Genomic DNA, 44,592 nt, shown 5'->3' on the forward strand with positions numbered 1-44,592 from the left:
CGAAGGGCGACCACCCGTATGGATGGTCGCCCTTCGCGATGTGACGTCCGTGCCGTGCGGCACGGGCAGTCAGAAGGAGTCAGCAGACTCCCTGAGTCACTTGACCTCGACGGAAGCGCCGGCGGCCTTGAGGGACTCGGCAGCCTTCTCGGCGGCCTCCTTGGCGACCTTCTCGAGAACCGGCTTCGGGGTGCCGTCGACGAGGTCCTTGGCCTCCTTCAGACCCAGCGAGGTCAGCTCACGCACGACCTTGATGACCTGGATCTTCTTCTCGCCGGCGCCGGTGAGGATGACGTCGAACTCGTCCTGCTCCTCGACGGCCTCAGCGGCGGCACCGGGGGCACCCGGGGCGGCAACGGCGACCGCGGCGGCGGCGGTGACGTCGAACTTCTCCTCGAAGGCCTTCACGAACTCGGAGAGCTCGATGAGGGTCATCTCTTCGAACTGCGCGAGCAGGTCGTCCTGGGACAGCTTCGCCATGATGGCGTCCTTCCACTAATTCGGCTGGTGCCGGATGTACATGTAGGCGGGCGTACGTTCGGCCCGCTGCGACCGTCGCCCTAACGGGCGGCGATCAATGCGCGAGCCGAATTACTCGGCACCGCCCTGCTCGGCCTTCTTGGCGCGAAGCGCTTCCGCGGTGCGGACGAACTTCGACGGCAGAGCCTGGAAGAGCTGAGCAGCCTGAGACTGCTTGCCCTTGAAGGCACCGGCCAGCTTGGCGAGCAGAACCTCGCGGGACTCGAGGTCCGCAAGCTTCTTGATCTCATCGGCGGACAGCGCCTTGCCATCAAGGACACCGCCCTTGATGATCAGGTTCGGGTTCTCCTTGGCGAAGTCACGAAGACCCTTCGCCGACTCCACCGGGTCACCGGTGATGAAGGCAACCGCCGTCGGACCAGTGAAGTGGTCGTCCAGCGAAGTGATCCCGGCCTCGTTGGCCGCAATCTTGGTCAGCGTGTTCTTCACCACGGCGTACTGGGCGTTCTCACCGAGCGAACGGCGCAGCTGCTTGAGCTGTGCCACGGTGAGACCCCGGTACTCGGTCAGCACGGCGGCGTTCGAGCCGCGGAACTGATCCGCGAGCTCGGCTACCGCGGCAGCCTTGTCGGGCCTTGCCATGAGCGTCGGCCTCCTTCCGGGTGATGAGGACCGCTCAGAAGGGGCCGGGAAAGACGAAACGCCCCAGCACAAGTGCCAGGGCGCAGCTCGACCGGACAGAGTCCGGGAGCTTTCCACAGTCACCTGCGCAGGTCGCCCGTACTCAACGGATCCTTCGGTCACTGCCCCCTCTTGCGAGAGCGCAGCAACGACCAGCGGTCTTTGGCTTCTGGAGGAGAGTACGCGACCGGGGTCGCGCCTAGCAAATCCGTCCCGGTTCGGGCGGTGCGGGAGGTTTAAGAGGAGCTCACCACTCGGAGTCCGATCAGCTCGCGGCGTCTGGTGCGGGCGATCGCAAGGCGCCGAAAGGTCCTCGGACGGGGTCTCCCCTGCTCGAACGAAGCTGAGAGCTTGGAAAGGAGCTACCAGGGCGTTTCGGCAACGCGGCGAGCGTGCGTGCCAGGCGTCGCGAGCCGGGCGCCCGTTGTGTGAGCTCCTCTGAAGACCGGCGGGCACAAGGGGGGCGGTCCAAGACGCTCCCGCAGTGCTGCACTGCTGCTGCTCCACGAGCTTCTGGAAATCCACCGTGCCGGCAGCAGGAGGCTCCTCGACCGTGACCTGGGTGCCGTACCGGCGTCGAGCCGGGAGTTCTTCGCGGTCGGCCTGTCGACGTCGGGTCCCGGAGTAGTACGTGGTGGCGACGCCCCGTACGTCCCCCTGGCGGATACGAGGACGGGCCCCGCAACCTCGAAAGGTTGCGGAGCCCGTCAATGTCACACGTGACACGGCTTTCGTGCGAGCGCGGAGGCTCAGACGGCGGCCGGGTCCTCCTCGACGAGGAGGTTACGGGTGCGGTTGGCGTCCAGCGGGATGCCGGGGCCCATCGTGGTGGCCAGGGTGGCCTTCTTGATGTAGCGGCCCTTGGCGGCGGACGGCTTCAGACGGAGGATCTCCTCCAGCGCCGCGGCGTAGTTCTCGACCAGCTTCGTGTCATCGAAGGAGACCTTGCCGATGATGAAGTGCAGGTTCGAGTGCTTGTCGACACGGAACTCGATCTTGCCGCCCTTGATGTCGTTGACAGCCTTCACGACATCGGGGGTGACCGTACCGGTCTTCGGGTTCGGCATCAGACCACGCGGACCGAGCACGCGGCCGAGACGGCCGACCTTGCCCATGAGGTCCGGAGTGGCGACGACGGCGTCGAAGTCCAGACGGCCCTTCGCCACCTCGTCGATGAGCTCGTCGGCGCCGACGATGTCGGCGCCCGCGGCTTCCGCGGCCGCAGCACGGTCACCGGTCGCGAAGACCAGGACCCGGGCGGTCTTGCCGGTGCCGTGCGGGAGGTTCACGGTGCCACGGACCATCTGGTCGGCCTTGCGAGGGTCTACACCCAGGCAGAACGCGACCTCGACGGTGCCGTCGAACTTGGTGGTGGCGGTTTCCTTGGCGAGACGGACGGCCTCGAGGGGGGCGTAGTTCCGCTCCCGGTCGACCTTGGCGTCCGCAGCGCGGAGGTTCTTGCTGCGCTTCACTTCTGCTCCTGTGGTTTCAGGTGTGGAGGCGTGGTACGGGCCAGCGCTTGGCCCTGCCACTGAAGGACTACGGGGCTGATCAGCCCTCGACCGTGACACCCATCGAACGGGCGGTGCCGGCGATGATCTTCTCCGCGGCGTCCAGGTCGTTGGCGTTCAGGTCGGGCAGCTTGACCGTGGCGATCTCGCGGACCTGGGCGCTCGTGAGCTTCGCGACCTTGGTCTTGTGCGGCTCGCCGGAGCCCTTGTCCACACCTGCGGCCTTGAGGATGAGCTTGGCGGCCGGCGGGGTCTTCGTCACGAAGGTGAAGGAACGGTCCTCGTAGACCGTGATCTCCACCGGCACGACCATGCCACGCTGCGACTCGGTCGCGGCGTTGTAGGCCTTGCAGAACTCCATGATGTTGACGCCGTGCTGGCCGAGCGCGGGGCCGACCGGCGGGGCCGGGTTGGCCGCACCGGCGTTGATCTGGAGCTTGATAAGCCCCGTGACCTTCTTCTTCTTGGGAGGCATTGCTCTCTCCGGGTCCTAGTGAGAGTTTTTCGCCGTCATCCGGTCATCCGGATGCAGGCATACCGCACAACGATAACGGGTATAGCTGCGCGACCAAAAACCGAGCAGGTCAGAGGAGCTGCGAAGCCTCTCTGACCTGCTCGGTAGGCGTGTGTCCAGGCGGCGAAAACCGCTAGGGCCGTGACCGGCAGCGCTTGCCCCTCGACGGGGCAAGGACTGCCGGGAGTGGCACTAGTTCTTCTGGATCTGGTCGAAGCTGAGCTCGACCGGGGTCTCGCGGCCGAAGATCTCGACGAGACCCTTGACCTTCTTCGAGTCGGCGTTGATCTCGTTGATCGTCGCCTGCAGTGTCGCGAACGGGCCGTCGGTGACGGTGACCGAGTCGCCCACCTCGAAGTCCAGCACCTGGACCTCGACCTTGCGGGACGGAACCGGCTTGCCCTCGGCCTCCGCGGCCTCGCGGGCGGCCTTCTCCTCGGCCTCCGGGGCGAGCATCTTGACGATCTCGTCCAGGGTCAGCGGGTACGGGTCGTAGGCGTTGCCCACGAAGCCGGTGACGCCGGGCGTGTTGCGGACAACGCCCCAGGACTCGTTCGTCAGGTCCATGCGCACCAGGACGTAACCCGGGAGCTTGTTCTGACGGACGTTCTTCCGCTCGCCGTTCTTGATCTGGACGATCTCTTCCTCGGGCACCTCGGCCTGGTAGATGAAGTCCTCGACGTTGAGCGAGACGGCGCGCTGCTCCAGGTTGGCCTTCACACGCTTCTCGTAACCGGCGTACGTGTGGATGACGTACCACTCGCCGGGGAGACCGCGAAGTTCGTCACGGAGCGCGGTGACGGCGTCGACGGGAGCGGCCGACTCGGCCTCTTCCTCGACCTCTTCCTCCGCCTCCTCGGACGCGCTGTCCTCGTCCTCGGAGTCGGTCTCGCTCTCGGAGTCGTCCTCGTCCTCGGCGTGCAGGGCGGCCTGCTCGGCGGGCTCGCCCGCGGCGGCGTCGCCGGCTTCGGCCTGGTCCGGCTCCACAGCGTCCGCCGCCTCGACGATCTCGAACTCGTCCTCGGCGGACTCGACGTCGCCCGCCGTCGAGTCGACGGCGTCGTTCAGGTTCGGGTCAGACACGGTGGCTGCTTCTTCCTGGATACAAATGGGTGGAACATGCGAAAGGGGCGCCCTTGGGGCGCCCTCCGCGGGATCAGCCGAAGACGTACTTGATGACCCGCTGGAATCCGAAGTCAATCACGGTCACAAGACCGATCATCACGACGACGAAGACAATCACCACGGACGTGTACGTCGTGAGCTGGTTTCGAGTCGGCCAGACAACCTTGCGCAACTCGGCGATGATCTGGCGGTAGAACAGCGCGAGACGGCCCAGGGGACCCTTCTTGCCGCGCTTGCCGCCCTTCCGAGTCTTCTTCTTCGACTCGGGTACTTCATCCTCAGCATCAGGCATGTCGATGGAGCCCACGGCGTCCGTCACGCTACTCACCTGATTCCGGGTCATGGCCGTGCCGCGCCCGGTGGAGCCGCACGGCGGTGCATTGAAGTACGTACATGCGCACACATCCTGGCGAAGGAGTGTGTAGCAGGGCCGGAGGGACTTGAACCCCCAACCGCTGGTTTTGGAGACCAGTGCTCTACCAATTGAGCTACGACCCTTTGTGGTTTCCACCAACCTACCGCATCTTTCCCGGTACCCCGGGTGCAGCAACGGTGTGGCTGGTGAAGGCCAACGACAGGTGAGTGTACGTGCTCATCGGCCCGACGTCGAACAGATAGCTCCCGACAACTCGTAGCCACATGTTGTCCGCATGCTGTCCGAGTCCTGTCCGGTCCCTGAAACCCGTGTGCCGACAGGGATCGGGGTCTGGGACGATGGGGTCCATGAGCGCTGCAACTCCTCCCTCCGAGCGCCGGGTCTCCGCCCGCATCGGTGCCATCTCCGAGTCCGCCACCCTCGCCGTCGACGCCAAGGCCAAGGCCCTCAAGGCCGCCGGCCGTCCGGTGATCGGCTTCGGTGCCGGCGAGCCCGACTTCCCGACCCCCGGCTACATCGTCGACGCCGCGGTCGAGGCCTGCCGCAACCCGAAGTACCACCGCTACACCCCCGCCGGCGGGCTCCCCGAGCTCAAGGCCGCCATTGCGGAGAAGACGCTGCGCGACTCCGGTTACGAGGTCGACGCCTCCCAGATCCTGGTGACCAACGGCGGCAAGCAGGCCATCTACGAGGCGTTCGCCGCGATCCTCGACCCGGGCGACGAGGTCATCGTCCCGGCGCCGTACTGGACCACCTACCCCGAGTCGATCCGTCTCGCCGGCGGTGTCCCGGTGGAGGTCGTGGCCGACGAGACCACCGGCTACCGGGTCTCCGTCGAGCAACTGGAGGCGGCGCGCACCGAGCGTACGAAGGTCGTCCTGTTCGTCTCCCCGTCGAACCCGACCGGTGCGGTGTACAGCGAGGCCGACGCCAAGGCGATCGGCGAGTGGGCCGTCGAGCACGGCCTGTGGGTGCTGACCGACGAGATCTACGAGCACCTGGTCTACGGCACCGCGACGTTCACCTCGCTGCCGGCGCTGGTGCCCGCCCTGCGCGACAAGTGCATCGTGGTCAACGGTGTCGCCAAGACGTACGCGATGACCGGCTGGCGCGTGGGCTGGCTCATCGCCCCGAAGGACGTCGTCAAGGCCGCGACCAACCTGCAGTCGCACGCCACGTCCAACGTCTCCAACGTCGCTCAGGTCGCCGCGCTGGCCGCCGTCTCCGGGAACCTGGACGCGGTCGCCGAGATGCGGACCGCGTTCGACCGCCGTCGGCAGACCATCGTGCGGATGCTGAACGAGATCGACGGCGTGCTGTGCCCGGAGCCCGAGGGCGCGTTCTACGCCTACCCGTCGGTCAAGGCGCTGCTCGGCAAGGAGATCCGCGGCAAGCGCCCGGCCACCTCGGTCGAGCTGGCGGCACTGATCCTGGACGAGGCCGAGGTCGCGGTCGTTCCGGGCGAGGCCTTCGGCACGCCGGGCTACCTGCGGCTGTCGTACGCACTGGGCGACGAGGACCTCGTCGAGGGCGTGTCGCGGATCCAGAAGCTGCTGGGCGAGGCGAAGGCCTGATCGGCTTCGGACACGCGAACGGGTCTCCGGTGAAATCCGGAGACCCGTTTATGCGTTCAGGCAACACTCGTTCGGTGAAACGGGCTGCCTGTTCCGAGATCTTTACGGCAGGATCTTGGAGTGACTCCTCCCCCTTCAGCAGGGGGCTTCTCACTTGGCCTACTGTGCGGCCTCAAGACGGACAAGCCCTGCCCGGCGCCCTAGCGGCACAGGTCGGAGCGTAACAGTTACGGAGGGTGAATGGACGCCGTTCGCAACCTTCACCTGCTGCCCAAGGCTCACCTGCACCTGCATTTCACCGGGTCGATGCGGCCCACGACACTGCTCGAACTCGCCGACAAGTACGGCGTACGCCTGCCGGAGGCACTGACCAGCGGCGAACCGCCCCAGCTGCGGGCCACAGACGAGCGCGGCTGGTTCCGCTTCCAGCGGCTCTACGACATCGCCCGGTCCTGTCTGCGGGCGCCCGAGGACATCCAGCGGCTGGTGCGCGAGGCGGCCCAGGAGGACGTCGCCGACGGCTCCGGCTGGCTGGAGATCCAGGTCGACCCCACCTCGTACGCCCCGCTGCTCGGCGGGCTGATCCCGGCGATCGAGATCATTCTGGACGCCGTGGGCGCCGCCGCCCGCGAGACCGGGCTCGGGATGCGGGTGGTGATCGCCGCGAACCGGATGAAGCATCCACTGGACGCGCGGACGCTGGCACGGCTCGCCGTGCGGTACGCGGACCGGGGCGTCGTCGGATTCGGGCTCTCCAACGACGAGCGGCGCGGGATGGCACGCGACTTCGACCGGGCCTTCGCCATCGCCAGGGACGGCGGCCTGCTGGCGGCCCCGCACGGCGGGGAGCTGGCCGGCCCGTCGAGTGTGCGGGACTGTCTGGACGATCTGGACGCGGCCCGGATCGGACACGGCGTACGGGCCGCCGAGGACCCGCGGCTGCTGCGCAGACTGGCGGAGCGCGGGGTGACCTGCGAGGTGTGCCCGGCGTCGAACGTGGCGCTGGGCGTCTACGAGAAGCCGTCGGACGTCCCCTTGCGCACTCTGTTCGAGGCCGGGGTGCCGATGGCGCTCGGCGCGGACGACCCGCTGCTCTTCGGCTCCCGGCTGGCCGCGCAGTACGAACTCGTACGCCGCCATCACGCGTTCACGGACGAGGAGCTGGCGGAGCTGGCGCGGCAGTCGGTACGGGGGTCGGCGGCGCCGCCCGACGTACGGCGGCGGCTGCTCTCCGGGATCGACGACTGGCTGGCGAAGCCGGCCTGACAGCGCGGCGGCCGGAGCCGGGCCCACCCGTGAGCCCGCACCGGGCCGGCTACGCCCCGATTCCGTGCAGCACCGTCCGCGCCACGGACGCGGCGAACTCGTCGAGTGACTGCGGCGGGCGGCCCTCGTCCGTCGCGTCGTAAGCGAACGCGCGCTGGACGCAGGCGCCGAGCAGCAGCGACGCGGCGGCATAGGTGTCGGCACCGGGTCGGACGCGGCCGGCGGACTGTTCGCTGCGGAGGTAGGCGGCGACGCCCTGGATCGGCAGGTGCGGGCCGGTGCCGAGCTCGCGCATGGCCGCGTCGTGGCGGTTCTTGAGCCGCGGCTCGGCGTAGAGGGAGGCGGCGATCGGGAAGCTCTGGGCGTAGAAGAGCGCGGCCTCGCGGGCTATCTCGGTGAGGTTCTCCTCGACCGTCCGCTCCCCCGCCGCCGGGTCGGCGGTCAGCCGCCGCAGCAGTGGGTTGAGCTTGGGCAACCGCTCCTTGAGGACAGCCACGAACAGCTCCTCCTTGCTCGGGAAGTGCTTGTAGAGGGCCGCCTCCGAACAGCCCGCGGCGCGGGCGATTTCCTTGGTGGTGGCCCGGGCCAGGCCGATGGTGAGCATCAGCTGGTGGGCGGCGTCGACGATGCGGACACGGGCCGGCTTCTGCTCCATGTGCACTCCAATGATGCTTGACGCGTGGTGAGTATCCACTCACCCTAGAGGTGAGTGGATACTTACCCACCCGGGGAGGGTGCGCAATGAGACTCACGGTGTTCGGCGCGACAGGCGGCATCGGCCAGGAGATCGTCCGCCAGGCGGTGGCCGCGGGCCATGACGTGACGGCAGTGGTCCGCGATCCGGCACGGCTGCCGGTCCCGCTCTCCGACCTCACGGTCCACGCAGCGGCGCGGATCGACGATCCGGAGGCGCTGCGCGAAGCCGTCGCCGGGCGGGACGCGGTGCTCTCCGGACTCGGCTCGCGCGGCCGGAAGGCCGACGGGATCGCCGAGCGGCTCACCGGCTCGGTGCTGCGCGCCATGGAGGCGGAGGGGACGCGGCGGCTGCTCGTGGTGAGCGCGGCCCCGGTCGCGCCGAAGCCCGCGGATGCTCCGTTGCTGGACCGGATGATGCTGAAGGTGATCGGGGCGATCCTCAAGGACGTCTATGCCGACCTGACGCTGATGGAGGCCGCACTGGCCCGCAGCGCGACGGACTGGACGTCGGTCCGGCCGCCGAAGCTCACCAACGGGCCGCTGACCGGGACGTACCGGACGGTCTACGGCGGCAATCCGCGCAGCGGCCGGTCCATCTCCCGGGCCGATGTGGCGCACGCGATGCTGGCGCTGATCGACGATCCGGCGGCGGTGAAGCAGGGCGTGGGCGTGGCGTACTGACGCCACACCCGCGTCAGAGGGTGACGCCGACCGTCACCGGTTCGTTGACGAGCGTGACGCCGAAGGCGTCATGAACGCCCGCGACGACCTCGCGAGCGAGCGCGAGCAGGTCCTCAGTGGTCGCCCCGCCGCGGTTGGTGAGGGCGAGCGCGTGCTTGGTGGAGATGCGGGCGGGCCCGGTTCCATACCCCTTGGTGAAACCGGCCCGGTCGATGAGCCACGCGGCCGAGGTCTTGGTGCGTCCCCCGTCCGCGGGGAAGGCGGGGGGCGTCACCTCGGGGCCGAGCCGGTCCTTGGCACGGGCGAGGAACGCCTCGTACTGCGCACCGTCGAGGATCGGGTTGGTGAAGAAGGACCCTGCCGACCAGGTGTCGTGGTCCTCCGGGTCGAGCACCATGCCCTTGCCGGCCCGGAGCCGCAGCACGGTCTCTCGGGCCGCCGCCGCGGGCACCCGGTCACCCTGTTCCACACCCATGGCACGGGCCGTCTCGGGGTACTTGAGGGGCGCGGAGAGACCGCCCGCGTCTTCCAGCTCGAAACGGACACGCAGCACCACGAAGCGGTCGGGTTCGGCCTTGAAGCGGCTGTGGCGGTACGAGAATGCGCACTCGGCGTTCGGGATGGTGACCGTTTCGCGGGTGTACCGGTCGTAGGCGACGACCTCCGTGATGGTCGACGCGACCTCCTGGCCGTACGCACCGACGTTCTGGATCGGTGTCGCACCCGCCGAGCCGGGGATTCCGGCCAGGCACTCGATGCCCGCGAGACCGGCTTCGACCGTGCGGGCGACGGCGTCCGTCCAGATCTCGCCGGCGGCCAGTTCCAGCGTCGTACCGGAGAGCGCGAAGCCCTTGGTCGCGATGCGCAGGGCGGTGCCGTCGAAGCCCTTGTCGCCGATGACCAGGTTGCTGCCGCCGCCGACGACGAGGAGCGGAGTGCCGTCCTCGTCGGCCTCACGCACGGCTGCGACCACCTCGGCGTCCGTCGTTGCCGTGAGGAGGCGGGCCGCGGGGCCGCCGAGCCGGAAGGTGGTCAGGGGGGCGAGGGGGGCGTCGTGGAGTTCCAGCACGGGGACAAGAGTACGGTCCGCGGCACCACCGCTCGCGCGGGGCCACGGACCGTACACACAGGGCAGCGGGGTCGGACCGGACCGCGCCACGGATCAGGCGGCGACGGCGGACAACTCCTCGACCGGCTCCGGCTCCGCCGCCGGTGCGGGGCGGTGGCCCGGGATCAGCAGTGCCACGAGCGCGGCGAGCGCCACAAAACCGGCGCCGATCCAGACCGCCGAAACGGTCCCGTCCGTGAAGGACTGCGCGGAGCCGTAACCGCCCTGCGCGGAGAAGACCGAGGCGAGCACCGCGACCCCGAGGGCGCCGCCGACCTCACGCAGGGCGTTGTTGGCTCCGGAGGCGATGCCCTGCTCGGCGGGCCGGACGCTCGACATGACGAGGCTGGCGGCCGGCGCGAAGTAGAGCGCCATGCCGACACCGCCGATCATCAGGGCGGGCAGCTGCGCGGTGTACGAGGCGTCGGGGGCGATGACCATGGCGAAGAGGGCCAGCCCGACGGCCTGGAGCGCGAGACCGGTCACGACGACCGGGCGCCCGCCGAACCGGTCGGAGAGATACCCGGCAATCGGAGCGACCAGCATCGGCATGCCGGTCCAGGGCAGCATCCGCAGCCCGGCCTGGGTCGGCGAGTAGCCCAGCACGCCCTGGAGGTACTGGCTGAGCAGGAAGATCGATCCGAACATCCCGAGGAACATCAGCAGGCCGGCCATGTTGATCCCGAAGAACCCGCGGTTGCGGAAGAGCCGCATCGGCAGCATCGGGTTCTTCGCCCGGAAGCCGTGGCGGACGAAACCGCCCATCAGTGCGGAACCCGCGATCAGTCCGGTGAGGACCGTGGCGCTGGTCCAGCCGTCCGCGTTGGCGTTGACCAGCCCGTAGACGATGCCGAAGAGACCTCCGCTGACGAGGAGCGTGCCGGGGATGTCGAGCCGGGCGTTCGGGGCGTACGACTCCGCCAGGCGCAGCCGGGCCAGCGGCAGCAGGACCAGGCCGACCGGCACGTTCAGCCAGAAGATCCACTGCCAGGAGATGTGCTCGGTCAGGCTGCCGCCGATCAGCGGACCACTGGCCACGGCGAGTCCGGTGACGGCGCTGAAGATCCCGAGGGCCATGCCGCGGCGGGCGGCCGGCACGGCGGCCGTGAGCAGGGTGAGTGTCAGCGGCATCATGATCGCCGCGCCGATGCCCTGGACGACCCGGAAGGCGATCAGCTCGTTGATGCCGGACGACAGGGCCGCCGCGGCGGAGGCGCCGGTGAAGACGGTGAGCCCGGCGAGGAAGAGCCGCCGTCGCCCGAACCGGTCGCCGAGAGCGGCGCCGAGCATCAGCAGAACGGCGAAGGTCAGGGTGTACGCGTTCACCGTCCACTCGAGCTCCGCCAGCTCCCCGCCAAGACTCTTGCGGATGGAGGGCAGGGCGGTGGTGACGACGAGATTGTCGAGGGCCGCCATGAAACCGGCCACGCTGGTGATGACGAGGGCCCAGACCGCTCCTGAGCGACCTGTCGTGTGCTGATTCACTGCTCCCCCTGGGGGTTAGTTATTAATGACTAACTTTGCTTGGCAGAAAACCGGGCCGAACCCGGGTCGCACTGTTCGGACGGCCGGCCGCGCTCAGGCCCTCAACTGCGCCGAGGGGTAGAAGCCGGACCAGACGCGGCTGTTGGCCGGGAAACCGAGCGAGGCTAGGGTGTTGGCGAGCATGCCGTACGCGAGGAAGATCGTGGTCTCGCCGAGATCGGCTCCGAGCGCGAGGTGAACCTCGTCCCACATCTGCAGCCAGCCGGCCCGCGCCGACTCGCCGAACTCGTGGTCCCCGGAGGCCTCGGCCGCCGCGATCGCCGCATATATCTGCATCTGCATCAGCAGTTTGTCGGGGTCGTCGACGATGAGGCGCTGATACGCCGCCGCCATGGCGTGGAGCGCCTCCTGGCCCTCCAGGCCCTCACTGGCCTCGGCGAAGACCTTCCGGGTGTCCGCCAGACAGCGGTCGGAGGCGGCGAGGAACATGGCCTGCTTGCTGGGGAAGAGACGGAAGAGATACGGCTGCGAGACGCCGACCCGCTTGGCGATCGCCTCCGTGGACGTGGCGTTGTACCCACCGCGGGCGAACTCGGTGATCGCCGCGCGGATGACGCTCTCGCGCCGCTCCTCTGCACTCATCCTGACCATGCAGCTAAGTTAGTACTCAATCACTAACTTGGTCAAGCGGTACGGGACAGCCGCTCCGAAAGATGACGCGAGGGCCTCGCGAGTACGAGTACGGGCGAGGGGCACCCCCCAGCGGAGAGTGCCCCTCACTCATGAGCGTGGCTCGACAACGGCTCAGGCGAGCCGCACAACGGCGCGGGACATCCCCAGCACCTTCTTGCCCTCGCTCATCACCGTCAGGTCCACCCGCACCTGCTTGTCGTCCAGCAGGGCCGCCACCTTGGCACCGACCTCGATCAGCGCACCCTTGTCGTCGTTCGGCACGACGACCGGCTTGGTGAACCGCACCCCGTACTCCACGACCGCACCCGGGTCGCCGACCCAGTCCGTGACCACCCGGATCGCCTCAGCCATGGTGAACATGCCGTGCGCGATCACATCCGGCAGCCCGACCTCGAGGGCGAACTTCTCGTTCCAGTGGATCGGGTTGAAGTCACCGGAGGCGCCCGCGTACTGCACCAGCATCGCGCGGGTCACCCGGAAGGACTGCGCCGGCAGCTCCGTACCGACCTCGACCGATGCGTAACTCACCTTCGCCGTCATCACGCCTCCTCGGCGGCGCGCGCCACCAGCTTCGTCCACGCGGTCACGACATGCTCGCCGGCCTCGTCATGGACCTCACCACGGATGTCGAGAATGTCGTTGCCCGCCATGGACTTGACGCCCTCGATCGTCGAAGTGACCGTCAGTCGGTCCCCCGCCCGCACTGGACGCGCGTACACGAACTTCTGGTCACCATGCACCACACGGCTGTAGTCCAGGCCCAGCTGCGGGTCCTGCACCACCTGCCCCGCAGCCTTGAACGTGATGGAGAAGACAAAAGTGGGCGGCGCGATCACATCGGAATGCCCGAGCGCCCGGGCGGCCGCCGGATCGACGTACGCGGGATTGGTGTCTCCCACCGCCTCGGCAAACTCACGGATCTTCTCCCGGCCGACCTCGTACGGCGCGGTGGGCGGATAGGTCCGCCCGACGAAGGACTGGTCGAGCGCCATGGGCTCGCTACCTCCTGATGAAAGACGAAAAGGCCGATGAACAACCCTGTACGGGACAGTCCTATACAACGACACGAGGCCGCCCCCAGTGGGGGCGGCCTCGTGTACGAGCCTGATTCAGCGCGTTTCGCGGTGCGCAGTGTGCGAGTTGCAGCGCGGGCAGTGCTTCTTCATCTCAAGACGGTCCGGGTTGTTACGCCGATTCTTCTTGGTGATGTAGTTCCGCTCCTTGCACTCCACGCAGGCCAGCGTGATCTTCGGGCGGACGTCGGTGGCAGCCACGTGAGTGCTCCTTGGACGGACGGATGAACGGATGAACGCAAAAAAGAGTAGCCGATCGAAGGACCGACCCCACAATCGGCTACCGTAAGTAGCGGTGACCGGACTTGAACCGGTGACACAGCGATTATGAGCCGCTTGCTCTACCGACTGAGCTACACCGCTTTGATGACGGATCCCCCCGCCGTGAGGCGGGGTTCTCCGATCACCAGAGCCCCAATACGGAATCGAACCGTAGACCTTCTCCTTACCATGGAGACGCTCTACCGACTGAGCTATTGGGGCGAGCGATGAAGACATTACACGGTCCTCCGCCGATCGCCCAAATCCGTTTCGGAGCCCGCCGCCGCAGTGATGACCGGCCCTGCCCCGATCCCCCGACCGACCCCCGATCCACGACCGGCGGACGACCCGGCCGGGAGCCCGGCCGGCGGCCGGAACCGCCGCCTGATCAGCACGTGACCGGCAACCCGACCAGCGCCGCGAGCCATGCCCAGCCGGCCTCGGAACAGCCACCGCGCCGACCCCTCCCACCCGCCGCGCACACCTCACGAGGCCACACCGGTACGACTATTTCCCTCCTCCTCGAACCGGGACGTACACGCCCCTAGGCTCGATTCACTCTGCGTGATCTTGTAACCCTCCCAGGAGCGCGATGCCCGACAGCCGGCCGCGGCAGCCCGACGACCACGCCGCCGACGCCGCCACCGAAGCCAACGCCCTGATCCTGTGCGGCGCCCGGCTCACCGACGGCCGCATCGTCGACGTACGGCTCGGCCGCGGCCGCATCGAGGCCGTCGGCACCACGGGCAGCCTGACCGCCCTCGGCCCTCGCGTCGACCTGCGCGGCTATCTCCTGCTCCCCGCCCCGGCGGAACCCCACGCCCACAGCGACACCGCACTCACCGTCGACAGCACCGGCCCCGACAGCTCCGGACCCGCGTCGCACCACCCCGAGGACATCCAGCGCCGCGCCACCGAAGCCGCTCTGCTGCAACTCGGCCACGGCGCCACCGCCCTGCGCTCACACGTACGGATCGGGGACGTCACCGGACTCGCCGGCCTCGAAGCAGTACTCCAGGCACGCCGCTTCCTGCACGGACTCACCGAACTGACCCCGGTCGCCGTACCCCGTCTGCTCACCGGAATCGCAGGCGCCGACAGCCTCGCCATGCTGCGCGACGCGGTGAAAACAGGAGCCGGCGTGATCGGCGGCTGCCCCGAGCTCGACCCCGACCCGGCCGGATACACCGAAGCCGTCCTGGAGATCGCCGCCGAACACCACTGCCCCGTCGATCTGCACATGGACGGCGACGACCCCGCCCGCCTCGCCCGGCTCGCCGCCATGGCCGCCGGACACCGGCCCGGCGTCTCCATAGGCCCCTGCGCCGGCCTCGACCGGCTCCCCCCGGAAACCGCGGCTCGCGCCGCCGATCGGCTCGCCGCCGCCGAAGTGACCGTGATCTGCCTCCCCCAGGGCGGCTGCTGCGGCACCGAACGCAGGGGCACCGCGCCCGTACGCCTGCTGCGCGCCGCCGGCGTGCGTACAGCGGCAGGCAGCGGGGCACTGCGCGACGTCGCGAACCCCGTGGGCCGCGGAGACCCGCTGGAGGCCGCCTACCTGCTCGCCTCCCAGAGCGGCCTACGCCCCGAGGACGCGTACGACGCCGTCTCCACGGCCGCCAGGAAGGCCATGGGGCTGCCCGAGATCCGCGTCGAGGCAGGCTTCCCCGCCGAACTCCTCGCCGTACGCGGCGAACATCTCTCCGGCGCGCTCTCGCTCGCGTACAGCCGGATCGTCGTGCACCGCGGACGCGTGGTGGCCCGCACCAGCGCGGTCCGCGAGTACTGCGACTCCGAGACCGTCGTCGCACTCGATCTGCCCCGCCAGGCCCGCCCCGAACCCGGGCCGGGCGGCGGGTCCTGAGCGGGGCGGCGCGCCGCGGCGTACGGTCGTGACTATGCGCATTGTCATCGCAGGTGGACATGGTCAGATCGCGCTGCGGCTGGAGCGGCTGCTCGCTGCGCGCGGAGATGAAGCGGTCGGCATCATCCGCAACCCGGGACAGGGCGAGGACCTCCGGTCGGCAGGCGCCGAACCGGTCGTCCTGGACCTCGAATCGGCCTCCGTGGACGAAGTGGCCGAGGTGCTGCGCGGCGCCGACGCGGCAGTCTTCGCGGCCGGCGCGGGCCCGAACAGCGGTACGGCCCGCAAGGACACGGTGGACCGCGGTGCGGCAGTGCTGTTCGCGGACGCGGCGGAACGGGCGGGCGTACGACGCTGCATCGTGGTCTCCTCCATGGGTGCCGATCCGGACCACCCGGGCGACGAGGTCTTCGACGTGTACCTGCGGGCCAAGGGCGCCGCCGACGCTTACGTACGCTCCAGGACCGCACTCGACTGGACGATCCTGCGCCCCGGAATGCTCACCGACGACGCGGGCAAGGGGCAGGTTCTGCTGGCAGCCTCGACGGGGCGCGGAACGGTACCGCGCGACGACGTGGCGGCGACGCTGCTGGAACTGCTGGACACCCCGGCGACAGCGGGACTGACCCTGGAACTGATCTCGGGGAACGTGCCGTTGGCGGTGGCGATGAAGGATGTCGCGGGGAACTGAACGGGGCGACGGGGGAGAAATACAGAGCCCTGAACGCCCCCTCCTCCGCTCTCCCCCGCCCTCCCTCGTACGACGCATCTTCGGCCGAACGGGTGACCATCAGCCGCCCGCGTCGTTGATCCTCCCGACGGCTCGTAAGTTCCGCCGGGAGGAGGGCCCATGCGTCGCTCAACAGCTCTGATCCGCACAGCCCCTGCCGGGTCGCGCGCGGCCTCCGCGAGGACTCCGGCGAACAGCTGACCGGACGCCAACTCGCGCAACGGGTGGGCCGGCTGAGCAGCCTCGTCGCCGGCATCGGACAGGCGACGATCGCCGCGCACTGGGACCGGACGTCACTGACGGCGCTCACCGCGGACGAGACCCCCAGTGGCAAAAAACCGTCCGCCCAGGGCTGCACCGCCTGCCGCCGGCTGTGGAGCCCGCGCTTCCCCCTTCCCCGGCTGCGCGCCGGGGCGGAGGACACCGTTCGGCGGGGGCCAGTCCCGGGCTGAAGCTCCACCAGGCCGGCAGGCGGCGAATGCGGCACCCCGGTCTCCGGCCAGTCGGCTGGAGACCCTCTTCCGCTCCCACCGGACCGGACTGCGCGCCACCGGATCCCCACGGGGCCGGGCCGGCTCGGCGCAGCGTGGAACGCTCGGAGCGAACAGGGCGGGCGTCGCTGCTAGCAGCGGTTCGAACCACGGTAGGACTGTTCGTGAAAGGGGCAGAAAATGACTGAGCCCCTGACCATTTGTGCTGGTCAGGGGCTCTGTTCGAGTGGCGGCGCCAGGGTTCGAACCTGGGTAGGCTGAGCCGGCAGATTTACAGTCTGCTCCCTTTGGCCACTCGGGCACACCGCCTCGAACGACTCCTTGGAACTCCGTTGAGCGGGGCTCCTTGGCGACGACGTAAACGATACCTGATGACCTGGGGTGCTCCGCCACCTGATTGATCAGTACTCGTGGCGGTGGGCGATGGCTAGGCTTTACGTCGTACCCCACAAGCATTCGACGCAAGGAGCCACACGTCATGGCCGACTCCAGTTTCGACATCGTCTCGAAGGTCGAGCGGCAGGAGGTCGACAACGCCCTCAACCAGGCCGCCAAGGAGATCTCGCAGCGCTACGACTTCAAGGGCACGGGCGCCTCGATCTCCTGGTCCGGCGAGAAGATCCTCATGGAGGCGAACGGCGAGGAGCGGGTCAAGGCGATCCTCGACATCTTCCAGTCCAAGCTGATCAAGCGGGGCATCTCGCTCAAGTCGCTGGACGCGGGCGAGCCGCAGCTGTCCGGCAAGGAGTACAAGATCTTCGCCACGATCGAGGAAGGCATCTCCCAGGAGAACGCCAAGAAGGTGGCGAAGATCATTCGCGATGAGGGTCCGAAGGGCGTCAAGGCGCAGGTCCAGGGCGACGAGCTGCGGGTCAGCTCGAAGAGCCGGGACGACCTGCAGGCCGTGCAGGCGCTGCTGAAGGGCCAGGACTTCGACTTCGCCGTGCAGTTCGTGAACTACCGGTAGGTCCGTCTTCCGGTCGTCCGTCCGGGCGCGGGTGGGGCAGGCCGGGGGTGCGCACCGGCCCGCCTCGCACCCCATCGGATGTGATGTCCGAATACCGCCGGTCGCGGGTGGCGGGCGGTCGCAGACTTGTCCGTACGGAACGGCGATGCGGGTGATTCGTCGCCCTGTACGGAGAGGAGAGAGACCGGCCATGACCATGTACGCGATCGTCGACAGCCCACTGGGTGAACTGCTGCTGGTCGGCGAGGAATCACCGGCCGCGGCCGGCGGTGTGGCGCTCGCCTCGCTCTCCCTGCCGGGCCAGAAAGGCGCCGAGGTCGTCCAGGACGGGTGGGTCCATGCGCCGGAGGTCTTCGCCGGGATCGCCGCGCAGCTGAGGGCGTATTTCGAAGGGCGGCTGACCCGCTTCGACATCGCGTACGCGGAGGGTCGGGGCACGGAGTTCCAGCGACGGGTGTGGGGCGCGCTGGACACCATCCCGTACGGGGAGACGGTGTCCTACGGGCAGATCGCCGAGCGGATCGGCGCACCCGGGGCGGGTGTGCGGGCCGTGGGGACGGCGATCGGCCGCAATCCGCTGCTGGTCGTGCGCCCGTGCCACCGGGTGATCGGTGCGGACGGGGCCCTGCGGGGTTACGCGGGCGAGCTGGAGTGCAAGGAGCGGCTTCTGGGGCTGGAAGGCGCTCTGACCGCGCGCTGAGCGGCTGCGTACGGATGGGCGGTGGGCGACATGGCGGGTCTCTTCCCGAGGTCGCGGGCTGTCGTGGCGCCGGGTGCCGTGCATGTGCCGGAGTGGTTGCCGGTGGAGCGCCAGCGGATGCTGGTCGAGGCCTGCCGGGAGTGGGCGCGGGGGCCGGTGCCCCTGCGGCACACGGTGTTGCCGGGCGGAGGGGTGATGTCCGTCCAGACGGTCTGTGTGGGGTGGCACTGGCAGCCGTACCGGTATTCGCGGACGGCGGATGATGTGAACGGGGCGCGGGTCGCCGATTTTCCGGACTGGCTGGCGGAGTTGGGGCGGGCAGCGCTGGTCGAGGCGTACGGGGAGGAGAGTCCGGTCGGGACGTACGCGCCGGACACCGCGCTGATCAATTTTTATGACGGCGCGGCAAGGATGGGCATGCACCAGGACAAGGAGGAGCGGTCCGGTGCGCCGGTGGTCTCGCTCAGCATCGGTGATACGTGTGTCTTCCGCTTCGGCAACACGCAGGACCGCGGACGGCCTTATACGGATGTGGAGTTGGCTTCCGGTGACCTGTTCGTCTTCGGTGGCGAGTCACGCTTCGCGTTCCACGGTGTGCCGAAAGTCTGTCCGGGGACGGCCGATCCCGCGACAGGCATGAGCAGGGGCCGGCTCAATCTGACCCTGCGCGAGACCGGGTTGGGTATCTGAGGCGCGGACGGGATGTCAGTGCCGGTCCCGGGAGTTCCCGAAGAGCAGCCGGTAGGCGATGAGCAGTACCAGCGAGCCGCCGATGGCCGAAATCCATGTCGCGGTGTCGTAGAAGTTCTTGGATATGGGGTGGTCGAGGAAGCGTGAGGAGATCCAGCCACCGATGAAGGCGCCGGCGACCCCGATGAGGGTGGTGCCGACCAGCCCGCCCGGGTCGCGGCCCGGGAGCAGCACCTTGGCAATGACTCCGGCAAGCAGTCCGAGAATGATCCAACCGATAATGGTCATGCTGCCGAACCTACCCTTCACTTGGCTGTGGAATCCAAGACGTCGGGTGGGCGTGGACGGTTGCTGGTCGAGCGGGATGCGCGTCAGCTCACAGCCTGTTCATATGCGGGTGTTGTAGTCCGGCCAGGGCTGCAGGTCCATTGCTTCGTCGTCGGCGTCCTCCCCGTACCAGCCCGCTCCGTCCAGCCATGTGCGCAGCCAGGTGGCAAGATCGGGCTGGTCGATGTACCAGGCGTGCTGCGGTTCGTCGGCGTTCGGCTCGAAGAGCAGGACGGTGGTGCGGTCGGTGCGGCAGTCCACGCAGCTGTACATGCCGCAACCCAGGGTGCATATCGGCAGTACGCCTTCCGGCCAGGGCCACTGCCCTTCCTCGCTCGCGGATCTGCGGTGGGCGAGGTACTGCTCGACGGCGGAGTGCTCGCCGTCGGGGGCGGGGCTGCCGGTGAGGGGCAGCAGACCGTATTCCGGGCCGAAGCCGCCGTTGGCGATCCGGGTGTAGAGGGCAGTCAGCAGTGGCGGCAGCGCGAAGCCGAGGGCCGCTTCGGCCTGGACGATGTCCTGGGTGGACAGAGCTGCCGGGAGGGGGTACCTCTCCCACCGTGGGGTGGTGTGCGCTGTCTTCTCCACGGCCGTCAGCAACTGCTCGGTGTCGTTCATGGGTTCATGGTGGAGGACGGCACTGACATTCAGGCGAGCCCTCTTCGGTTCCGGGACCGATACTGGCTTTGAACAGCCCTGACAGGCGAAACGTGCGGAAGGCTAGTGATCATGAAGCTCGTACAGCTGATCCTGAACGTCTTGTGGGTGGTCTTCTGTGGGTTCTGGATGGCCCTTGGCTACCTGCTCGCTGCGATCATCTGCTTCGTCCTGATCGTGACGATCCCGTTCGGTATCGCCTCGCTGAGAATCGCCGGCTACGTGCTGTGGCCATTCGGGCGGACCACCGTGGAGCGGCCCGACGCGGGTGCGCCCTCGTGCGTCGGTAACGTGATCTGGCTCGTCTTCGCCGGGTGGTGGCTCGCACTGGGGCACCTGATCACAAGCATCCCGCTGTTTGTGTCGATCATAGGAATCCCGTTCGGCTGGGCAAACCTGAAGATGATCCCCATCTCGCTCATGCCGCTGGGCCGAGAGGTGGTCACGACCGACGAAGCGTTCGGAGCCCGCTAGGAGGATGCTGTCGTCGTTCCCCGGTAGGGGATGCGGCTCAATGGCGGCACGGGGGAAGACAATACGTACGCGAGGACCAGCAACCGACTGACGGGGTGCGGCTGTCTGGCCGAACCGGCGATCGGCGTGCTCGCTGTGTTCGGCTTCCCTCTGTGGATTTTCTTCGGTCTGTTCTTCTCCGACGTCCACCAGGGGCGTCCGCACGGATCGTCCTCACGGGCGATGACCTGCCATTTGCTCAAGTCGGGCAATGCGCTCCGCCATCGGCGGGTGCGTGGAGAACATCTTGGACATGCCTTGGCCGGGGCGGAAGGGGTTCGCGATCATCATGTGGCTCGCGGTCTCGATCCTCGGCTCGGGGGGCAGGGGGAGCTGTTTCGTTCCTGCGTCCAGTTTGCGCAGGGCACTGGCGAGGGCCAGGGGGTCGCCGGTCAGTTGGGCGCCCGAGGCGTCTGCCTCGTATTCGCGGGAGCGGCTGACGGCGAGTTGGATGACGCTCGCGGCGAGCGGGCCGAGGATCATGATCAGCAGCATGCCGAGGATGCCGGGGCCTTCGTCGTCGTTGGACCGGCCGCCCGGAATCAGCCATGCGAAGTTGACCAGGAACATGACGACGGAGGCGAGTGCTCCGGCGACTGACGAGATCAGGATGTCGCGGTTGTAGACATGGCTGAGTTCGTGGCCGATGACGCCTCGCAGTTCGCGTTCGTCCAGAATCTGCAGGATGCCTTCGGTGCAGCACACGGCCGCGTTGCGCGGGTTGCGGCCGGTGGCGAAGGCGTTGGGTGCCTGGGTCGGGGAGATGTAGAGCCGTGGCATGGGTTGGCGGGCCGCGGTGGAGAGTTCGCGGACCATGCGGTAGAGCTGTGGCGCCTCGAATTCGCTGACCGGGCGGGCCCGCATGGCCCGTAGGGCGAGTTTGTCGCTGTTCCAGTAGGCGTAGGCGTTGGTGCCGACGGCTACGAAGAGCGCGACGATCAGGCCTGTACGTCCGAAGAAACTGCCGATGACGATGATGAGTGCGGACAGGCCCCCGAGGAGTACGGCGGTTCTCAGCCCGTTGTGCCGGCGGTGCACGGTACGCCCTCCAAGTGGTGCAGCAGGGGAACCCTTGCTGGGTGGTGCTCCACTCCCCAGTGGAGCCTCCCGTACTGGTCAACGCCAGGCGAGGAGAGCTAGTTCCCTTGTGCGTGCGGCCGGAGGGCGGGGCCTGTCCGGCTGTTCGGGCCGGAGCAGGCACTGGGCCGTACGGGTGTCGCGGTGTCGGTGCGGGCGGCTGCGGGGGTGGGTCAGCGCTGGGCGGGGATTCCGGCGAGCGCGAGGGCCTCGGGGTCGGGCTTGATCTCGCTGGTGCAGTGGGCGCAGCGGGAGGCGATGGCCGGGACGGCCGTGTAGCAGCGGGGGCAGTCGCGCAGGGCGGCCTTGATGTCGACCTTCTCCTCGGCCTTGGCTGTGAAGCGGCTCTGGACCTTCGCCATGGGGACGACGACGCAGAAGTAGAGGACGGCGGCGGTGATCAGGAAAGCGATGGAGGCACTGACGAACAGGCCGTAGGGGAAATTCACGCCCTCGACCTGGAAGGTGGCCTTGCTGAAGTCTCCGGTGCCTCGGGTGATGACTCCGATCAGCGGCACGATGAATGCGTTGCTGAATCCTGTGACGACTGCGGTGAACGCGGCTCCGACGGCGAGTCCGACCGCCATGGAGATCACGTTTCCGCGCAGGATGAAGTCCTTGAACCCGTTCAGCACTGCCCTGGCTCCTCTTTTGTGTGTACGTATGCGTGGTGTGCGGGCATGACCCTGCCCTGTGCGGTCCGGCCGGGGCAAGCCGATCTTGGGCAGGGTCGGTGCGTGGTCAGAAGAGGTTGACTGCGGCGAACCTGAGCACGAGCTGCGGGGCTCCGGAGAGCACGATGCCGACGGCGGCGGTGAGGGCGATCGCGGCGGTGAGGGACGCCGGTGCGGTCACGCGCAGGGTGGGTGCCGTGCCCTCTGTGCCTGCTGGGGCCGCCGCCTCGGGCTCTTCCGGTCCGCGGAAGAGTACCGCTGTCCACTGGAGGTAGTAGTAGAGCGCGATCACGACGTTGACGGCCATGACGACCGCGAGCCAGCCGAGGCCTGCGTCAACGGCGGCGGAGAAGACCGTGACCTTGGCGAAGAGGCCGACGATGCCTGGCGGCAGTCCGGCGAGGCAGAGCAGGAAGAAGGCCATGGCGAGGGCGGCGAGGGGGCGGGTGGCGTACAGGCCGCGGTAGTCGGAGAGACGGTTGTCCAGGCTTGTGCGGGAGACGAGGGCGACCACCGCGAAGGCACCGAGGTTCACGACGGCGTACATGAGGGCGTAGGCGACGGTGGAGCCGATCTGGTCGTCGCTGGAGTACGCGGCGGAGGCGATCGGCACCAGGAGGTAGCCGGCCTGGGCGACGGACGACCAGGCGAGCAGGCGTACGGCGCTGCGGGCGCGGGTGGCTGTCTGGCGGAGGGCGGCGACGTTGCCGATGGTCATGGTGAGTGCGGCGACGACGGCGAGTGCGGGTCCCCAGACGTCGGCGTACGACGGGAATCCGATCACGGTGACGAGGATGAGCCCGGAGAAGCCGACTGCCTTGCCGACGACCGAGAGGTAGGCGGCGACGGGGAGCGGGGCGCCGATGTAGGTGTCGGGGACCCAGAAGTGGAAGGGTGCGGCGGCTGTCTTGAAGGCAAAGCCGACGAGGGTGAGGGCGACGCCCGCCTGGGCGAGGGTGTCGAGCTGACCTGGGACGTTGCCGAGGCGGGTGGCGAGTTCCGTGAGGTGGAGGGTGCCGGTTGCCGCGTACACGAAGCTGACGCCGAGGAGCGTGACGGCGGTCGCGACGACCGAGGAGAGGAAGAACTTCAGGGCTGACTCGGAGGAGCGCCGGTCGCCGCGCTTGATGCCGACGAGGGCGAAGGCGGGCAGGGAGGCGACTTCGAGGGCGACGACGAGGGTGGCGAGGTCGCGGGCGGCGGGCAGGAGTGCGGCGCCGGCCGCGGAGGACAGCAGCAGGAACCAGAACTCGCCCGCGGGGAGCTTGCGGATGTCGCCGAGGGAGAGCAGTGCGGTGAGAAGCGCGCCGCCGAGGACGAGGAACTGGATGACCAGGGCGAAGTGGTCGGCCGTGTAGCTGCAGGCCGTGCCGGTGCCGGTGGTGAGGCAGAAGGTGGAGCGGTCGCCGCCGCGCAGCGGGACGAGGAAGGCGAGTGCGGCAACGAGTCCGGCGATGGTCGCCCAGCCGAGCAGCGGCTTGCGCTCCCGGGGGAGGAAGAGGTCGGCGACGAGGATGATCAGGGCGACCGTCGCGACGACGACGGGGGGCGCGATGGCGAGCCAGTCGACGGACTGGACGAGGCTGGTGGTCTCGGCCGCTGTGGTCACGACTTGCCTCCTGCGAGGAGCTTCTGCACGGCCGGGTCGGTGAGGCCGAGGAGGACGGCGGGCCACAAGCCGGCGAGGACGGTGAGGGCGGCGAGCGGGGTCCAGGCCGCGAATTCGTACGTCTGAATGTCGGCGATGCGGTGCGGCTCCTCGCGCTTCTCGCCCATGCAAACGCGGCGTACGACGATGAGCATGTACGCGGCGGTGAGCAGGGTGCCGAACGCGCCGATCGACATGAAGGTGAGGAAGGCGGGGCGGCTGAGGCCGCCGGCCGGGTCGAAGGCGCCGAACAGGGCGAGCATCTCGCCCCAGAATCCGGCGAGGCCGGGCAGGCCGAGCGAGGCGACCGCGGCGAAGGCGAGGAGACCGCCGAGGCGGGGGGCGCGGCCGTAGAGGGCGGCCCCGGTGGCGCCGGAGAGGGTGTCGAGCTCGGCGGTGCCGTAGCGGTCCTTGACTGCGCCGACCAGGAAGAACAGCAGGCCGGTGATGAGGCCGTGGGCGATGTTGGCGAAGAGCGCGCCGTTGACGCCGGTGGGGGTCATGCTCGCGATGCCGAGGAGCACGAAGCCCATGTGGCCGACGGAGGAGTACGCGATCAGGCGCTTGAGGTCGCCCTTGGAGCCGGGGCGGGCGAGCGCGAGGCAGGCGAGGGATCCGTAGACGATGCCGACGACGGCGAAGGCGGCGAGGTAGGGCGCGAAGGTCTGCATCCCGTCGGGGGTGATGGGGAGCAGGATGCGGACGAATCCGTACGTGCCCATCTTCAGCAGGACGCCCGCGAGGAGCACCGAGCCGACGGTCGGGGCGGCGGTGTGGGCGTCCGGGAGCCAGCTGTGCAGCGGCCACATCGGGGTCTTGATCGCGAGTCCGACGCCGACGGCGAGAACGGCGATGACCTGCACGGACGAGGTGAGCCCACGGCCGTTGTCAGTGGCGAGTGCCACCATGTCGAAGGTGCCGCTCGTCAGTCCGATGAGGAGCAGGCCCAGCAGCATGATCACTGAGCCGAGCAGTGTGTAGAGGATGAACTTCCAGGCGGCGGCCTGCTTCTGTGCGCCGCCCCAGCGGGCGATGAGGAAGTACATCGGGATGAGGACCATCTCGAATGCCAGGAAGAACAGCAGCAGGTCGAGGACGGCGAAGGTCGCAAGGGTGCCGGACTCGAGGACGAGGACGAGCGCGACGAAGGCCTTCGGGGAGGGGCCCTCGGGCATTTTGAAGTAGCTGTAGAGCGCGCAGAGGAAGGTCAGCAGCGCGGTCATGACGAGAAGGGGGAGCGAGATGCCGTCGATGCCGAGGTGGATGCGGACGTCGAGCGCCGGGATCCAGCTGATGTCGGTGGTGGCCTGCATTTTCGACGGGTGGGCGTGGTCGAAGCCGAGGGCCAGGACGATCGCGGCGATGAGGATCGCGCCGGTGACGGTCACGCCGTGGCGGAGCACGGCCTGGTCGGGGCTCTTTCCCTTCAGCCCGGGCGGGGCGGGCAGGAGAGCGGCGGCGGCGCCGATGAGCGGGCCGACGACGATGAACGCGAGAAGGAACTGCATCACGGATTCGCTGATATCGATCACGGCTCACGACCCGGCGTTGATGTGGGCAAAAACGACGGCGGCGATCGCCAGGACAAGGGAACCGGCGAGCAGTGCGCTGAGGTAGGTCTGCACGTTGCCGGTCTGGGCGCGGCGGACGGCGGCGCCGAGCCAGCGTGCGCCGGTGCCGGCGCCGCGTACGTAGGTGTCGACGACCTCGCGGTCCAGGAAGCCGACGAGGCTCGCCGCGGCCTGAACGGGGCGGACGAACAGCGTCGTGTAGAGGGCGTCCAGGTGGAAGCCGGTGGCGGCGTGGCGGTGGAGCGGGCCGAGCAGGAGCCGTCCGGGGTCGGCCGGGTCGGGGGTGCCCGGGGTGTCGCCGTATCCGGCGGTGTGGTGGGTCATGGCCTCGGCCTCGATGAGTGCGGGTTCGGCGTCGGGGTGGGCGACGACGACACCGGCGGGGGTGCGGGCGGCGAGGGCCGTGGTGTGGCGCCAGGCGCCGTAGGTGACGAGGCCGCCGACGAGGCCGACGCCGGTGGAGAGGACAGCGGTGGTCATGGACGGGGTGAGGCTGTGGCCGTCGAACCAGTCGGTGATCACACCGACGGTGAGTCCGAAGCCGATGGTGGGGATGGCGAGGACCCAGAGGACGGCGGTCATCGCGACAGGCTGCCTGCCGTGGTCGGGGGCCTCGGCTCCGCGGCCGCGGAAGGCGAGGAGCCAGAGGCGGGTGGCGTACGCCGCGGTGAGGACGGCGGCGAGCAGTCCGGCGACGAGGACGGTCCAGCCGGCGGCGGCCGGCGCGACGTGGCGTTCGCCCAGGGCGGTGTGTTCGGCGGCGACGAGGATGGCTTCCTTGGAGAAGAAGCCGGCGAACGGCGGGATGGCGGCGAGCGCGAGGAGGGCGACGGTCATCGTCCAGTAGGCGTCCGGGATGCGCTTCGCCAGGCCGCCCATGCGGGACATGGCGGTGAGCGAGTTGGTCCCGGCGGCGTGGATGACCACGCCGGCCGCGAGGAAGAGGACGGCTTTGAACGCGCCGTGCGAGAGGAGATGGAAGACGGCGGCGCCGCGGTCACCGACAGCCAGGGCGCCGGACATGTAGCCGAGCTGGCCGATGGTCGAGTAGGCGAGGACCCGCTTGATGTCGTCCTGGGCGAGCGCGGCGAGTCCCGACCCGATCATCGTGACCGCCGCCATGACGGCGAGGACGACGAGGGCGGCGCCGGATTCGGCGAAGACGGGGAGGAGCCGGGCCACGAAGTAGATGCCGGCGGCGACCATCGTCGCGGCATGGATCAGCGCGGAGACCGGGGTCGGGCCGGCCATCGCGTCGGGCAGCCAGGTGTGCAGGGGGAACTGCGCGGACTTGCCCGCGACGCCCGCGAGGAGCAGCAGGGCGATGAGAGTGGGGTGGTCGAGCCCGCCGTGCGCGACGGCGCCGAGGATGCCGGTGATCCGGAACGTGCCGGTGTCGGCGGCAAGCGCGAACAGGCCGATCAGGAAGGGGACGTCGCCGAGCTTGGTGACCAGGAACGCCTTGAGGGAGGCGGCGCGGGCTTCGGGTGTCTCCCAGTAGTGGCCGACGAGGAAGTACGAGCAGATGCCCATGACTTCCCAGCCGACCAGCAGCACCATCAGGTCGCCGGAGTAGACGACGAGCAGCATCGCGGAGGTGAACAGCGAGACGAGGGCCGCGTACGAGGGGTAGCGGGGGTCGTGGCGCAGATAGGCGGTCGAGTAGATCTGCACGCAGGTCGCGACGAGACCGACCAGGACGGCGACGAGGACCGCGAAGCCGTCGAGGTGGAGGGCGAGGTCGATCGGGACCGAGCCGGTGGGTGTGAGCCGGGTCGACGCGTCGATGGCCGGGCCGCCGCCCTGGCGTGCGGCGACGACGACGGCGATCACGGCCGCGGCGAGGGTGGGGAGGATCGCGAGGGGGCGTACGTATCCGGGGGCGGTGCGGCCGAGGAGCAGGCCGGTGGCTGCGCCCAGGAACGGAAGGAGGGGAACGAGGACGGCGAGGGTCGTGGTGGTCACGCGGTGGCCTCTGCCTTCTTTGCCTTCCCTGCCGCAGCAGTGGCCTGGTCTTCGGTGCCGGTGGTGTCGTCCTCGTCGCCGGGGAGGGATTCCGCGGCGTCGGTCTCGGCGGTGTCGCGGAGGCGGTCGACGTCCGAGCTACCTCGGTTGCGGTGGACGGCGAGGACGATCGCGAGGCCGATGCCGATCTCGGCTGCGGCGATGGCGATGGTGAAGAGGGTGAGGGCCTGGCCGGAGTGCAGGGCGTCGCGGAACCAGACGTCGAAGGCGACGAGGTTGAGGTTGACGGCGTTGAGCATCAGCTCGACGGACATCAGGACCAGGATCGCGTTGCGGCGTGCGAGTACTCCGTACAGCCCGGTGCAGAAGAGGAGGGCGGCGAGCACGGCGGGGTAGGCGAGGTGCATCAGCTCTGCTCCTTACTGCGCTTGCGGGACAGGACGATCGCGCCGACGAGGGCGGCGAGCAGCAGGACGGAGAGTGCTTCGAAGGGCAATACCCAGTGCCGGAAGAGGAAGGCGCCGGTGGCTTCGGTGGATCCGTGGGCCGGTCCGTCCAGGTCGATCCAGGTGGCGCGGAAGGCGTCCACGACGACCCAGACAAGGGTGGCCGCGGCGGCGACCGCGACAGCGAGGGCGGCCCAGCGGTTTTCGGAGTCGGCGTCCGGGGAGCGGCCGATGGGGGCCTTGGTGAGCATCAGCCCGAAGAGAAGGAGGACGACGACGGAACCGACGTAGATCAGTACCTGTACCCAGGCGATGAACTCCGCGGTCAGCAGGAGGTACTCGACGGCGAGGCCGCCGAGCGCCACGACCAGCCAGAGGGCGGCGTGCACCAGCTGCTTGGTCGTGACGGTGATGAGGGCTGCGCCGAGGGTGGCGATGCCGACCAGGACGAAGGCGATCTCGATGCCGGTCGGGGAGAGGAAACCGGGGTGGGCCGCGGCGGCTGCGAGGGTCACTCCTTTCCTTCCTCTTCTTCCTGCTGCGGGGCTTGCTGGGCTTGCTGGGCTTGCTGGGCTTGCTGGGCTTGCTGGGCTTGCTGGGCTTCTTGGGCTTCTTGCGCGCGCTGGGCTTCGAGTTTCTCTGCCGTCTTGCGGGCGGCGGCGATCTCCTTCGGCTCCTCCGCACCCGGGTCGAGTGCGGGCGGCTCGGGCACCGTCCACATCCACTCGCGGAGCTTGTCCCGCTCATGGGTGAGTTCGAGGATGTCGGTCTCCGCGTACTCGAACTCCGGCGACCAGAACAGCGCGTCGAAAGGACAGACCTCGATGCAGATACCGCAGTACATGCAGAGGGAGAAGTCGATGGCGAAGCGGTCGAGGACATTGCGGCTGCGTTCGCGGCCACCCGGTGCGGCGGCGGGCACCGTCTCCTTGTGGGAGTCGATGTAGATGCACCAGTCCGGGCACTCACGGGCGCAGAGCATGCAGACCGTGCAGTTCTCCTCGAACAGCCCGATGACGCCGCGGGAGCGCGGCGGGAGTTCGGGCTGGACGTCGGGGTACTGGGCGGTGACCGACTTCTTCGTCATCGTCCGCAGGGTGACGGCCAGGCCCTTGGCGAGGCCGGAGCCGGGGATCGGAGGCATTAGCTGATCGCCACCTTCACGATGCCGGTGAGCGCGATCTGCGCGAGAGCGAGCGGGATGAGCATGGTCCAGGCGAGCTTCTGCAGCTGGTCCTCGCGGAGGCGGGGGTAACTCACCCGCAGCCAGATGACGACGAAGGCGAGGACCGCGATCTTGAGGAGCGTCCAGACCCAGCCGAGTCCGTCGGCGCCGAGCGGGCCGTGCCAGCCGCCGAGGAAGAGGACGGTGGTCAGTGCGCACAGGACGACGATGCCCGCGTACTCGGCGAGCAGGAACAGGGCGAAGCGGAGGCCGGTGTACTCGGTGTACGCACCGAAGATGATCTCCGAGTCGGCGACCGGCATGTCGAACGGCGGGCGCTGCAGTTCGGCGAGTCCGGCCACGAAGAAGACCAGGGCACCGACGATTTGCCACGGCAGCCACCACCACTCGAAGGCGTTGACGATGCCGGGAAGGGAGACGGTGCCTGCGGCCATCGCGACAGAGGCTGCGGCGAGCAGCATCGGAAGTTCGTACGCGAGGAGCTGGGCGGCGGTGCGGAGGCCGCCGAGGAGGGAGAACTTGTTGGCCGATGCCCAGCCCGCCATGAGTGAGCCGAGCACTCCCACGCCCATGACGGCGAGGACGAAGAAGATGCCCGCGTCGACCACCTGGCCGACCGCGCCCTCGCTCGGGCCGATCGGAATGGCGACGAGTACGAGGAGGTACGGGAGGAGGGCGACGGCGGGGGCGAGCTGGAAGATGCGGCGGTCGGCCTCGGCCGGGACGACGTCTTCCTTCTGCGCGAACTTCACGCCGTCGGCAACGAGCTGGGCCCAGCCGTGGAAACCGCCCGCGTACATCGGGCCCAGGCGGCCCTGCATGTGGGCCATCACCTTGTGTTCGGTCTGGCCCACGACGAGGGGGACGACCATGAACACCCCGAAGACGATGATGAGCCGGAGGGCGACGTCGAGTACGTCGTTCACGCGGTATCGCCTCCGGCGGGGTGGTCAGGGGTTTCGGGGGTTTCGGTGGTTTCGGGGGTTTCGGTGGTTTCGGGGGTGGCCGCGGGTTCGGTGCCTTCGGGGGTGGGGCCGCTGCGCGGGGCCTCTCCCCTGTCCGCCCCTTCCCGAACCGGGGGCTCCGCCTCCGGGCCGCCGCTCCTCGGACGCCGGATGGGCTGGGAGGTGTCCGGTTGGGGGGTCGGGTCGAAGGCGGGGCGGGCGTGGTGCCAGGGCGCGTCCGCGCCGCGGGACCTGGGTGCCTGCTCCGGGGCTGCCGCCTCCGGCGTCGGTCCCGAGGGCGCGGTCTCCGAGGGCGCGGTCTCCGAGGGGGCCGTCCCCGGCGCTGCCGACGGGGAGGTGGTCGAGTCCGTCGCCGCAGTGCCCGACGCGTCGGACTTCGGCGTGGCCGCCGAAGCCGCCGCTTCCGTCACTGCCGGCGCCTGCTCCACCGGCGCCCCCTGCTGGCTCGCCGAGCCCTGGGACGCGCTGCGGGTGCGGCGCTCAGTCGCGGTCGGGGTGGTGGCCCGCGGCGTGGTCCCGGTGCCCGCGGCGGCCGGGGCTGCCGGCTCGGGCTGCTGGCTTGCCGAGCCCTCGCTCACGCTGCGGGCCCTGCGCACGGGGCGGTCGCCCGCGGGGCGGGCTGCTCGGGCCGGGCGGGCCGGGGCAGGCGGGAGCTGGCCCTTGAGGGGGCCCCATTCGTTCGGGTCGGGCACGCCCGGCGGCAGCATCGTGCGCCGCTTGGGGCCGCCGTGCTCGGATTCGCCCGGTTCCTTGGCGCCCGGCCATGCTTTGGCGACCCTTGCTGCCAGGACGAAGTCCTTGCGCAGCGGGTGGCCCTCGAAGCCATCGGGGAGAAGAAGGGGGACCAGGTGCGGGTGACCCTCGAAGCCGATGCCGAACATTTCGTGGGTCTCGCGCTCGTGCCAGGCAGCGCCTGCGTAGACGTGCGTGGCGGTCGGCAGGACCGCGGCGTCGTGCGGAACGGTCGTACGGAGCAGGAGCCGACGGACCTTGCCCACCGCCGGGGCGGCGACATGGGCGCAGACACGGAAACCGGTGCCGGGTTCGTCGACTGCGCTCAGCCAGTCGAAATAGGTGCAGCCCAGCAGGGAGCGGGCCGTTTCGAGGGCGGTGGTCCAGGCGGCCGGCGGGACGTCGACGGTCAGCAGGTCGTAGGCGTACTCCGCCGTGGCGTCCTCGCCGAAGAGTTCGGTGACGGCTTCCGGCAGGCGGTCGTAGGCCTGCGCTGTTTCCGGATCGGTCACTTCCGCTCCTCCCCCGGGGCCGGCGGGGCGGCGACCAGGCCGCTGCGGAGTGCGGCGGTGGAGGGGCGGCTGCCGCCGGTCGCGTACCGCTCGCCCAGCGACTCGCGGGCGATCTTCTCCTGGAGCTTGAGGATGCCCTGGAGCAGGGCTTCCGGGCGCGGCGGGCAGCCCGGTACGTACACGTCGACGGGGATGATCTGGTCGACGCCCTTGGTCACGGAGTACGAGTCCCAGTACGGGCCGCCGCAGTTGGAGCAGGCGCCGAAGGAGATGACGTACTTGGGCTCGGGCATCTGCTCGTACAGCCGCTTGATGGCCGGGGCCATCTTGTCCGTCACCGTGCCGGAAACGACCATGAGGTCGGCCTGGCGGGGCCCCGGTGCGAACGGGATCACGCCGAGGCGGATGAAGTCGTGCCGGGCCATGGAGGCGGCGATGAATTCGATGGCGCAGCAGGCGAGCCCGAAGTTGAAGACCCAGAGGCTGTAGCGGCGGCCCCAGTTCAGAACCACCTTCATGGGCTCGGGTGCAAGCCGGGAGAGCACGCCGAGCCGTTTCGGTTCGGGCAGCAGCGTCGGTTCGGGCCGGTGCTGCGGCTCGGGGGTCTGCGGGCTCGTCACGTCCATTCGAGGACGCCCTTCTTCCATGCGTAGAGCAGTCCCACGGCGAGGAAACCGAGGAAGATGAACATTTCCACCAGTGTGGTCGCGCCGTATCCAGGTGCTGCAAATACGGTCGCCCACGGGAACAAGAAGATCGAGTCGACAGCGAAGATCACATAGAGGAATGCGTAGACGTAGTAGCGGACCTGGGTGTGCGCCCAGCCCTCGCCGACGGGGTCCACGCCGCATTCGTAGGTGAGGAGCTTCTCCGGTGTCGGCACCACGGGGCGCAGCAGCCGGCCCGCTCCGAAGGCGACGGCGACGAACAGCACGCCGATCACGGCGAGCAGTCCGACGACCGAATAGCTCTGGAAGTAGTCCGTCGCGAGAACGGTCGATTCCGGCAGGTCCGCCACGTAGGCCACGTCCGCCCCTCCGCTCCCTCATATCTGTTCGACGTCTGTACGCACGGGAGTCTAGGCCCTGCTAAAGAAGTGGTAAGCAGCCGCGTCGGGCAAGGGGTGGGGTTATCCCTACTTCGCCCCGCCCATGAACCCCATGGCGTGCGCGGGCCCGGCCCGGCAGGCTGGGCGCATGACCTTGAGCCCTCCGGCGCCCGACAACGACCGGCCACCGCCCGCCCGCTTCGCACTGGATCCGTGGACGTGGAAGGAGATCTCCTATCTCCTGTCCAACCTGCCGATGGCTGTTGCCGGGTTTGTTTACACAGTTTTCATGATCGGTATCGGCGTGGGGCTTTCCGTCACGGTGGTGGGTCTGCCGCTTCTCGCCGGCGGGCTGCAGGGGGCGCGGCTGCTCGGCAGGGCGGAGCGGGGCCGGGCCCGGGCACTGCTCGGGGTGCGTATCGACGAGCCGAGCGCGACCGCGCTGGGCCGCCGTGACCGCGGCGCCCTTCCGTGGCTGTGGTCGAGTCTCAAGGATCCGGTGGGCTGGCGGGCGGTGCTGTATTCCTTCGTCCGACTGCCCTGGGGGGTGCTCACGTTCACGGTGACGTTCCTGAGTCTGTTCGTCCTGTGGCCCGTGCTGCCCTTCACGGCGCGGCTGCTGGCCAACGCGGACCGGGCGATGGCACGGGGACTGCTCTCGCCCTCGGACGAGCTGGAGCGCAGGATCGCCGAGCTGGAGTCGGACCGGGGTGTGGTCGTGGACACCGCCGCCGCCGACCTGCGGCGCATCGAACGCGATCTGCACGACGGCGCGCAGGCCCGGCTCGTCGCCCTTGCCATGGGGCTCGGCCTGGCGAAGGAGAAGCTGGCGCAGGACCCCGAGGCCGCCGCCCGCATGGTCGACGAGGCGCACGGCGAGGTGAAGGTCGCCCTGCAGGAGCTCCGCGACCTCGCCCGGGGGATCCATCCCGCCGTCCTCACCGACCGCGGCCTGGACGCCGCGCTCTCCGCCGTCGCCTCCCGCTGCACCGTCCCGGTGACGGTGGGCGTGGATCTGCCGTCGCGCCCAGCGGCGGCGATCGAGGGGATTGCGTACTTCACCGTGTCCGAGCTGCTGCAGAACGTCAGCAAGCACAGTGGTGCGAGTTCGGCGTCCGTCGAGGTGTGGCGGTCGGAGGAACGGCTGCTGGTCCAGGTCAGTGACGACGGCCGGGGCGGGGCGCAGATGGACGGCGGTACGGGGATGTCCGGGCTGGCGGAGCGGCTGGGGGCGGTGGACGGGCTGTTCGTTTTGACCTCGCCGGTCGGCGGGCCGACGACAGTCGTGGCCGAGCTGCCCTGGCGGGATCGGGGCGGGGACGGTGCGGGCGCCGCAAAACGGCCGTAGGGCCTTTCTTGCGGACCGTGCCGGGCCCGCGGGGTGCGGGTACGCGCGTCGGACCCGCACCCCGTTCCGGCCCGACTCCGCAGGAGGAGGCCCAGGCCGCAGCCGGGGGTGGGGAAAACCCCCGGCCGAAAAGGGATACCGGCCTCATGGTGAGGGGCCTTGCCGGACAGCACTCTTGAGGTGGCGGCCTGTACGGGCTGCCGAAGAAGAACCACTCCATCCGCCGAGCAGAGAAACGGACGGCACCATGGCCACGGCATACGGACCGGACACTCGCGACCCTCAGCGGTCCGGTTCCGGCCACGAGGAACATCCCTCGGTGAAGCACGTCGTTCCGGCGGTGCTGCGCGCGCCGTTCGAGGCGAGGACCTGGCGCGAGTTCGGCTATCTGTTGCTGAGTCTGCCCATCAGCACGGTGGTCTTCGGCCTCGCGGTGGCCCTGACCTCTGCCAGCGCGGGTCTGCTGATCACGTTCCTCGGCATTCCGCTCCTTGCCGGCACCCTGGCCATGTGCCGCGGAATCGGTGCCATGGAGCGGGGCCGGGCGCGGGGGCTGCTGAGGCTCCAGGTGGCGGATCCGGCGCCGGTGCGCGGCAGGACCGGCGGACTGATGTCCTGGGTCGGCGCGGTGCTGAAGAGCGGGGCGTCCTGGCGGCACCTTCTCTATGCGCTGCTGCACTTTCCGTGGGCAATCTTCGCGTTCACCTTCTCGTTGACGTTCTGGGCGTGCGCGTGGGCGGCCTTTACGTATCCGTTGTGGCAGTGGGTCTTCCCCGCGTACGCGGGGACCGGCGGCATCCAGCTGTACGGCGACGCCTCGCACGACATCTATCTCGACTCGCCCTTCGAGCTGGCCATGACCAGTGCGACCGGCCTGATACTCGTCCTCGTCACCCCGTGGATCATCCGTGGTCTGACGTGCGTGGACCGGGTGATGGTGTACGGGCTGCTCGGGCCGTCCCGGCTGGCGTCGCGCGTCTCGGAGCTGGAGTCGGACCGGGGTGTGGTCGTGGACACCGCCGCCGCCGACCTGCGGCGCATCGAACGCGATCTGCACGACGGCGCGCAGGCCCGGCTCGTCGCCCTCGCCATGGATCTGGGTCTCGCGAAGGAGAAGCTGGCGCAGGACCCCGAGGCCGCCGCCCGCATGGTCGACGAGGCGCACGGCGAGGTGAAGGTCGCCCTGCAGGAGCTCCGCGACCTCGCCCGGGGGATCCATCCCGCCGTCCTCACCGACCGCGGCCTGGACGCCGCGCTCTCCGCCGTCGCCTCCCGCTGCACCGTACCGGTGACGGTCGAGGTGGACCTGGCGTCGCGGCCCGCGCAGGCCATCGAGGGGATTGCGTACTTCACCGTGTCCGAGCTGCTGCAGAACGTCAGCAAGCATGCCTGCGCGACGCATGCGACGGTTGATGTGTGGCGTACGCCCGACCGGCTGATGCTGCAGGTCACCGACAACGGGCGGGGTGGCGCGGACCTGTCGGCGGGCAGCGGTCTGGCCGGTCTGACCGAGCGGCTGGACGCGGTGGACGGCATCCTCGTCGTCGACTCCCCGGTGGGCGGGCCGACGCGGGTCACAGCCGAGCTCCCGTGGCGCGGCTGAGGCGGACCGGCCCGCTGCCGCCGCCCCCGCTCACCCCCCCAAGGGCGTTCCCCCGCCCCACCCGGGCCCTCAGCCGTTCGGCACGGTTCCCCATCGGCGGGCCGATGCTGGGATGCTGGAGGGGCCAGGAGACAGATTTCCGTCGGCCACGGGCCGGCGGACCAGTGCAGTGGGGGAAACAGCGTCGTGGTGGAGGACAGGGTGCGGGTGGTCATCGCCGAGGACTCGGTACTGCTTCGGGAGGGGCTCACCCGGCTGCTGACCGATCTCGGGCATGACGTCGTCGCCGGGGTGGGGGATGCCGAGGCACTGATCAAGACGGTGAGCGATCTCGCCGCGCAGGACGAGCTGCCGGATGTGGTCGTCGCCGATGTGCGGATGCCTCCGACCCACACCGATGAGGGCGTACGGGCGGCGGTGCGGCTGCGCAAGGAGTATCCCGGCATCGGGGTCCTGGTCCTTTCGCAGTACGTCGAGGAGCAGTACGCGACCGAGCTGCTGGCCGGCAGCAGCCGGGGGGTGGGGTATCTGCTGAAGGACCGGGTCGCCGAGGTCCGTGAGTTCGTCGACGCCGTGGTCCGAGTGGCGCAGGGCGGTACGGCGCTGGACCCTGAGGTGGTGGCGCAGCTGCTGGGCCGGAGCCGTAAGCAGGACGTTCTGGCCGGGCTGACGCCGCGCGAGCGCGAGGTGCTCGGCCTGATGGCGGAGGGGCGGACGAATTCCGCGGTCGCCAGGCAGCTGGTGGTGAGCGACGGCGCGGTGGAGAAGCACGTCAGCAATATTTTTCTGAAGCTCGGGCTCTCGCCCAGTGACGGGGATCACCGTCGCGTGCTGGCCGTTCTGACCTATCTCAAATCCTGAGAATCTGACACCCTGTCAGGCCACCTGTGGCCGATCGAGGGCCTGGGACCAAAGGATGAGTGCCGAGAAACAGCGAACCACGTCGACCGACGGCCCGGGGGTTCACGAAACATGGCAAAGTGGTACACAAATGCGTCTCATAGTGGCGTCCACCATGTGACCGTTCCGGGGAAGGCGACCCTTACCGACGTAGGGTGGGCCTTGGGACCGCCGGCGGGCCGGACGGTCCCGAGCCGCCGCCCCGAGGGAGGTCCAGTTCAGTGACCAGCCAGGTCAGTAGCCCAGCCGGACAGGCCGACGAGGCCAACGACGCCGATCAGGCCGGCGAGACCGTTCTCCGGGGGCAACGCACCCCCCAATCCGAGAAAGCGGGCGCCGGCGAGAAGGAGATCCGCCGCCTGGACAGGGTGATCATCCGTTTTGCGGGTGACTCCGGAGACGGCATGCAGCTCACGGGTGACCGGTTCACCTCGGAAACGGCGTCGTTCGGGAACGACCTGTCGACGCTGCCGAACTTCCCGGCCGAGATCCGCGCCCCCGCGGGCACGCTGCCGGGCGTCTCGTCGTTCCAGTTGCACTTCGCCGACCATGACATCCTCACGCCGGGCGACGCCCCGAACGTGCTGGTCGCGATGAACCCCGCGGCGCTGAGGGCGAACATCGGCGATGTGCCGCGCGGCGCCGAAATCATCGTCAACACCGACGAGTTCACCAAGCGCCCGATGGCGAAGGTGGGCTACGAGACCAGTCCGCTGGAGGACGGCTCGCTGCAGGCGTACAACGTCCATCCGGTACCCCTGACGACGCTGACGATCGAGGCGCTGAAGGACTTCGGGCTCTCCCGCAAGGAGGCCGAGCGCTCGAAGAACATGTTCGCGCTCGGACTGCTCTCCTGGATGTACCACCGGCCGACCGACGGCACCGAGGCGTTCCTGCGGGCGAAGTTCGCCAAGAAACCGCAGATCGCCGAGGCGAACGTGGCAGCGTTCCGGGCGGGCTGGAATTTCGGTGAGACCACCGAGGACTTCGCGGTCAGCTACGAGGTGGCGCCCGCGACGCAGACGTTCCCCACCGGTACGTACCGGAACATCACCGGGAACCTGGCCCTGTCGTACGGGCTGATCGCCGCGAGTCGGCAGGCGGACCTGCCGCTCTACCTGGGCTCGTACCCGATCACCCCGGCCTCGGACATCCTGCACGAGCTCAGCAAGCACAAGAACTTCGGCGTTCGCACCTTCCAGGCGGAGGACGAGATCGCGGGCATCGGTGCGGCGCTCGGCGCGGCGTTCGGCGGTTCGCTCGGGGTGACGACGACGTCCGGTCCGGGTGTGGCGCTGAAGTCGGAGACCATCGGCCTGGCCGTCTCGCTCGAACTGCCGCTGCTCATCATCGACATCCAGCGCGGCGGCCCGTCGACCGGTCTGCCCACCAAGACCGAGCAGGCGGACCTGCTGCAGGCGATGTTCGGGCGCAACGGCGAGGCCCCGGTGCCGATCGTGGCGCCGAAGACGCCGGCGGACTGCTTCGACGCCGCGCTCGACGCCGCCCGGATCGCACTGACGTACCGCACGCCGGTGTTCCTGCTCTCGGACGGCTATCTCGCCAACGGTTCCGAGCCGTGGCGGATCCCGGAGGTCGACGAACTCCCCGACCTGCGCGTGCAGTTCGCCTCCGGACCCAACCATGAGCTGGCCGACGGCACCGAGGTCTTCTGGCCGTACAAGCGCGACCAGCAGACCCTGGCCCGCCCGTGGGCCGTCCCCGGCACTCCCGGTCTCGAACACCGCATCGGCGGCATCGAGAAGCAGGACGGCACCGGCAACATCTCGTACGACCCCGCGAACCACGACTTCATGGTCCGCACCCGCCAGGCGAAGGTCGACGGCATCGAGGTCCCCGACGTGGAGGTCGATGACCCCTCCGACGCCCGGACCCTGGTGCTCGGCTGGGGCTCCACGTACGGCCCCATCACCGCCGCCGTCCGCCGGCTGCGGGCGGAGGGGCAGTCGATCGCGCAGGTCCATCTGCGCCACCTCAACCCCTTCCCACGGAATCTGGGCGAGGTGCTGGAGCGTTACGACAAGGTGGTCGTCCCGGAGATGAATCTCGGCCAGCTCGCCACCCTGATCCGGGCGAAGTACCTGGTGGACGCCCAGAGTTACAACCAGGTCAACGGAATGCCGTTCAAGGCCGAGCAGCTCGCCACAGCTCTCAAGGAGGCCATCGATGCCTAACACCGACCAGGCACTCCCCACCGGGCTCCCGGCACTGCAGCTGGTACCCAAGGCCGAGGCCAAGCAGTCCATGAAGGACTTCAAGTCCGATCAGGAAGTGCGCTGGTGCCCCGGTTGCGGTGACTATGCGGTCCTCGCCGCCGTGCAGGGGTTCATGCCCGAGCTCGGTCTGGCGAAGGAGAACATCGTCTTCGTCTCCGGCATCGGCTGCTCGTCCCGGTTCCCGTACTACATGAACACGTACGGGATGCACTCGATCCACGGCCGGGCCCCGGCCATCGCGACCGGGCTGGCGTCCTCGCGGCGCGACCTGTCCGTCTGGGTCGTCACGGGCGACGGCGACGCACTGTCCATCGGCGGCAACCACCTCATCCACGCGCTGCGACGCAATGTGAACCTGAAGATCCTGCTGTTCAACAACCGGATCTACGGGCTCACCAAGGGGCAGTACTCCCCCACGTCCGAGGTCGGCAAGATCACCAAGTCGACGCCGATGGGCTCGCTCGACGCCCCGTTCAACCCGGTGTCGCTGGCACTCGGCGCGGAGGCGTCCTTCGTCGCCCGCACCGTGGACTCCGACCGCAAGCACCTCACCGGCGTGCTGCGCGAGGCGGCCGCCCACCCCGGCACGGCGCTGGTGGAGATCTACCAGAACTGCAACATCTTCAACGACGGCGCCTTCGAGGTCCTCAAGGACAAGGACCAGGCCGAGAACGCGGTGATCCGGCTGGAGCACGGGCAGCCGATCCGCTTCGGCACCGGGCAGTCCAAGGGCGTCGTGCGCGACCCGGCCACCGGCGACCTCAAGGTCGTCGAGGTCACCGCGGAGAACGAGTCGCACGTCCTGGTCCACGACGCACACGCCGCCAGCCCCACCACGGCGTTCGCGTTGTCCCGGCTCGCCGACCCCCACACGCTGCACCAGACCCCGATCGGGGTGCTGCGCAGCGTCGAGCGGCCGGTGTACGACACACAGATGGCCGAGCAGTTGGACACCGCGGTCGAGCAGAACGGCAAGGGCGATCTGGCCGCGCTGCTCGCGGGCAACGACAACTGGACGGTCGTCGGCTGAGAGGGTCCGGCGGATCAGGGTCGGACGGTTCCACTCGTCGCGGCCCCGGATGATCCGCCGGACGCCCCCTGGGACGCCGTGAGGCGCACCGTACGGGTGCCCGGCCGGGGAGTCTTCACCGCTCCCGGCCCGGCACCCGTTCTCATGTGCCCATGGCCCTGGACCGTCCCGCGTACCGCATCAAACGACACCTGCTCGGCAAACCCCTCACCACCGAGCGCATCAGTGAAGAGAAACTGAGCAACCGGACGGCGCTCGGGGTGCTCGCCTCGGACTGCATCAGTTCGTCCGCGTACGGCTCCGAGGAGATGCTCCGGGTCCTCGTGCCGGTCGTCGGGGCGGCTGCCTTCACCCTCCTCATGCCGGTGACCGGCGCGATCCTGCTGGTCCTGCTGCTTCTGACGCTCTGCTACAGCGATGTCGTCATGATCTACACGCGGGCGGGCGGCTCGTATGTCGTCGCCCGGGAGAACTTCGGGCCGAACATCGCGCAGATCGCCGCCGTGGCGCTGCTCGTCGACTACATCGTGACCGTCGCCGTCCAGGTGTCGGCCGGCACGAACGCTCTCATCTCCCTCGCCCACCTGGCCGGGGGCGGCTGGGCCGGCCTGGACCATCTCCAGCTGCCGGTCTCCGTCGCGGTGATCGCGCTGCTCGCGTACGGGAATCTGCGCGGCATCCGCGAGGCGGGCCGGGCCTTCGCACTGCCCGCCTATCTGTTCATGGCCGCGGTCGGTCTGGTGCTGCTCGTCGCCGCGGTGCGCGGGCTGACGGGCGGGCTGCCGCACGCCGATCTGCATGCCGCCGGGGTGGTTCCGCTGGGCACTCCGGGCAGCGGCTGGGCGTACGGCGCCTCGCTCTTCATCGTGCTGCGCTCCTTCGCCAACGGCGGCTCGTCGCTCACCGGACTCGAAGCGATCTCCAACGGCATCTCCGCGTTCCGTGAACCGCAGGGCCGCAACGCCCGCCGCACCCTCATCGTGATGAGCTGTGTACTCGGCGTCCTCGTCCTCGGCGTCTCCACGCTGGCGCACTTCACGCACGCCGTCCCGTACATCGACGGCACGCCGACCGTCATCGCGCAGGAGGCTCACCTCGCCTTCGGCTCCGGCCCGGCCGGGACGGCCGGGCTGGTCTTCGTCCAGCTGGCGACCGCGCTGGTCCTCTACACGGGCGCCAACACCCCCTTCACCGGCTTCCCGTTCCTGGCCAGTTTTGTCGCCGAGGACCGATTCCTGCCGCGGGTGCTGACCCGGCGCGGGCACCGGCTGGCCTTCTCCAACGGGATCATCGCGCTCACCGTCGTCTCGCTGGCGCTGCTGCTGGTCACGGGCGCCAGCGTGGACAAACTGGTGGCGCTGTACGCGATCGGCGTGTTCACCGCGTTCACCATGGCGGGGGCCGGGCTCACCGCGTACCACCTGCGCCGCCGCGAGCGGTACCGCCGGCTGAAGATCGCGGTCAACGGGCTGGCCGCGGTCATCTCGGCGGCCGTGGTGCTGATCTTCGCGGTCACCAAGTTCACCGAGGGCGCCTGGCTGGTCGTGATCGTCTTTCCGCTCGGCGTCTGGGCGCTGATGCGGATCAACCGCGAGTACCGGCGCGAGGCCGCCGCACTGCAGAGCCTCCAGGCACCGGGCGCCGACCGTCCGCGGGTCCGGCGCCGTCTGGTGTTCGTCCTCGTCGAGACGCTGGACCTGGCGACGCTGAAGGCACTGCGGTACGCCCATGAGCTGCGCCCGGACGAGATCCGGGCGGTGCACTTCGCGGTCGACGAGGCACACGGCAGGCGGCTGGCCGCCCGCTGGGAGGCCACGGCCGCGACCTCCGTGTCGCTGGAGCTGGTGGCCTGCCCCGACCGGCGGCTGCGCCATGCGATGCGGGAGCTCGCGACCCGCACCACGGCGGACGGGCAGACGTCGCTGACGGTACTGGTGCCGCGGCGGTTGTACTCGACCGCGCTCGGGAAGATGCTGCACCGGGGCACCGCCGAGGCGATGGCGAAGGCGCTGGTCCAGCTGCCGCACGTGGCAGTGACGATCCTGCCGTTCGATGTCTCGCAGGCGCTGCAGGCGCTGGAGGAAGGGCGGGCCCCTCAGCTGGACTGAGCCTGTTTCCGGGCGTCGTACGACTCGCGGGCGGCGTGTACGGCGTCGACACGGCGCTCCGTCCAGCGCGCCAGCCCCCACACCTGCTCGGCGGCCTCCTTGCCCAGCTCGGTCAGCGTGTAGTCCACCCGCGGCGGGATCACCGGCTTGGCATCCCGGTGCACGAAGCCGTCGCGCTCCAGCGTCTGGAGGGTCTGGGCCAGCATCTTCTCGCTGACGCCGCCGACCTCGCGGCGCAGCTCGCTGAAGCGGTACGAGCGCTCCAGCAGAGCGGCGAGGACGAGGACGCCCCAGCGGCTGGTGACGTGTTCGAGCACCAGGCGGGAGGGGCACATCTGCCGGTTCACATCAGGCACCTTGCTTACGTTCACACCAGTACCTTACTTGAAAGTTGGTACTTCCTCACAGTTAGTGCATCCCGTAAGGTGAGCGACAGAGAGTACGAACAAGGACCAGTGCACCCAAAGAGGAGAAACCCCCCATGAGCATCGTCGTCACCGGAGCCACCGGAGAGCTCGGCAGTCTCGTCATCGACCGGCTGCTGGAGACCGTGCCCGCGAGCAAGATCGCCGCCGTGGTCCGCAACAAGGAGAAGGCCGCCGGCCTCGCCGCCCGCGGCGTCGAGCTCCGGGTCGCCGACTACGACCGCCCGGAGACCCTCACCGGCGCCTTCAGGGCCGGGGACCGCGTCCTGCTCATCTCCGGCAGCGAGGTGGGCAAGCGCGTGCCGCAGCACACGGCGGTCATCGACGCGGCGAAGACGGCGGGCGTCGCGCAGCTCGCGTACACCGGGGTGCTGGGCGGCCCGGACGCCGACTTCCAGCTGGCCGCCGAACACAAGGTCACCGAGCAGCTGATCCTCGACTCCGGCCTGCCCTACACCTTCCTGCGCAACGGCTGGTACACGGAGAACTACACGGCGAACCTCGCCCCGGTCCTGGAGCACGGCGCCGTCGTCTCCAACGCGGGCGACGGCCGGGTCGCCTCCGCCACTCGCGCCGACTACGCCGCCGCCGCGGCCGCCGTACTGACCGGCGAGGACCACCTCGGCAAGGCCTACGAGCTGAGCGGCGACGTCGCCTGGTCGTTCGCCGAGTACGCGGCCGAGGTGTCGAAGGCCACCGGCAAGGAGATCGCGTACAAGAACGTCCCGGCCGCCGTGCACCAGGAGATCCTGGTCGGCGCCGGTCTGCCCGAGGACTTCGCCGCGATCCTCGTCGACGTCGACGAGGCGATCGCGCGCGGTCTGCTCGCCGGTACGAGCGGCGACCTGGCCCGTCTGATCGGCCGCCCGACGACGCCGATGGCCGAGACGGTGGCCGCCGCGGTCGCCGCCGGCTGAGCCCTTCCTCCGGACCGGACGGGCCCGGTGTCATGACCGTATGGCGATACGGCTATGACACCGGGCCCGTCCGGCGTTACCGTCATGCAGTCGACGGAGCAGTTGACGCGAGGGATGCCGGGAGGGCCCGTGAAGGGGACAAATGAACAGCGGGCGGGCTTGCTGTCCGGCATCGGCGCCTATGGCCTGTGGGGAATCGTCCCGCTCTTCTGGCCACTGCTGAAGCCGTCCGGCGCCATCGAAATCCTGGCCCACCGCATGGTCTGGTCGCTCGCCGTCGTCGGCATCGCGCTGCTCGCGCTGCGCCGCTGGGCGTGGATCGGCGAGCTGATACGCCGGCCGAAGAAGCTGGGGCTGATCACGGTCGCCGCGGCCGTGATCACCGTCAACTGGGGGCTGTACATCTGGGCCGTGAACAACGGCCACGTCGTCGAGGCGTCGCTCGGCTACTTCATCAACCCCCTGGTCACCATCGCCATGGGCGTGCTGCTCCTCGGTGAGCGGCTGCGCCCCGTGCAGTGGGTGGCGGTCGGCACCGGTGTCGCGGCCGTGCTCGTGCTGGCGATCGGTTACGGACGTCCACCGTGGATTTCGTTGACGCTGGCGTTCTCCTTCGCGACGTACGGCCTGGTGAAGAAGAAGGTCAACATGGGCGGCCTGGAGTCGCTCACCGCCGAGACAGCGGTGCTGTTCGTGCCCGCGCTCGGCTATCTGCTGTGGCTGGGCGCGCAGGGCGACGCGACGTTCGTCTCCGGGGGCGCCGGCCATGCGGCGCTGCTCGCCGCGACGGGTGTCGTGACGGCCACGCCGCTGGTCCTCTTCGGTGCGGCGGCGATCCGCGTCCCCCTCTCGACGCTGGGCCTGCTCCAGTACCTGGCGCCGGTCTTCCAGTTCATCCTCGGCATCCTCTACTTCCACGAGGCGATGCCCCCTGAGCGGTGGGCCGGGTTCGCGCTGGTGTGGCTGGCGCTCACGCTGCTGACGTGGGACGCGTTCCGGACAGCGCGGCGGACGAGGGCGCAGGCCGCGCGGTTCGCGGCGACGGCGCCGGAAGGGACGTCTGCGACGACCGGCGCGGACTCCTCCTCGTACGCGGCCCGGGAGCAGTGATCAGCGACGACGACGCCCGCGAGACAGTGGACACGCACCAATCTTGACTTAGTTGCTTTTTTAACTCGGTTACGTTTACCTGGAGGCAGTGGAACCGTACCCGAGGAGCAGGCATGACCGACGTACTGATCGTGGGAGCCGGACCGACCGGACTGACCCTGGCATGCGATCTCGCCCGGCGCGACATCGCGGTACGGATCGTCGACAAGTCCCGTGATTTCCCGCGCAGTTCGCGGGCGAAGGGCCCCAACCCCCGCTCCCTCGAGGTACTTGAGGATCTCGGTGTGGTCGACGAGATCCTGGCAGCGGGCTCGACGCCGCCGCCCATGCGCAAGTACCGGGGCGGACTGCCGATCGCCGACGCCGACCCCTTCGAGGGATCGAGGCCGACGCCGGACGCCCCGTACGACCGCTCGTGGCTCATCGCCCAGTGGCGACTGGAGGAGATCCTGCGGGCCCGGCTCGCGGAGTACGGGGTACGTGTCGAACTGGGCGCCGAGGTAACGGGGCTGGTGGAGACGGACGCTTCGGTGACCGTCACCTTCGCCGACGGCAGCGAGACCCGGACGGCCTACGCGGTGGGCTGCGACGGCGGCCACAGTGCGGTGCGCAAGCTGCTCGGAGTGC

General features: G+C 69.3%; 47 protein-coding genes and 4 tRNA genes. 19 read left to right on the forward strand and 32 right to left on the reverse strand.

Annotated elements, in window-relative coordinates; translation table 11 throughout:
• Positions 1-96 precede the first annotated feature (96 nt).
• From rplL to AB0915_RS05730, 7 genes are all read right to left on the reverse strand, one after another.
• Positions 97-480: a 50S ribosomal protein L7/L12 gene (gene rplL, locus AB0915_RS05700; RefSeq protein ID WP_093897231.1), complete on the reverse strand. Its 384-nt coding sequence runs from the start codon at positions 478-480 to the stop codon at positions 97-99.
• A 111-nt stretch (positions 481-591) separates the two neighbouring features.
• Positions 592-1,122, reverse strand: coding sequence for a 50S ribosomal protein L10 (gene rplJ, locus AB0915_RS05705; protein WP_366689854.1), 531 nt, complete (start codon positions 1,120-1,122; stop codon positions 592-594).
• Between the two features lie 788 nt (positions 1,123-1,910).
• On the reverse strand, positions 1,911-2,633 hold the full coding sequence (rplA, locus tag AB0915_RS05710) for a 50S ribosomal protein L1 (RefSeq protein WP_366689855.1): 723 nt from the start codon (positions 2,631-2,633) through the stop codon (positions 1,911-1,913).
• Positions 2,634-2,712: 79 nt separating this feature from the next.
• Positions 2,713-3,147, reverse strand: a complete 435-nt coding sequence (gene rplK / locus AB0915_RS05715) for a 50S ribosomal protein L11 (protein ID WP_358856895.1) — start codon at positions 3,145-3,147, stop codon at positions 2,713-2,715.
• A gap of 231 nt (positions 3,148-3,378) precedes the next feature.
• A complete protein-coding gene (gene nusG / locus AB0915_RS05720) occupies positions 3,379-4,269 on the reverse strand; it encodes a transcription termination/antitermination protein NusG (RefSeq protein ID WP_366689856.1) in 891 nt (296 codons plus the stop codon).
• A gap of 73 nt (positions 4,270-4,342) precedes the next feature.
• On the reverse strand, positions 4,343-4,630 hold the full coding sequence (gene secE / locus AB0915_RS05725; protein WP_037687986.1) for a preprotein translocase subunit SecE: 288 nt from the start codon (positions 4,628-4,630) through the stop codon (positions 4,343-4,345).
• 106 nt (positions 4,631-4,736) lie between these two features.
• Positions 4,737-4,809: transfer RNA gene (locus AB0915_RS05730), tRNA-Trp, on the reverse strand.
• A 225-nt stretch (positions 4,810-5,034) separates the two neighbouring features.
• Between AB0915_RS05730 and AB0915_RS05735 the strand changes: the two genes are divergently transcribed.
• Positions 5,035-6,261 (forward strand): pyridoxal phosphate-dependent aminotransferase, encoded by a 1,227-nt coding sequence (locus tag AB0915_RS05735; protein ID WP_366689857.1) that lies wholly within the window; start codon positions 5,035-5,037, stop codon positions 6,259-6,261.
• A 240-nt stretch (positions 6,262-6,501) separates the two neighbouring features.
• Positions 6,502-7,527 (forward strand): adenosine deaminase, encoded by a 1,026-nt coding sequence (locus AB0915_RS05740; protein ID WP_366689858.1) that lies wholly within the window; start codon positions 6,502-6,504, stop codon positions 7,525-7,527.
• Between the two features lie 49 nt (positions 7,528-7,576).
• On the opposite strand, the gene AB0915_RS05745 is transcribed toward AB0915_RS05740, so the two are convergent.
• Entirely contained in the window at positions 7,577-8,182 is a 606-nt protein-coding gene (locus tag AB0915_RS05745) for a TetR/AcrR family transcriptional regulator (RefSeq protein WP_366689859.1), read from the reverse strand.
• Positions 8,183-8,268: 86 nt separating this feature from the next.
• Between AB0915_RS05745 and AB0915_RS05750 the strand changes: the two genes are divergently transcribed.
• Entirely contained in the window at positions 8,269-8,904 is a 636-nt protein-coding gene (locus AB0915_RS05750) for an NAD(P)H-binding protein (RefSeq protein WP_366689860.1), read from the forward strand.
• A gap of 13 nt (positions 8,905-8,917) precedes the next feature.
• Here AB0915_RS05750 and AB0915_RS05755 read toward each other — a convergent pair whose 3' ends face one another.
• From AB0915_RS05755 to AB0915_RS05790, 8 genes are all read right to left on the reverse strand, one after another.
• Positions 8,918-9,973 (reverse strand): UDP-N-acetylmuramate dehydrogenase, encoded by a 1,056-nt coding sequence (locus AB0915_RS05755; protein WP_366689861.1) that lies wholly within the window; start codon positions 9,971-9,973, stop codon positions 8,918-8,920.
• Between the two features lie 93 nt (positions 9,974-10,066).
• Positions 10,067-11,497 carry a DHA2 family efflux MFS transporter permease subunit gene (locus AB0915_RS05760; protein ID WP_366689862.1) on the reverse strand — a complete coding sequence of 477 codons (1,431 nt, stop codon included), beginning with the start codon at positions 11,495-11,497 and terminating at the stop codon, positions 10,067-10,069.
• 93 nt (positions 11,498-11,590) lie between these two features.
• A complete protein-coding gene (locus tag AB0915_RS05765) occupies positions 11,591-12,139 on the reverse strand; it encodes a helix-turn-helix domain-containing protein (protein ID WP_366689863.1) in 549 nt (182 codons plus the stop codon).
• Between the two features lie 162 nt (positions 12,140-12,301).
• Positions 12,302-12,730: a MaoC family dehydratase gene (locus tag AB0915_RS05770; RefSeq protein ID WP_366689864.1), complete on the reverse strand. Its 429-nt coding sequence runs from the start codon at positions 12,728-12,730 to the stop codon at positions 12,302-12,304.
• On the reverse strand, positions 12,730-13,182 hold the full coding sequence (locus AB0915_RS05775) for a MaoC family dehydratase N-terminal domain-containing protein (protein ID WP_366133233.1): 453 nt from the start codon (positions 13,180-13,182) through the stop codon (positions 12,730-12,732). The genes AB0915_RS05770 and AB0915_RS05775 overlap by 1 nt, the downstream gene beginning before the upstream one ends.
• Before the next feature lie 117 nt (positions 13,183-13,299).
• Positions 13,300-13,464 carry a 50S ribosomal protein L33 gene (gene rpmG, locus AB0915_RS05780; protein ID WP_003956487.1) on the reverse strand — a complete coding sequence of 55 codons (165 nt, stop codon included), beginning with the start codon at positions 13,462-13,464 and terminating at the stop codon, positions 13,300-13,302.
• Between the two features lie 89 nt (positions 13,465-13,553).
• Positions 13,554-13,626, reverse strand: a tRNA-Met gene (locus tag AB0915_RS05785).
• Positions 13,627-13,673: 47 nt separating this feature from the next.
• Positions 13,674-13,746 (reverse strand) — tRNA-Thr (locus AB0915_RS05790).
• A gap of 370 nt (positions 13,747-14,116) precedes the next feature.
• On the opposite strand from AB0915_RS05790, the gene AB0915_RS05795 reads away from it, so the two are divergent.
• The 3 genes from AB0915_RS05795 to AB0915_RS05805 all read left to right on the forward strand — a co-directional run bounded on the left by AB0915_RS05795 (position 14,117) and on the right by AB0915_RS05805 (position 16,570).
• Positions 14,117-15,388 (forward strand): amidohydrolase family protein, encoded by a 1,272-nt coding sequence (locus AB0915_RS05795; protein ID WP_366689865.1) that lies wholly within the window; start codon positions 14,117-14,119, stop codon positions 15,386-15,388.
• A 34-nt stretch (positions 15,389-15,422) separates the two neighbouring features.
• Positions 15,423-16,079 (forward strand): SDR family oxidoreductase, encoded by a 657-nt coding sequence (locus tag AB0915_RS05800; protein WP_366689866.1) that lies wholly within the window; start codon positions 15,423-15,425, stop codon positions 16,077-16,079.
• A gap of 263 nt (positions 16,080-16,342) precedes the next feature.
• Positions 16,343-16,570: a hypothetical protein gene (locus tag AB0915_RS05805; protein WP_366689867.1), complete on the forward strand. Its 228-nt coding sequence runs from the start codon at positions 16,343-16,345 to the stop codon at positions 16,568-16,570.
• A 266-nt stretch (positions 16,571-16,836) separates the two neighbouring features.
• Here AB0915_RS05805 and AB0915_RS05810 read toward each other — a convergent pair.
• Positions 16,837-16,918 (reverse strand) — tRNA-Tyr (locus AB0915_RS05810).
• Between the two features lie 169 nt (positions 16,919-17,087).
• Between AB0915_RS05810 and AB0915_RS05815 the strand changes: the two genes are divergently transcribed.
• From AB0915_RS05815 to AB0915_RS05825, 3 genes are all read left to right on the forward strand, one after another.
• A complete protein-coding gene (locus tag AB0915_RS05815; protein ID WP_030926258.1) occupies positions 17,088-17,576 on the forward strand; it encodes a YajQ family cyclic di-GMP-binding protein in 489 nt (162 codons plus the stop codon).
• A 190-nt stretch (positions 17,577-17,766) separates the two neighbouring features.
• Complete coding sequence (locus AB0915_RS05820) at positions 17,767-18,276, forward strand: methylated-DNA--[protein]-cysteine S-methyltransferase (protein ID WP_366689868.1); 510 nt, start codon at positions 17,767-17,769, stop codon at positions 18,274-18,276.
• A gap of 30 nt (positions 18,277-18,306) precedes the next feature.
• On the forward strand, positions 18,307-18,966 hold the full coding sequence (locus AB0915_RS05825; protein WP_366689897.1) for an alpha-ketoglutarate-dependent dioxygenase AlkB: 660 nt from the start codon (positions 18,307-18,309) through the stop codon (positions 18,964-18,966).
• 15 nt (positions 18,967-18,981) lie between these two features.
• Here the strand turns inward: AB0915_RS05825 and AB0915_RS05830 are convergent, their stop codons facing one another.
• On the reverse strand, positions 18,982-19,254 hold the full coding sequence (locus AB0915_RS05830; RefSeq protein ID WP_037687965.1) for a GlsB/YeaQ/YmgE family stress response membrane protein: 273 nt from the start codon (positions 19,252-19,254) through the stop codon (positions 18,982-18,984).
• A gap of 99 nt (positions 19,255-19,353) precedes the next feature.
• A complete protein-coding gene (locus AB0915_RS05835) occupies positions 19,354-19,911 on the reverse strand; it encodes an SMI1/KNR4 family protein (RefSeq protein ID WP_366689869.1) in 558 nt (185 codons plus the stop codon).
• 111 nt (positions 19,912-20,022) lie between these two features.
• Here AB0915_RS05835 and AB0915_RS05840 point away from each other — a divergent pair, with 111 nt between their 5' ends.
• The gene (locus AB0915_RS05840; RefSeq protein ID WP_266365332.1) at positions 20,023-20,424 is read left to right on the forward strand and encodes a YccF domain-containing protein; all 402 of its coding nucleotides are present in this window, start codon (positions 20,023-20,025) and stop codon (positions 20,422-20,424) included.
• A gap of 213 nt (positions 20,425-20,637) precedes the next feature.
• Here AB0915_RS05840 and htpX read toward each other — a convergent pair whose 3' ends face one another.
• The 12 genes from htpX to AB0915_RS05900 all read right to left on the reverse strand — a co-directional run bounded on the left by htpX (position 20,638) and on the right by AB0915_RS05900 (position 32,257).
• Positions 20,638-21,501 carry a zinc metalloprotease HtpX gene (gene htpX, locus AB0915_RS05845; protein ID WP_366689870.1) on the reverse strand — a complete coding sequence of 288 codons (864 nt, stop codon included), beginning with the start codon at positions 21,499-21,501 and terminating at the stop codon, positions 20,638-20,640.
• Positions 21,502-21,713: 212 nt separating this feature from the next.
• Positions 21,714-22,175: a large conductance mechanosensitive channel protein MscL gene (mscL, locus tag AB0915_RS05850; protein WP_366689871.1), complete on the reverse strand. Its 462-nt coding sequence runs from the start codon at positions 22,173-22,175 to the stop codon at positions 21,714-21,716.
• Positions 22,176-22,281: 106 nt separating this feature from the next.
• On the reverse strand, positions 22,282-23,823 hold the full coding sequence (locus tag AB0915_RS05855) for an NADH-quinone oxidoreductase subunit N (protein WP_366689872.1): 1,542 nt from the start codon (positions 23,821-23,823) through the stop codon (positions 22,282-22,284).
• Entirely contained in the window at positions 23,820-25,370 is a 1,551-nt protein-coding gene (locus AB0915_RS05860) for an NADH-quinone oxidoreductase subunit M (RefSeq protein WP_366689898.1), read from the reverse strand. Before AB0915_RS05860 ends, AB0915_RS05855 begins: the two co-directional genes overlap by 4 nt.
• 27 nt (positions 25,371-25,397) lie before the next feature.
• Positions 25,398-27,398: an NADH-quinone oxidoreductase subunit L gene (locus AB0915_RS05865; protein WP_366689873.1), complete on the reverse strand. Its 2,001-nt coding sequence runs from the start codon at positions 27,396-27,398 to the stop codon at positions 25,398-25,400.
• On the reverse strand, positions 27,395-27,805 hold the full coding sequence (nuoK, locus tag AB0915_RS05870) for an NADH-quinone oxidoreductase subunit NuoK (protein ID WP_358856874.1): 411 nt from the start codon (positions 27,803-27,805) through the stop codon (positions 27,395-27,397). The genes AB0915_RS05865 and nuoK overlap by 4 nt, the downstream gene beginning before the upstream one ends.
• On the reverse strand, positions 27,805-28,359 hold the full coding sequence (locus AB0915_RS05875) for an NADH-quinone oxidoreductase subunit J (RefSeq protein ID WP_366689874.1): 555 nt from the start codon (positions 28,357-28,359) through the stop codon (positions 27,805-27,807). The genes nuoK and AB0915_RS05875 overlap by 1 nt, the downstream gene beginning before the upstream one ends.
• Positions 28,356-28,988: an NADH-quinone oxidoreductase subunit I gene (locus tag AB0915_RS05880; protein WP_366689875.1), complete on the reverse strand. Its 633-nt coding sequence runs from the start codon at positions 28,986-28,988 to the stop codon at positions 28,356-28,358. Before AB0915_RS05880 ends, AB0915_RS05875 begins: the two co-directional genes overlap by 4 nt.
• On the reverse strand, positions 28,988-29,956 hold the full coding sequence (locus AB0915_RS05885; protein ID WP_366689876.1) for a complex I subunit 1 family protein: 969 nt from the start codon (positions 29,954-29,956) through the stop codon (positions 28,988-28,990). Before AB0915_RS05885 ends, AB0915_RS05880 begins: the two co-directional genes overlap by 1 nt.
• Entirely contained in the window at positions 29,953-31,239 is a 1,287-nt protein-coding gene (locus tag AB0915_RS05890) for an NADH-quinone oxidoreductase subunit C (RefSeq protein ID WP_366689877.1), read from the reverse strand. The genes AB0915_RS05885 and AB0915_RS05890 overlap by 4 nt, the downstream gene beginning before the upstream one ends.
• Positions 31,236-31,865: an NADH-quinone oxidoreductase subunit B family protein gene (locus tag AB0915_RS05895; protein ID WP_366689878.1), complete on the reverse strand. Its 630-nt coding sequence runs from the start codon at positions 31,863-31,865 to the stop codon at positions 31,236-31,238. Before AB0915_RS05895 ends, AB0915_RS05890 begins: the two co-directional genes overlap by 4 nt.
• Complete coding sequence (locus tag AB0915_RS05900) at positions 31,856-32,257, reverse strand: NADH-quinone oxidoreductase subunit A (RefSeq protein ID WP_358856921.1); 402 nt, start codon at positions 32,255-32,257, stop codon at positions 31,856-31,858. Before AB0915_RS05900 ends, AB0915_RS05895 begins: the two co-directional genes overlap by 10 nt.
• 178 nt (positions 32,258-32,435) lie before the next feature.
• Between AB0915_RS05900 and AB0915_RS05905 the strand changes: the two genes are divergently transcribed.
• The 6 genes from AB0915_RS05905 to AB0915_RS05930 all read left to right on the forward strand — a co-directional run bounded on the left by AB0915_RS05905 (position 32,436) and on the right by AB0915_RS05930 (position 41,513).
• Positions 32,436-33,635, forward strand: a complete 1,200-nt coding sequence (locus AB0915_RS05905) for a sensor domain-containing protein (protein ID WP_366689879.1) — start codon at positions 32,436-32,438, stop codon at positions 33,633-33,635.
• A gap of 247 nt (positions 33,636-33,882) precedes the next feature.
• A complete protein-coding gene (locus tag AB0915_RS05910) occupies positions 33,883-35,238 on the forward strand; it encodes a sensor domain-containing protein (RefSeq protein WP_366689880.1) in 1,356 nt (451 codons plus the stop codon).
• A 201-nt stretch (positions 35,239-35,439) separates the two neighbouring features.
• Entirely contained in the window at positions 35,440-36,099 is a 660-nt protein-coding gene (locus tag AB0915_RS05915; RefSeq protein ID WP_037693221.1) for a response regulator transcription factor, read from the forward strand.
• Between the two features lie 260 nt (positions 36,100-36,359).
• Complete coding sequence (locus AB0915_RS05920; protein ID WP_366689881.1) at positions 36,360-38,333, forward strand: 2-oxoacid:acceptor oxidoreductase subunit alpha; 1,974 nt, start codon at positions 36,360-36,362, stop codon at positions 38,331-38,333.
• The gene (locus AB0915_RS05925; RefSeq protein ID WP_366689882.1) at positions 38,326-39,405 is read left to right on the forward strand and encodes a 2-oxoacid:ferredoxin oxidoreductase subunit beta; all 1,080 of its coding nucleotides are present in this window, start codon (positions 38,326-38,328) and stop codon (positions 39,403-39,405) included. The genes AB0915_RS05920 and AB0915_RS05925 overlap by 8 nt, the downstream gene beginning before the upstream one ends.
• Before the next feature lie 152 nt (positions 39,406-39,557).
• Positions 39,558-41,513 carry an APC family permease gene (locus tag AB0915_RS05930; RefSeq protein WP_366689883.1) on the forward strand — a complete coding sequence of 652 codons (1,956 nt, stop codon included), beginning with the start codon at positions 39,558-39,560 and terminating at the stop codon, positions 41,511-41,513.
• On the opposite strand, the gene AB0915_RS05935 is transcribed toward AB0915_RS05930, so the two are convergent.
• Positions 41,501-41,848 carry a helix-turn-helix domain-containing protein gene (locus tag AB0915_RS05935; RefSeq protein ID WP_366689899.1) on the reverse strand — a complete coding sequence of 116 codons (348 nt, stop codon included), beginning with the start codon at positions 41,846-41,848 and terminating at the stop codon, positions 41,501-41,503. The genes AB0915_RS05930 and AB0915_RS05935 overlap by 13 nt on opposite strands.
• Before the next feature lie 146 nt (positions 41,849-41,994).
• Here AB0915_RS05935 and AB0915_RS05940 point away from each other — a divergent pair, with 146 nt between their 5' ends.
• From AB0915_RS05940 to AB0915_RS05950, 3 genes are all read left to right on the forward strand, one after another.
• A complete protein-coding gene (locus AB0915_RS05940; RefSeq protein WP_366689884.1) occupies positions 41,995-42,855 on the forward strand; it encodes an SDR family oxidoreductase in 861 nt (286 codons plus the stop codon).
• A gap of 129 nt (positions 42,856-42,984) precedes the next feature.
• Positions 42,985-43,965: an EamA family transporter RarD gene (gene rarD, locus AB0915_RS05945; RefSeq protein ID WP_366689885.1), complete on the forward strand. Its 981-nt coding sequence runs from the start codon at positions 42,985-42,987 to the stop codon at positions 43,963-43,965.
• Between the two features lie 113 nt (positions 43,966-44,078).
• On the forward strand, positions 44,079-44,592 hold a 514-nt coding region (locus AB0915_RS05950), incomplete at its 3' end, for an FAD-dependent monooxygenase (RefSeq protein WP_366689886.1).

The sequence above is a fragment of the Streptomyces sp. NPDC048411 genome (assembly GCF_040704695.1).
Lineage (GTDB): Bacteria > Actinomycetota > Actinomycetes > Streptomycetales > Streptomycetaceae > Streptomyces.

Excerpts from the sequence above, each read along its gene's own strand:
- rplK (WP_358856895.1), bottom strand. The coding sequence starts at position 3,147 with ATGCCTCCCAAGAAGAAGAAGGTCACGGGGCTTATCAAGCTCCAGATC.
- AB0915_RS05840 (WP_266365332.1), top strand. The coding sequence starts at position 20,023 with ATGAAGCTCGTACAGCTGATCCTGAACGTCTTGTGGGTGGTCTTCTGT.
- AB0915_RS05860 (WP_366689898.1), bottom strand. The coding sequence starts at position 25,370 with ATGCAGTTCCTTCTCGCGTTCATCGTCGTCGGCCCGCTCATCGGCGCC.
- AB0915_RS05905 (WP_366689879.1), top strand. The coding sequence starts at position 32,436 with ATGACCTTGAGCCCTCCGGCGCCCGACAACGACCGGCCACCGCCCGCC.
- rplL (WP_093897231.1), bottom strand. The coding sequence starts at position 480 with ATGGCGAAGCTGTCCCAGGACGACCTGCTCGCGCAGTTCGAAGAGATG.
- AB0915_RS05930 (WP_366689883.1), top strand. The coding sequence starts at position 39,558 with ATGGCCCTGGACCGTCCCGCGTACCGCATCAAACGACACCTGCTCGGC.
- AB0915_RS05765 (WP_366689863.1), bottom strand. The coding sequence starts at position 12,139 with ATGAGTGCAGAGGAGCGGCGCGAGAGCGTCATCCGCGCGGCGATCACC.
- AB0915_RS05830 (WP_037687965.1), bottom strand. The coding sequence starts at position 19,254 with ATGACCATTATCGGTTGGATCATTCTCGGACTGCTTGCCGGAGTCATT.
- AB0915_RS05835 (WP_366689869.1), bottom strand. The coding sequence starts at position 19,911 with ATGAACGACACCGAGCAGTTGCTGACGGCCGTGGAGAAGACAGCGCAC.
- AB0915_RS05770 (WP_366689864.1), bottom strand. The coding sequence starts at position 12,730 with ATGACGGCGAAGGTGAGTTACGCATCGGTCGAGGTCGGTACGGAGCTG.
- AB0915_RS05895 (WP_366689878.1), bottom strand. The coding sequence starts at position 31,865 with ATGGACGTGACGAGCCCGCAGACCCCCGAGCCGCAGCACCGGCCCGAA.
- AB0915_RS05775 (WP_366133233.1), bottom strand. The coding sequence starts at position 13,182 with ATGGCGCTCGACCAGTCCTTCGTCGGGCGGACCTATCCGCCCACCGCG.
- AB0915_RS05815 (WP_030926258.1), top strand. The coding sequence starts at position 17,088 with ATGGCCGACTCCAGTTTCGACATCGTCTCGAAGGTCGAGCGGCAGGAG.
- AB0915_RS05825 (WP_366689897.1), top strand. The coding sequence starts at position 18,307 with ATGGCGGGTCTCTTCCCGAGGTCGCGGGCTGTCGTGGCGCCGGGTGCC.
- AB0915_RS05880 (WP_366689875.1), bottom strand. The coding sequence starts at position 28,988 with ATGCCTCCGATCCCCGGCTCCGGCCTCGCCAAGGGCCTGGCCGTCACC.
- AB0915_RS05800 (WP_366689866.1), top strand. The coding sequence starts at position 15,423 with ATGCGCATTGTCATCGCAGGTGGACATGGTCAGATCGCGCTGCGGCTG.
- AB0915_RS05935 (WP_366689899.1), bottom strand. The coding sequence starts at position 41,848 with ATGTGCCCCTCCCGCCTGGTGCTCGAACACGTCACCAGCCGCTGGGGC.
- AB0915_RS05735 (WP_366689857.1), top strand. The coding sequence starts at position 5,035 with ATGAGCGCTGCAACTCCTCCCTCCGAGCGCCGGGTCTCCGCCCGCATC.
- AB0915_RS05940 (WP_366689884.1), top strand. The coding sequence starts at position 41,995 with ATGAGCATCGTCGTCACCGGAGCCACCGGAGAGCTCGGCAGTCTCGTC.
- AB0915_RS05750 (WP_366689860.1), top strand. The coding sequence starts at position 8,269 with ATGAGACTCACGGTGTTCGGCGCGACAGGCGGCATCGGCCAGGAGATC.
- AB0915_RS05925 (WP_366689882.1), top strand. The coding sequence starts at position 38,326 with ATGCCTAACACCGACCAGGCACTCCCCACCGGGCTCCCGGCACTGCAG.
- rplJ (WP_366689854.1), bottom strand. The coding sequence starts at position 1,122 with ATGGCAAGGCCCGACAAGGCTGCCGCGGTAGCCGAGCTCGCGGATCAG.
- AB0915_RS05745 (WP_366689859.1), bottom strand. The coding sequence starts at position 8,182 with ATGGAGCAGAAGCCGGCCCGTGTCCGCATCGTCGACGCCGCCCACCAG.
- AB0915_RS05910 (WP_366689880.1), top strand. The coding sequence starts at position 33,883 with ATGGCCACGGCATACGGACCGGACACTCGCGACCCTCAGCGGTCCGGT.
- nuoK (WP_358856874.1), bottom strand. The coding sequence starts at position 27,805 with ATGCACCTCGCCTACCCCGCCGTGCTCGCCGCCCTCCTCTTCTGCACC.
- AB0915_RS05820 (WP_366689868.1), top strand. The coding sequence starts at position 17,767 with ATGACCATGTACGCGATCGTCGACAGCCCACTGGGTGAACTGCTGCTG.
- AB0915_RS05740 (WP_366689858.1), top strand. The coding sequence starts at position 6,502 with ATGGACGCCGTTCGCAACCTTCACCTGCTGCCCAAGGCTCACCTGCAC.
- AB0915_RS05795 (WP_366689865.1), top strand. The coding sequence starts at position 14,117 with ATGCCCGACAGCCGGCCGCGGCAGCCCGACGACCACGCCGCCGACGCC.